At 67.4% G+C, this 51,449-nt stretch carries 57 protein-coding genes; 37 read left to right on the top strand and 20 right to left on the bottom strand.

The annotated features are described in order from the left end of the window. Positions 1–99: 99 nt before the first annotated feature. Genes MLE27_RS15530 through MLE27_RS15520 form a run of 3 tightly spaced genes read right to left on the bottom strand, consistent with a single transcriptional unit; the run spans position 100 to position 2,770 of the window. Positions 100–1,125, bottom strand: coding sequence for a DUF362 domain-containing protein (locus MLE27_RS15530; protein WP_243313112.1), 1,026 nt, complete (start codon positions 1,123–1,125; stop codon positions 100–102). Then, positions 1,122–2,117, bottom strand: coding sequence for a DUF6599 family protein (locus tag MLE27_RS15525; protein ID WP_243313110.1), 996 nt, complete (start codon positions 2,115–2,117; stop codon positions 1,122–1,124). The genes MLE27_RS15530 and MLE27_RS15525 overlap by 4 nt, the downstream gene beginning before the upstream one ends. A 41-nt stretch (positions 2,118–2,158) precedes the next feature. Continuing rightward, a complete protein-coding gene (locus tag MLE27_RS15520; protein WP_243313109.1) occupies positions 2,159–2,770 on the bottom strand; it encodes a hypothetical protein in 612 nt (203 codons plus the stop codon). 327 nt (positions 2,771–3,097) lie between these two features. Here MLE27_RS15520 and gndA point away from each other — a divergent pair, with 327 nt between their 5' ends. Next, positions 3,098–4,516, top strand: coding sequence for an NADP-dependent phosphogluconate dehydrogenase (gene gndA / locus MLE27_RS15515; protein WP_243313107.1), 1,419 nt, complete (start codon positions 3,098–3,100; stop codon positions 4,514–4,516). A gap of 13 nt (positions 4,517–4,529) precedes the next feature. Here the strand turns inward: gndA and MLE27_RS15510 are convergent, their stop codons facing one another. After that, positions 4,530–4,790, bottom strand: coding sequence for a hypothetical protein (locus MLE27_RS15510; protein WP_243313105.1), 261 nt, complete (start codon positions 4,788–4,790; stop codon positions 4,530–4,532). A 268-nt stretch (positions 4,791–5,058) separates the two neighbouring features. Between MLE27_RS15510 and MLE27_RS15505 the strand changes: the two genes are divergently transcribed. After that, positions 5,059–5,448 (top strand): response regulator, encoded by a 390-nt coding sequence (locus MLE27_RS15505; RefSeq protein WP_243313102.1) that lies wholly within the window; start codon positions 5,059–5,061, stop codon positions 5,446–5,448. A 107-nt stretch (positions 5,449–5,555) separates the two neighbouring features. On the opposite strand, the gene MLE27_RS15500 is transcribed toward MLE27_RS15505, so the two are convergent. Continuing rightward, positions 5,556–6,587 carry a sigma-54 interaction domain-containing protein gene (locus tag MLE27_RS15500; protein WP_243313100.1) on the bottom strand — a complete coding sequence of 344 codons (1,032 nt, stop codon included), beginning with the start codon at positions 6,585–6,587 and terminating at the stop codon, positions 5,556–5,558. 296 nt (positions 6,588–6,883) lie between these two features. Between MLE27_RS15500 and MLE27_RS15495 the strand changes: the two genes are divergently transcribed. The 10 genes from MLE27_RS15495 (at position 6,884) to MLE27_RS15450 (ending at position 15,597) form a co-directional block, all read left to right on the top strand. Then, positions 6,884–7,858: a sulfite exporter TauE/SafE family protein gene (locus MLE27_RS15495; protein ID WP_243313098.1), complete on the top strand. Its 975-nt coding sequence runs from the start codon at positions 6,884–6,886 to the stop codon at positions 7,856–7,858. Positions 7,859–7,885: 27 nt separating this feature from the next. Beyond that, positions 7,886–8,320 carry a DUF1634 domain-containing protein gene (locus MLE27_RS15490; RefSeq protein WP_243313095.1) on the top strand — a complete coding sequence of 145 codons (435 nt, stop codon included), beginning with the start codon at positions 7,886–7,888 and terminating at the stop codon, positions 8,318–8,320. A gap of 13 nt (positions 8,321–8,333) precedes the next feature. Further along, entirely contained in the window at positions 8,334–9,494 is a 1,161-nt protein-coding gene (locus MLE27_RS15485) for a sigma 54-interacting transcriptional regulator (RefSeq protein ID WP_243313093.1), read from the top strand. A gap of 1 nt (position 9,495) precedes the next feature. Beyond that, complete coding sequence (locus MLE27_RS15480; RefSeq protein WP_243313091.1) at positions 9,496–9,855, top strand: NifB/NifX family molybdenum-iron cluster-binding protein; 360 nt, start codon at positions 9,496–9,498, stop codon at positions 9,853–9,855. Beyond that, positions 9,845–11,575, top strand: coding sequence for a sensor histidine kinase (locus MLE27_RS15475; protein ID WP_243313090.1), 1,731 nt, complete (start codon positions 9,845–9,847; stop codon positions 11,573–11,575). The genes MLE27_RS15480 and MLE27_RS15475 overlap by 11 nt, the downstream gene beginning before the upstream one ends. A gap of 2 nt (positions 11,576–11,577) precedes the next feature. Continuing rightward, positions 11,578–11,952, top strand: a complete 375-nt coding sequence (locus MLE27_RS15470; protein ID WP_243313114.1) for a response regulator — start codon at positions 11,578–11,580, stop codon at positions 11,950–11,952. Positions 11,953–11,960: 8 nt separating this feature from the next. Then, positions 11,961–12,611, top strand: a complete 651-nt coding sequence (locus MLE27_RS15465; protein ID WP_243313088.1) for a sensor histidine kinase — start codon at positions 11,961–11,963, stop codon at positions 12,609–12,611. Between the two features lie 49 nt (positions 12,612–12,660). Further along, on the top strand, positions 12,661–13,110 hold the full coding sequence (locus tag MLE27_RS15460) for a response regulator (RefSeq protein WP_243313086.1): 450 nt from the start codon (positions 12,661–12,663) through the stop codon (positions 13,108–13,110). A 14-nt stretch (positions 13,111–13,124) separates the two neighbouring features. Then, a complete protein-coding gene (locus MLE27_RS15455) occupies positions 13,125–14,225 on the top strand; it encodes a sensor histidine kinase (protein WP_243313084.1) in 1,101 nt (366 codons plus the stop codon). Positions 14,226–14,394: 169 nt separating this feature from the next. Then, positions 14,395–15,597 (top strand): hypothetical protein, encoded by a 1,203-nt coding sequence (locus MLE27_RS15450; RefSeq protein ID WP_243313083.1) that lies wholly within the window; start codon positions 14,395–14,397, stop codon positions 15,595–15,597. A 107-nt stretch (positions 15,598–15,704) separates the two neighbouring features. Here MLE27_RS15450 and MLE27_RS15445 read toward each other — a convergent pair whose 3' ends face one another. The 5 genes from MLE27_RS15445 to MLE27_RS15425 form a co-directional block, all read right to left on the bottom strand. Further along, a complete protein-coding gene (locus MLE27_RS15445) occupies positions 15,705–16,535 on the bottom strand; it encodes a hypothetical protein (protein WP_243313080.1) in 831 nt (276 codons plus the stop codon). A gap of 85 nt (positions 16,536–16,620) precedes the next feature. Then, a complete protein-coding gene (locus tag MLE27_RS15440; protein WP_243313079.1) occupies positions 16,621–17,358 on the bottom strand; it encodes a substrate-binding periplasmic protein in 738 nt (245 codons plus the stop codon). A gap of 108 nt (positions 17,359–17,466) precedes the next feature. Beyond that, positions 17,467–17,808, bottom strand: coding sequence for a hypothetical protein (locus MLE27_RS15435; protein WP_243313076.1), 342 nt, complete (start codon positions 17,806–17,808; stop codon positions 17,467–17,469). Between the two features lie 30 nt (positions 17,809–17,838). Then, positions 17,839–18,360, bottom strand: coding sequence for a D-glycero-beta-D-manno-heptose 1-phosphate adenylyltransferase (gene rfaE2, locus MLE27_RS15430; RefSeq protein ID WP_243313073.1), 522 nt, complete (start codon positions 18,358–18,360; stop codon positions 17,839–17,841). Positions 18,361–18,362: 2 nt separating this feature from the next. Continuing rightward, positions 18,363–19,160 (bottom strand): YkgJ family cysteine cluster protein, encoded by a 798-nt coding sequence (locus tag MLE27_RS15425; protein WP_243313071.1) that lies wholly within the window; start codon positions 19,158–19,160, stop codon positions 18,363–18,365. Positions 19,161–19,236: 76 nt separating this feature from the next. On the opposite strand from MLE27_RS15425, the gene MLE27_RS15420 reads away from it, so the two are divergent. The 13 genes from MLE27_RS15420 (at position 19,237) to MLE27_RS15360 (ending at position 30,675) form a co-directional block, all read left to right on the top strand. After that, complete coding sequence (locus MLE27_RS15420; protein WP_243313067.1) at positions 19,237–19,671, top strand: ATP-binding protein; 435 nt, start codon at positions 19,237–19,239, stop codon at positions 19,669–19,671. Positions 19,672–19,682: 11 nt separating this feature from the next. Continuing rightward, the gene (locus MLE27_RS15415; protein WP_243313065.1) at positions 19,683–20,021 is read left to right on the top strand and encodes an STAS domain-containing protein; all 339 of its coding nucleotides are present in this window, start codon (positions 19,683–19,685) and stop codon (positions 20,019–20,021) included. A 2-nt stretch (positions 20,022–20,023) separates the two neighbouring features. After that, positions 20,024–20,689: a hypothetical protein gene (locus MLE27_RS15410; RefSeq protein ID WP_243313063.1), complete on the top strand. Its 666-nt coding sequence runs from the start codon at positions 20,024–20,026 to the stop codon at positions 20,687–20,689. Continuing rightward, positions 20,686–22,407, top strand: coding sequence for a dynamin family protein (locus MLE27_RS15405; protein ID WP_243313061.1), 1,722 nt, complete (start codon positions 20,686–20,688; stop codon positions 22,405–22,407). Before MLE27_RS15410 ends, MLE27_RS15405 begins: the two co-directional genes overlap by 4 nt. 62 nt (positions 22,408–22,469) lie before the next feature. Continuing rightward, complete coding sequence (rpsF, locus tag MLE27_RS15400) at positions 22,470–22,787, top strand: 30S ribosomal protein S6 (RefSeq protein WP_243313059.1); 318 nt, start codon at positions 22,470–22,472, stop codon at positions 22,785–22,787. Between the two features lie 3 nt (positions 22,788–22,790). Beyond that, a complete protein-coding gene (gene rpsR, locus MLE27_RS15395) occupies positions 22,791–23,051 on the top strand; it encodes a 30S ribosomal protein S18 (protein WP_243313056.1) in 261 nt (86 codons plus the stop codon). A gap of 19 nt (positions 23,052–23,070) precedes the next feature. Continuing rightward, positions 23,071–23,583, top strand: coding sequence for a 50S ribosomal protein L9 (gene rplI / locus MLE27_RS15390; RefSeq protein ID WP_243313113.1), 513 nt, complete (start codon positions 23,071–23,073; stop codon positions 23,581–23,583). Next, positions 23,552–25,006 (top strand): replicative DNA helicase, encoded by a 1,455-nt coding sequence (gene dnaB, locus MLE27_RS15385; RefSeq protein ID WP_243313054.1) that lies wholly within the window; start codon positions 23,552–23,554, stop codon positions 25,004–25,006. The genes rplI and dnaB overlap by 32 nt, the downstream gene beginning before the upstream one ends. A gap of 89 nt (positions 25,007–25,095) precedes the next feature. Further along, a complete protein-coding gene (locus MLE27_RS15380; RefSeq protein WP_243313052.1) occupies positions 25,096–26,394 on the top strand; it encodes a phenylacetate--CoA ligase family protein in 1,299 nt (432 codons plus the stop codon). 168 nt (positions 26,395–26,562) lie between these two features. Then, positions 26,563–27,198: a nucleotidyltransferase family protein gene (locus MLE27_RS15375; RefSeq protein ID WP_243313050.1), complete on the top strand. Its 636-nt coding sequence runs from the start codon at positions 26,563–26,565 to the stop codon at positions 27,196–27,198. Positions 27,199–27,523: 325 nt separating this feature from the next. Next, positions 27,524–28,066, top strand: a complete 543-nt coding sequence (locus tag MLE27_RS15370; RefSeq protein ID WP_243313049.1) for a DUF456 domain-containing protein — start codon at positions 27,524–27,526, stop codon at positions 28,064–28,066. A 60-nt stretch (positions 28,067–28,126) separates the two neighbouring features. Beyond that, on the top strand, positions 28,127–29,575 hold the full coding sequence (thrC, locus tag MLE27_RS15365) for a threonine synthase (RefSeq protein WP_243313047.1): 1,449 nt from the start codon (positions 28,127–28,129) through the stop codon (positions 29,573–29,575). Between the two features lie 356 nt (positions 29,576–29,931). Further along, positions 29,932–30,675: a TlyA family RNA methyltransferase gene (locus tag MLE27_RS15360; protein ID WP_243313046.1), complete on the top strand. Its 744-nt coding sequence runs from the start codon at positions 29,932–29,934 to the stop codon at positions 30,673–30,675. A 115-nt stretch (positions 30,676–30,790) separates the two neighbouring features. On the opposite strand, the gene MLE27_RS15355 is transcribed toward MLE27_RS15360, so the two are convergent. The 3 genes from MLE27_RS15355 to MLE27_RS15345 all read right to left on the bottom strand — a co-directional run bounded on the left by MLE27_RS15355 (position 30,791) and on the right by MLE27_RS15345 (position 32,673). Continuing rightward, positions 30,791–31,195 carry a hypothetical protein gene (locus MLE27_RS15355; protein ID WP_243313043.1) on the bottom strand — a complete coding sequence of 135 codons (405 nt, stop codon included), beginning with the start codon at positions 31,193–31,195 and terminating at the stop codon, positions 30,791–30,793. A gap of 26 nt (positions 31,196–31,221) precedes the next feature. Continuing rightward, on the bottom strand, positions 31,222–31,647 hold the full coding sequence (locus MLE27_RS15350; protein WP_243313041.1) for a YccF domain-containing protein: 426 nt from the start codon (positions 31,645–31,647) through the stop codon (positions 31,222–31,224). 96 nt (positions 31,648–31,743) lie between these two features. Beyond that, the gene (locus MLE27_RS15345; protein ID WP_243313040.1) at positions 31,744–32,673 is read right to left on the bottom strand and encodes a rhodanese-like domain-containing protein; all 930 of its coding nucleotides are present in this window, start codon (positions 32,671–32,673) and stop codon (positions 31,744–31,746) included. A 110-nt stretch (positions 32,674–32,783) separates the two neighbouring features. Here MLE27_RS15345 and MLE27_RS15340 point away from each other — a divergent pair, with 110 nt between their 5' ends. Together MLE27_RS15340 and MLE27_RS15335 are read left to right on the top strand one after the other, a co-directional pair. After that, positions 32,784–33,212, top strand: coding sequence for a rhodanese-like domain-containing protein (locus MLE27_RS15340; RefSeq protein WP_243313038.1), 429 nt, complete (start codon positions 32,784–32,786; stop codon positions 33,210–33,212). Continuing rightward, complete coding sequence (locus MLE27_RS15335; RefSeq protein WP_243313036.1) at positions 33,212–33,637, top strand: MauE/DoxX family redox-associated membrane protein; 426 nt, start codon at positions 33,212–33,214, stop codon at positions 33,635–33,637. The genes MLE27_RS15340 and MLE27_RS15335 overlap by 1 nt, the downstream gene beginning before the upstream one ends. Before the next feature lie 136 nt (positions 33,638–33,773). On the opposite strand, the gene bioA is transcribed toward MLE27_RS15335, so the two are convergent. The 5 genes from bioA to bioB are packed head-to-tail and all read right to left on the bottom strand — an operon-like array spanning position 33,774 to position 39,356. Then, positions 33,774–35,729 (bottom strand): adenosylmethionine--8-amino-7-oxononanoate transaminase, encoded by a 1,956-nt coding sequence (bioA, locus tag MLE27_RS15330; RefSeq protein ID WP_243313034.1) that lies wholly within the window; start codon positions 35,727–35,729, stop codon positions 33,774–33,776. Positions 35,730–35,742: 13 nt separating this feature from the next. After that, positions 35,743–36,552, bottom strand: a complete 810-nt coding sequence (locus MLE27_RS15325) for a methyltransferase (protein ID WP_243313032.1) — start codon at positions 36,550–36,552, stop codon at positions 35,743–35,745. Continuing rightward, on the bottom strand, positions 36,549–37,208 hold the full coding sequence (locus MLE27_RS15320; protein WP_243313031.1) for an alpha/beta fold hydrolase: 660 nt from the start codon (positions 37,206–37,208) through the stop codon (positions 36,549–36,551). Before MLE27_RS15320 ends, MLE27_RS15325 begins: the two co-directional genes overlap by 4 nt. Beyond that, complete coding sequence (locus MLE27_RS15315; RefSeq protein WP_243313029.1) at positions 37,205–38,359, bottom strand: aminotransferase class I/II-fold pyridoxal phosphate-dependent enzyme; 1,155 nt, start codon at positions 38,357–38,359, stop codon at positions 37,205–37,207. Before MLE27_RS15315 ends, MLE27_RS15320 begins: the two co-directional genes overlap by 4 nt. Beyond that, entirely contained in the window at positions 38,352–39,356 is a 1,005-nt protein-coding gene (gene bioB, locus MLE27_RS15310) for a biotin synthase BioB (protein WP_243313027.1), read from the bottom strand. Before bioB ends, MLE27_RS15315 begins: the two co-directional genes overlap by 8 nt. Before the next feature lie 124 nt (positions 39,357–39,480). Here bioB and MLE27_RS15305 point away from each other — a divergent pair, with 124 nt between their 5' ends. Genes MLE27_RS15305 through MLE27_RS15290 form a run of 4 tightly spaced genes read left to right on the top strand, consistent with a single transcriptional unit; the run spans position 39,481 to position 42,444 of the window. Continuing rightward, the gene (locus MLE27_RS15305) at positions 39,481–39,903 is read left to right on the top strand and encodes a cytochrome b family protein (RefSeq protein WP_243313026.1); all 423 of its coding nucleotides are present in this window, start codon (positions 39,481–39,483) and stop codon (positions 39,901–39,903) included. After that, positions 39,897–41,393: a SagB family peptide dehydrogenase gene (locus MLE27_RS15300; RefSeq protein ID WP_243313024.1), complete on the top strand. Its 1,497-nt coding sequence runs from the start codon at positions 39,897–39,899 to the stop codon at positions 41,391–41,393. Before MLE27_RS15305 ends, MLE27_RS15300 begins: the two co-directional genes overlap by 7 nt. A gap of 3 nt (positions 41,394–41,396) precedes the next feature. Next, a complete protein-coding gene (locus tag MLE27_RS15295) occupies positions 41,397–41,948 on the top strand; it encodes a class I SAM-dependent methyltransferase (protein WP_243313022.1) in 552 nt (183 codons plus the stop codon). A gap of 55 nt (positions 41,949–42,003) precedes the next feature. Further along, a complete protein-coding gene (locus MLE27_RS15290; protein ID WP_243313020.1) occupies positions 42,004–42,444 on the top strand; it encodes a hypothetical protein in 441 nt (146 codons plus the stop codon). 172 nt (positions 42,445–42,616) lie between these two features. Here MLE27_RS15290 and MLE27_RS15285 read toward each other — a convergent pair whose 3' ends face one another. Continuing rightward, a complete protein-coding gene (locus MLE27_RS15285) occupies positions 42,617–43,726 on the bottom strand; it encodes an AI-2E family transporter (RefSeq protein WP_243313019.1) in 1,110 nt (369 codons plus the stop codon). Positions 43,727–43,816: 90 nt separating this feature from the next. Here MLE27_RS15285 and MLE27_RS15280 point away from each other — a divergent pair, with 90 nt between their 5' ends. The 6 genes from MLE27_RS15280 (at position 43,817) to MLE27_RS15255 (ending at position 49,676) form a co-directional block, all read left to right on the top strand. After that, on the top strand, positions 43,817–44,776 hold the full coding sequence (locus MLE27_RS15280) for a rhomboid family intramembrane serine protease (RefSeq protein ID WP_243313017.1): 960 nt from the start codon (positions 43,817–43,819) through the stop codon (positions 44,774–44,776). A 318-nt stretch (positions 44,777–45,094) separates the two neighbouring features. Then, positions 45,095–45,601, top strand: coding sequence for a YdbT family protein (locus tag MLE27_RS15275; RefSeq protein WP_243313014.1), 507 nt, complete (start codon positions 45,095–45,097; stop codon positions 45,599–45,601). Between the two features lie 62 nt (positions 45,602–45,663). Next, positions 45,664–47,127, top strand: coding sequence for a sensor histidine kinase (locus MLE27_RS15270; protein WP_243313012.1), 1,464 nt, complete (start codon positions 45,664–45,666; stop codon positions 47,125–47,127). A gap of 1 nt (position 47,128) precedes the next feature. After that, positions 47,129–47,755, top strand: coding sequence for a hypothetical protein (locus tag MLE27_RS15265; RefSeq protein WP_243313010.1), 627 nt, complete (start codon positions 47,129–47,131; stop codon positions 47,753–47,755). A 2-nt stretch (positions 47,756–47,757) separates the two neighbouring features. Continuing rightward, positions 47,758–49,170 carry a sigma-54-dependent transcriptional regulator gene (locus MLE27_RS15260; RefSeq protein ID WP_243313008.1) on the top strand — a complete coding sequence of 471 codons (1,413 nt, stop codon included), beginning with the start codon at positions 47,758–47,760 and terminating at the stop codon, positions 49,168–49,170. 125 nt (positions 49,171–49,295) lie between these two features. Beyond that, a complete protein-coding gene (locus tag MLE27_RS15255; RefSeq protein WP_243313006.1) occupies positions 49,296–49,676 on the top strand; it encodes a pyridoxamine 5'-phosphate oxidase family protein in 381 nt (126 codons plus the stop codon). Positions 49,677–49,774: 98 nt separating this feature from the next. On the opposite strand, the gene pdxR is transcribed toward MLE27_RS15255, so the two are convergent. Next, positions 49,775–51,178, bottom strand: a complete 1,404-nt coding sequence (pdxR, locus tag MLE27_RS15250) for a MocR-like pyridoxine biosynthesis transcription factor PdxR (RefSeq protein ID WP_243313004.1) — start codon at positions 51,176–51,178, stop codon at positions 49,775–49,777. Between the last annotated feature and the right edge of the window lie 271 nt (positions 51,179–51,449).

Here is a 51,449-nt window from a genome sequence, read left to right as displayed (position 1 = left end):
GGCCCGGGCCGGAGCCTGAAAGTGGGGAGGGGCCTCCGGCGGCCAAAGGGCTGCGCCCTTTGGAATCCCTCATGGGGTGCTGGTCGGCGGCGCGCACGGCTAGGCTCCCGAGTCCAGGTAGATGGGGTTCAGGGAGGCGAAGTCCGCCGTGCCCGCCCCGGCGGCCTGGGCCATGCGGATGTAGGGGATGTCCTCCAGGGTGCGCCCCAGCAGGCCCGCGCCGAAGGCGTCGCCCGCCACGGGGTCGGTGGTCAGCACGAGCATGTTGGTGGCCTTGAGGTCCGACAGGGAGCCGCCCGTGGGGCCGTTGGTCATCATGGAGACGGTGCCGTCCAGCACGCTGAGCGTGGGCCTGGCCAGCATGGAAAGCTCGGTGATGATGGCGTTGATGTCCTGGTGGAAGACGTTTCGCCTGCCGCCAAGCAGCCCGTACATGTTCTTGAGCGACATGGAGGCCCCGGCCCGGGCGTGGTCCTTCACCGGAGAGAGGGTGATGAGCCTGGTCACGCCCGCGAAGGCCCCGGCCAGCACGGGCCAGTCCTTGATGAGCCTGGCGCCGGGCAGGGTGGCGGGCGCGAACAGCCCGGCCCGGGGGATGATGATCTTCGCGCCGCTCTGGCGGGCGGCCCCGGCCAGCCCGGCGATCTCGAAGCAGCTCTCCGGGTTGTTGATGGGGTTGTCGGTCACGCCCACGCTTGCCGCGCCCGCCTTGGCGCAGGCGGCGGCCACGGCCGCCAGCAGCTCGGGGTGGGTGGTGGCCCCCAGCGACGCCGGGGAGGCGAAGGCCGCGTTGACCTTGATGAGCACGCGGTCGCCCTTCTTGACGAATTGCTCCATGCCGCCCAGGGCCTTCATGCCCTGCTCGAACATGGCGGCGCGGTCCGCCCCGCGCACCACGGCCATGCGCGGGCTGCCGGAGGGGCGGTCCTTCACGGAGTAGTCGCCCAGGCCGGGCAGGGCCTTGAGCTCGGGCAGGGCCGACGGCCCCGAGGGGTCGCGCAGGGCCAAACCCAGGCCGCAGGCGCCCACGGCCACGGCCGAGGCCCCGGCCACGCGCTTGAGGAACTCGCGGCGCTTCATGCCCTCGCCGGGCGGAAAGGCGGGATCGGGGCCGGTGGTGCTCACGGCTTGTTCTCCTCGGGGGATTTGGCCAGGGCGTTCCCCAGGACGCGGGCCAGTTCCAGGGCGGCGGCCCGGTTCACGGAGTCGTGCACGCCCGCCAGCACCGGCCCCCTGGTCATCACCACCTGGATCATGTCCTCCAGGGCCAGCACGCGCGCGCCCTCGGGCAGCCCGGCCGTGTCCGGGCCGGGGGGGACGGGCTTGAACCCGTTGCCCGTCAGGAAGGCCGCATAGGCTTCGGCCTGAGCCCGGGCCTGGGCGGCGTTCTCGCGCCGGGCCAGGAAGGCCGCCGCTTCCCCGGAAGGAAGGGCGTACTCGGCGGTGTAGACGTTCTCCAGCCCCTCCATGCCCAGGGCGTCGCTCACGGCAAGGCGCACGCTGTCCGCCCGGAGGCCTTCGGCGGGGAAGAGCTCCGCTTCGGATTTTTGCGCCGCGTCCTCGGGCAGGGCTGCGAGCAGGGTCTGGGCCAGGCTCTCCAGCGCGGGGCGCAACTCGGGGGAGGCGTGGTCCGCCACGAGCTCCAGGTAGAAGCGGCCCTTGGTCAGGAAGAGCGCGTTCTCGGTGGCGTAGGCGTTCTGCGCCAGGGTCAGTTGATCGGCACCGGGGCGGCGCTGGCCGCTGAACACGGCGAAAGCGTCCTTGGGGGACTCCATGGCGTAGACGAACACCTCGGCCCGTGCGTCCGCCACGGAGAATGCCCGGCAGGCCATCTCCTGGAAGTTGGAGGCCAGGTACAGCTCGGCCTTGCCGTCGATCTTGTCGGAAAGAGTCTCGGGGTTGTAGCTCTCAAGCTCGGAGAGCGCCGTATAGCCCTGCACGTCGGCCAGATAGCCCGCGCTCTGCGACAGGGCCGCGCCCTGCTGCCCGCTCACGATGCGCCCGGCCCCCTTGGGGTGGTTCATGGCCACGATCACGGCGGGGTTGAAGTCGGCCTGCCGCACGGCGAGCCATGCCGCCACGCAGGCGAGCAGGGCCAGCACGGCCAGCCCCGTCATTCTTTCGGCCCCGCTTGTGCGCACTCTTGCCACGGGAAAGCCTACTGGCCGAGCTTGGCGCCCTGCTTGAGGTCGTAGCAGGGCTGGAAGTTCATGTCCTGGCGCAGGGCCTGCTCGGGCGTCTTGCCCTGGCCCAGCTGCCCGTCGACCATGATGAAGCGCAGCTCGCCGCCCATCTTCGAGCCCCCGGACACGGCCTTCTCCATGCGCTCCCTGGTGGCCCCGTACTCGCCTTCGGCCTTGCTCTTGTGGAACTGCTTGCGCCACTCGATCCACTGCTGGGGGGTCATGGCGCTCTGGTCCACGAAGACGTAGTGGACCACGCCGCCGGGGCAGTCCTCCTCCAGGTAGAGGGTGTATTCCAGGGGGGCTCCGGAATCGGCTGGCTTGCCGATGCGGGCCTTCTCGCCCTCCTCGATGAGCCAGGCGGTGGGGCATTTACGGGAGGTTTGGAAGTCCTTCACGGTGCCGAAGAGGAAGTGCGGCTCCATCTCGTCGGCGATGAACAGCCCGGCGAGGAAGGAGTCCGGCGGGGTGAAGGCCACCAGGCCGTCGGCCTTGCGCAGCTCCTGGGCCTTTTCGCTGGCGGCGTGCGCGGGGGACAAAAGGGCGAGGAGCAGTAGGCAGGCGGAGATAGCGGTCGTGCGGAGCATGGGACCCTCCCGGTGCAGGCGGTTCATCGGCGATCTTGTGCTCATGTAGTGAATCCCGAAGAAGATGGTCAAGTTTCAATTAGGACACGCCGTGCCTGGAAAAAGCCTGGCCGCGCCGGGCGGTCGATTCCTGTTGGCTCCATGCGGCCAGGAGGGGCAATTCCAGGGTGTTGCGCCAGGGCCGGGTTTGCGCGGCGTGCTCCATGGAAGCCCCAGCGACATCGGACTTGTGTTGACCCCGCAGCCCGGCTCGATCATATATGCAGGCGACCCCATCCCGCCACCCGGCCGCCACCCGGCCCGCTGGGCGGCTCCAGGAGACCGCAGATGAACAACCGGGACATCGCCCTCGTCGGCCTGGCCGTCATGGGCCAGAACCTCGCCCTGAACATGGCCGGCAAGGGCTTCTCAGTCACAGTCCACAACCGCACGCCATCGGTTACGCATGAATTCATGGAGCGCGCCGGGAAAGCGGCCGGGCTCCACGCGGAGGACACCCTGGCCGGGATGGTGGCCACGCTGTCGCGGCCCCGCAAGGTCTTCCTGATGGTGAAGGCGGGTTCCGCCGTGGATCACGTGATAGACGAACTGGCCCCCCTGCTGGAGCCCGGCGACATCATCGTGGACGGCGGCAATTCCCACTACCGCGACACGGAGCTGCGCGCCGAGACCCTGGCGGCCAAAGGACTGAACTACCTGGGCGTGGGAGTCTCCGGCGGGGAGGAGGGCGCGCTGCGCGGCCCGAGCATCATGCCCGGCGGCGACAAGGAGGCCTACGCCCGGCTGGAGCCCATCCTCACGGCCATTGCGGCCAGGGCGGACGGCGAGCCCTGCGTCGGCTGGATGGGCAAGGGCGGGGCCGGGCACTTCGTCAAGATGGTGCACAACGGCATCGAATACGGCGACATGCAGCTCATCGCGGAGGCCTACGACATCCTGGGCCGGGCCGGAGGGCTCGGGGCCGGGCGACAGTCGGAGGTTTTCGCGCGCTGGAACGAGGGGCCGCTGGCCTCCTACTTGGTGGACATCACCTCCCAGGTGCTGGCCCGAACCGACGAGGAAACCGGCAAACCCCTGGTGGACCTGGTGCTGGACGAGGCCGAGCAGAAGGGCACCGGGCGCTGGACCGCCGAGAGCGCCCTGGAGCTGGGGGTGCCCGTGCCCACGCTCACGGCGGCGGTGGAGGCCCGCAACATTTCGGCCATGAAGGGCAGGCGCGTCCGGGCTTCGCATGTGCTGGCTGGGCCACCGCCCCAGGCAGGGGTGGATGTCGAGGCCCTGGTGGCGGACATGGAGCAGGCCCTCTACGCTGCCAAGGTCTGCTCCTACGCCCAGGGCTTCAGCCTGCTGGCCGAGGCGGACCGGCGCTCCGAGTTCGGGCTGGAGCTGGGTCTGGCGGCGAAGGTCTGGCGGGCCGGGTGCATCATCCGCGCCGCCTTCCTGGACGACATCACGGCCAGCTTCCGGCGCGACCCCGCGCTGGACAATCTGCTGCTGGCCCGGGAGTTCACCGGCATGGTGGAGAGCCGCATCCCGGCGCTGCGGCGCGTGGCGGGCCTCGCCGCAGCCTCGGGCATCCCCGTTCCGGCCCTGGGCGCGAGCCTCTCCTACTTTGACGCCTACCGGAGCGCGCGGCTGCCCGCCAACCTGATCCAGGCCCAGCGGGACTGTTTCGGGGCGCACACCTTCAAGCGCACGGACCGCGAGGGAATCTTCCACGCCGACTGGTCCAAGCCCGCAAAGTGAGGGGAGGGCGGGCTCAATAGGGGCCGTCGTCCGGGGGGTATTGGGCGTCGCGGTCGCGCACGTCGTCCCGCCAGGAGTTGAGCGGGGCGCAGCAGCCTTCGCCCATGGCCAGCAGCAGGCGCATGCGTTGCGAGCCGGAGAACCCGCAGCGATAGAGCTTCAGGCCGGCGTCCCAGTGGATTTCCGGGCAGCGCCGTTTGTAACCGTAAAGGATGCGCGATTCGACGCACTGGTCGTTCAGGCAGCACCAGCCGCAGCCGACGCAGGCGCTCAAACGGAACTCCCGGCTGGGCTTCCGGGCCCGGCCGGGCGAGGGGAGAATGCGTGGGTTTTCATGCCGCAAACTACCGCCACTTCACCGGAAAGGGCAACATAAATCGCCAACTGTTCGAAAATCAAAGCCTTCTGCCAACTACCCCAAAACCGCCCGCCAAGAGTAGGGTTTCCCTACTGGACGAAAACCGTCCGATAGCCAACTATGCGCACAAGAAGCGCTGTACCTCCAGGTGAGAGGCGACCATAAGGAGAAAACGGTGCGCATAATGATCGTCGAAGACAACATGGAATCCGCGACCAGCATCGCGGAAATCCTGATCAAAAACGGCCATGACGTCATCCTGTCCGACGACCTCTATTGCCTCGACCTCATCAAGCAGGAGGGAGGGGTGGACATGGTCATCACGGACATCTTCCTCTGCCGTCGTTCCGGGCTGCAGATCGTGCTGGACGTGAAGGACTATAATTCCGGGATCACGGTCATCGCCATGTCCAACGGGGGCGCGGCCTACAATTTCGACTACCTGGACTACGCCATGGAGTTCGGGGCCGACGCCGTGATGCGCAAGCCCCTGGACGAGCGGTCCGTGGTCCGCATGGTGGAACGCTTCAGCCCCGGGGGGGGCGTCGCCATGCCCGTGGCCGCCTCGGCCTAGGCCGCCCGAGGGGCCGACCCCACCCTTGCGGCAAGATTTTGCCGCTACGCCGCATCGCCTTGCGCGGCGGTAATCCCACCGACCCTGAATCTTTGCGAATTCTTTTTTCAGCGGGCCGTCCGGTCCAGTTCCAATCCGTATTCACTGAGCTTGTAGCGCAGCGTTCTGGGAGAAATACCCAGTATTTCAGCTGTCTTGGCTTTGCTGCCCTGGGCGTGCCTGAAGGCGCGGAAGATGGCCTTGATCTCGGCGTCGCGCACCGCAGCCTCCAGGAGCATGCTCTCCGGGCCCGGGGGCTCCGCGCTGTGGGCCAGGGGGCTGTTGTGCACCTCGGGGGGCAGGTCGTCGGGCTCTATGCTGCCTCCGGGATGCACCAGCACAAGCCGCTCGATCATGTTGCGCAACTCGCGCGCGTTGCCGGGCCAGGCGTACTTGCCGAGGATCGCTAAAGATTCTTCAGCCAGGCCAGGAACCGGGCGGTGGTAGCGGTGGGCGTAGTGCTCCAGGAAGTGGCCCGCCAGGTGCGGGATGTCGTCCGTGCGCTGGCGCAGCGGCGGAAGGGAGACGGGCACCACGTTGAGCCGGTAGTAGAGGTCGGCCCGGAAGTCCCCGGAGCGGACCATCTCCAGCAGGTTGCGGTTGGTGGCGGCCACGATGCGGGCGTCGAAGGGCAGGTCGCGCTCGCCGCCCAGGCGGCGGAAGGTGCGCTGCTCCAGCACGCGCAGGAAGTCGGCCTGGTTGTTGGGCGGTATCTCGCCCACCTCGTCCAGAAACAGCGTGCCGTCCCCGGCCAGCTCGAAGCTTCCCTTTTGCTGACGCGAGGCCCCGGTGAAGGCTCCGGCCTCGTGCCCGAAGAACTTGTCCGCGAAGAGTTCGCCCTTGAGCACGCCGCAGTTCACGGGGATGAAAGGCTTCTCTTTCCTGTTGGAGAGGGTGTGGATGAGCCTGGCGAAGAGCTCCTTGCCGGTGCCGGATTCGCCCTGCAGCAGGATGGGCGCGTCCGATGGCGCCACCTTGGAGGCCAGCTGATGGGCGTCGCGCATGGAGCGCGAACCGATGAGCACGGCCGTGACGCCCCCGCCCTCCTCGGGCAGGTCGTCCAGGTGCAGCCGTAACGGCAGGTTTTTGCCGCTGGTCATAGCGGCCGGTTCCCTCGCATTGCGGAGGCCTCCATCCTGGTGGCAATTTTATGCCGCTTACCCCTGCATTATATCCCTTGCCCCTCGAAATGAAAAGCCAAATCGGCAACCCCTTGCCGCAAGCGGCAAACTTTTGCCGCTTTCAGTTGACCGTAAAATGTCAAATATCTGGAATTATGGAGTTACTTTGCTGGTACGCTTCTTGATTGTGCGGGAAGGAACAAGCGTGGGGCGTGCCGCCCGATCCAAACGGTGCGGTACTGGATGAATTCGGAAGCAAGGGAGAGCGAGCAAACATGAAATCGAGATGGATGCGACTTTCGATGGTGGTGTTGGCCCTGTGCCTGGCCTGGGTGGCCATCGCCCTGGCCGCGGGCGCCGACGGCGGCAAGGCGTTGGCCGATGTTTCCCAGGCGGCGGGAACCCCCGACGCCCCGTGGTGGCAGTGGCCCGCCGTTCTGTTGGTGTTCTGCTTCGTGCTGGGCATCATCGCGGTGCTGGCCGGCGTGGGCGGCGGCGTGCTGTTCGTCCCCCTGGTGAGCGGCTTCTTCCCGTTCCATCTGGACTTCGTGAGAGGCGCGGGCCTGCTGGTGGCCCTGGCCGGTGCGCTGGCCGCGGGCCCCGGTCTGCTCAAGCGCAACATGGCCAGCCTTCGCCTGGCCCTGCCCGTGGCGCTCATCGCCAGCAGTTGCGCCATCGTGGGCGCCATGGTCGGCCTGGCCCTGCCCACCAACATCGTGCAGATGGCCCTGGGCGGCACCATCCTGTTCATCGCCTGCCTGCTCCTGTTCTCCAAGAACACGGTGCGCCCCGTGGTCACCAAGCAGGACGCCCTCGGCCTGGCTCTGGGCATGAACGGCGCCTACTATGACCCCGGCACCTGCGAAGTCATCGACTGGAAGACCCACCGCACCCTGCCCGGCCTGCTGCTGTTCATCGTCATCGGCGTGATGGCGGGCATGTTCGGCCTGGGCGCCGGTTGGGCCAACGTGCCGGTGCTCAACCTGGTCATGGGCGTTCCGCTGAAGATCTCCGTGGGAACCTCCAAGTTCCTGCTGTCCATCACGGACACCTCGGCCGCCTGGGTCTACCTGAACCAGGGCTGCGTCATCCCCCTGATGGCCATCCCCTCTGTCATCGGCCTGATGTTCGGTTCGTTCGCGGGCGTGAAGCTGCTGGCCAAGGCCAAGCCGAAGTTCATCCGGTACATGGTCATCGGCGTGCTGCTGTTCTCCGGCGCCAAGGCGCTCATGAAGGGCCTGGGCCTCTAATCCGCCCAATCTGAGAAGGAGTGAATCATGGCTGACAATACCAATGCCTGCGTGAGCGTGGAAACCCCGCCCGAGCAGACCCTCTACGCCGACTTCCTGTTCTGGGGTTGCTGGGGCGGCCTGGCCCTGATGGCCCTCACCTACATCCTCTACGTGACCGGCCTCATGACCCCCCACGTGCCCATGGACAAGATCGTCCAGCTCTGGAGCCAGCCCGTGAAGGTCTATCTTGAGCAGGGCAACGTGCCCGTGGGCTGGGGCTGGGCCACGCTGCTCGCCAAGGGCGACTTCCTCAACTTCCTGGGGATCGCGCTGCTCGCCGGCCTGACCATCGTGGCCTACATCCCGCTGATCCCGGCGTTCCTGAAAAAGAAGGACACCTCCTTCGCGATCATCGCTCTGCTCGAGGTGATCGTGCTGACGATCGCCGCCTCCGGCATCGTGGGCAGCGGCGGACACTAGGAGCCTTCAGCAGATGAAGCCCTTGAGCCCCGAAATCCTCGCATCGCTCGACCTTGCCCCCGTCCTGGACGGCCTGCCCCTCGGGGTGGCCGTCCTGGACAGGGACGGGTTGCTGGTGACCATGAACGCCGCCCTGGAGCGGCTCACGGGGTTCGCCAGGGACGAGGTGGCCGGAGTGCCGGGGCGGCATGTGCTGCGCTCCGGGCTGTGCCACAAGCGCACCGCCCAGGAGGGCCCGGCGGATACCGACATCGTCAACCGCCACCGTCGGCGCATTCCGGTGCGCCTGCACTCCCTGCCCGTCAACGACGCCAGCGGGGAGATGCGCTACCGGCTCGACCTCGTGGAGGACCTGAGCGCGCTGAAGGCCCTGGAACGCCGCCTGGAGGAGCCGGGCGGCGTGGGTGGCCTGGTGGGCAAGAGCCCCCAGATGGAGCGCCTGATGCGCCTGCTGCCCGCCATGGCCCAGGCCGACGCCCCCGTGATCGTCATCGGGGAGACGGGCACCGGCAAGGACGCGGTGGCCGAGACCATCCACAAGCTTTCGCCGCGCTCGCGCGAGCCCTTCGTGCGGGTCAACTGCGGGCCCATGTCGCCCGAACTGCTGGAGGCCGAGATCTTCGGCCGCCGCCAGCCCACCGGCGAGATAACCCCCGGGGCCTTCCAGCGCGCCGGGGCCGGAACCGTGCACCTCTCCGACATCGGCGAGCTGCCCGAGGCCCTGCAGGTGCGCCTGGTGCAGTTCGCCGACGAGGGGCTGATCCGCCCCGTGGGCGCGGCCATGGACGTGCGCTCCCAGGCGCGGCTCATCGCCTCCTCTCCGGTGGCCCCGGAGGAGCTGGTGCGCGCGGGCAAGCTCCGCAGGGACATGGCCTACCGCCTGGGCGCCCTGCGCCTGGACCTGCCGCCGCTGCGCGAGCGCCGGGAGGACATCGAGTTTCTGCTGGCGCACTTCCTGGAGCTGTACGCGGCCAAGTTCCGCAAGAAGGTCGAGGGCTTCACGCCCAAGGCCCGCAGGCTGCTCCTGTCTCACGACTACCCGGGCAACGTGCGCGAGCTGCGCAACGTGGTGGAGTTCGCGGTGATGGTCTGCACCAAGCCGGACATCCCCCCCGCCTGCCTGCCGGTCCACCTGCTTGGGCACCTGGGCCTCGCCGGGGCGGGAGGCGAATAGCATGCGCAGCAAGCGAGTGCTCATCCCGCTCTACCGCGACGAGGTGGCCCCCAGGTTCGACCTGGCTTCGGCCGCACTCGTGGCCGTGGTCACCCCTGGCGAGGAGGCCATACCCACCACGGACTTCCTGCTGCCGCAGCCCTCGGCCGAGGGCGTGTGCGACCTGGTGCTGCAAAAGGACGTGGACGTGGTGATCTGCGGGGCCATCGAAGAGGAATATTACCATTATCTTCGCTGGAAGAGAGTGGAAGTACTTGATAATGTGGCGGCGCCGGCCAGGGTCGCTCTCGAGCGATTCGCCAAAGGGGCGCTTCGGGCCGGGGACATCCTCTTCGCCAAGGGAGGCTCCGATGCTCGGTGATATCTTCACCCGCCACTTCAAGGACCTGCACACCAGCGAGGACTCCATCTCGCCTGAGCGCTACGAGACCCTCAAACGGAAGATCGTGGGCCTCATGGCCGTGGTCACCATGGTGCCGCTCTTGCTCATGGCCCTGATCAACTTCGCGGAGTTCCAGGCCACCATGTCGCGCGAGGTGCAGAACCCGCTGCGCGTCATCCTGGGCAAGACGCGCAACTCCATCGACCTGTTCCTGGCGGAGCGCGTCTCCACCGTGGCCTTCATCGCCCAGGCCTACAGCTTCCAGGACCTCTCCAGCGAGCGCGACCTGGCTCGCATCTTCCGGGTGATGCGCAAGGAGTTCGAAGGCTTCATGGACCTGGGCCTCATCGACTCCAAGGGCCATCAGGTCAGCTACGTCGGGCCGTATGATCTCAAGGGCCGCGACTACTCCGGGCAGGAGTGGTTCGCCCAGGTGCAAGCCAACGGCAAGTACGTCTCCGACGTGTTCCTGGGCTACCGCAACCTGCCCCACGTGGTCATCTGCGTGCAGCACGTGGCGGAATCGGGCGAATCCTGGATTCTGCGAGCCACCCTGGACACCCGGCAGTTCGAAAAGATCATCGCCGCCATGGGCCTGGAGCCCGGGTCGGACGCCTTCCTGGTGAACCGCAAGGGCATCCTGCAGACCAGCTCCTACCTCTACGGCGACGTGCTGCAGCCTTGCCCGCTGCCGCTGCCGCCGGTGAGCTACGAGGCCTCGGTGGTCTCCACCACGGACCCCTCCGGGCGCGACATCTATCTTTCCTACGCCTACTTCCCCAACACGGACTTCGTGCTCATGGCCGCCAAACCCCGCCTGGGCGTGCTCACGGCCTGGTACAACCTGCGCGGGGATCTGCTGGTGATCTTCCTGGCGGGCGTGGTGGCCACCTTCTACGTGGTCTCGCGCTTCACGGGCCTGCTGCTGATTCGCATGCGCGAGGCCGAGGAGCGCAGAGCCCTGGCCTTCCGCCAGGTGGAGCACGCGCAGAAGCTCTCCTCCATCGGCCGCCTGGCCGCGGGCGTGGCCCACGAGATCAACAACCCCCTGGCCATCATCAACGAAAAGGCCGGGCTTATGAAGGATCTGCTGGCCCTCCAGGAGGACTACCCCGGCAAGTCCAAGTTCCTGCGGCAGGTGGAGGCCATCATCAGCGCCGTGGAGCGCTGCCGTGGCATCACCCACCGCATGCTCGGCTTCGCCCGGCGCATGGACGTGAAGATCGAGGCCCTGAGCCTGAACGAGGTCATCACCGAGACCTCCAGCTTCCTGCAGCGCGAGGCCGAGAGCCGCAACGTGAGCCTGAGCCTGGAGCTCGACCCGGCGCTCTCGCGCATCGAGTCCGACCGGGGGCAGTTGCAGCAGGTGATCCTGAACATCCTCAACAACGCCCTGGCCGCCATCCCCGACAGGGGGACCATCGCGGTGCGCACCTGGAACCAGGGGGAGGAGCACGTGGGCTTCTCCATCCAGGATAACGGCTGCGGCATGTCCGAGGATACGCTCAAGTGCATCTTCGAGCCCTTCTTCACCACCAAGCGCGGCAAGGGCACCGGGCTGGGGCTTTCGATCACCTACGGAATCATCAAAAGGCTCGGGGGCGAAGTCTCCGTGCAGAGCCAGGAACAGGTGGGCTCCACCTTCACCGTGCTGCTGCCGGTGATGGCTCCCCCCACCGCCGCCGTGGAGGCCGCGTGAGCATGAAGGATTGGAACATCCTGCTGGTGGACGACGAAGAGGACTTCGTCCAGACCCTGGCGGAACGACTCGAACTGCGCGGCATCGAGTGCCGGGTCGCGCTGGACGGCGAAGCCGGGCTCGCGGCCATGGCCGAGAGCCAGCCCGACGTGGTGGTGTTGGACATGTTCATGCCCGGCATCAAGGGCCTCGAGGTGCTGCGGCTCATCCGCGAGCGCCACCCCAAGGTGCAGGTGATCCTGCTCACGGGGCAGGGGGCCACCAAGGACGGCATGGACGGCATGAAGCTCGGCGCGTTCGACTACATGATCAAGCCGCTTTCCATCGACGACCTGACGTCCAAGATCGGCGAGGCCGTGAAGGTGGCCAGGAGCTAGTGGCGGGCATGGACAACGAAAAATACCTCGGCCGCATGGCAGCCATGGTCAGCCACGACCTGTGCAACGTGCTGGCCACCATCCAGCAGGCTTCCGGCCTCATGGGAGACTTTCTCTACCTGGCCCGGAAGGAGTCGCTCAAGTCCATGGGGCTTAGGCCGAAGTTCAAGTATCACGACAAGTTTCAGGAGATCATCGCCCAGGTTCAGGCCCAGGTGGACCGGGGGCAGGGCATCTGCGAGAGGCTCTCGGCCCTCGGCCATTCCACGGACGACGGCCCCGAGACGGCCGACGTGGGCGTGGCCGCCGCGCTGGTGGGCTCGCTGTGCGGCCGGGCGGCCAAGAAGCACAAGGCGAGCCTGGAGGTGGCCTGCGCGCCCGAACCGCTGAAGGCGGCCGCGCGGCTCATCGACGTGCTCACGGCCCTGGACACGGTGGTCCAGGCTGTGCTGCCGCACTGCGGCGGGGAGCCGCGCGCGCTCCGGCTGGCGCCGGGGCGCGGCGAGGGCGAGGTCTTCATAGACGTGGTCTGCGCCGGGATGGCCGCGCAGGGCCAGGAGGCGCTGGCCGGGGCGCTGCCCGCGGGCAAGCCCGGAATTTTCACGATTGGTATCGTTCAAGGCGGGGTGCGCTTGGCCTTCGCGGAGGCTGGGCGATAGGCGTTTTACCGAGGCGGGCGAGTGCGCCCAATGATGGAAGGAGATGGAGATGAACAAGATCAAGCTGCTTCTCGTGGATGATGAGGAAAACTTCGTCAACACCCTGGCCGAACGCATGAAGATGCGCGACGTGCCCTCCAAGGTGGTGTATTCGGGCGAGGCCGCGCTGGACGCGCTCAAGACCGGCGAGCCCGACGTCATGATCCTCGACCTGCGCATGCCCGGCATCGACGGCATGGAAGTGCTGCGCAAGGTGCGCCAGACCAACCCCACCGTGCGCATCATCATCCTCACCGGCCACGGCACCGACCTGGACGAGGAAGAGGCCCGCAAGCTGGGCGCGTTCCACTACCACAAGAAGCCCATCGACATCGACGAGCTGCTGGGCACCGTGAAGAAGGCCTACCGCGACCGCATGGAAGACGCCATGGTCGTCGCGGCCCTGGCCGAGGAAGGCGACTTCGAAAGCGCCCGCCAGGTGCTCGACGAGGACAAATAACCCGGGAGGGGGCCATGCGCCCCAAGACCCTGCTCATCGACGATGAGCGCGACTTCGTCCAGCTCCTGGCCGTGCGCCTGGAGGCCAGGGACTTCCCCGTTACGGCCGCGTTCGACGCGGCCGGGGGGCTCGCGCTCGTGGAGAGCCAGGCCCCCTCGGTGGTGGTGCTGGACGTCAACCTGCCGGACCGCAGCGGCCTGGACGTGCTGCGCGAAATGCGCGAACGCTGGCCGCTGGTCCAGGTGGTTATGCTCACGGGTCAGTCCGACGTGGCCACGGCCGTGGCGGGCATGAAATACGGCGCCGCCGACTACCTGACCAAGCCCGTGGACATCGACGCCCTCACGGCTGCGCTGGAGCGGGCCGTGATGCGCCGCATGGACCAGGAAGAGAACCTGCGCATGATCGAGACCGGCAAGCTCGCCGCCATAGGCAGGCTGGCCGAAGGGGTCGCCCACGAGATCAGCAACCCCGTGAACATCATGATGCAGAAGGCCGGCTGGGCCCTGGAGCTCATGGAGGAGCCGGGCTTCTCCGCCTCCCCGGAGGCGCACGAGGTGCGCGCGGAGCTTGAGGCCATCGTCAACCAGGGGCGGCGCTGCAAGACGGTGGTGGGGCGGCTGATGAAGGTGGGCGGGCGCATCGACCCCCGCGCCTCCGAGTTCGACCCCGTGGAGGCCGTGCGCGCCGGGCTGGAACTGGTGCGGGAGCGCGCGGCGGACCAGAGCGTCGTCTTCGACGTCTGCGCGGCCAAACCCGTGGCCAGGGTGTTCCTGCCGCGCTTCGAGATTGAGCAGGTGGTGCGCCGCCTGGCCGAGAACGCCCTGGACGCCATGCCCCGGGGCGGGACGCTGCGGGCGGAAGTGCGCGACCGCCCCTCCGGGGTAGTGGAGATCGAACTTGAGGATACCGGCCCCGGTGTGCCCGAGGCCATCGCCCAGCGCATATTCGAGCCGTTCTTCTCCACGAAAGAGGTGGGAAAGGGCTCGGGGCTGGGGCTCTCCATCTGCGACGGCATCATGAAGTCCCTGGGCGGGAGCATCGCGCTGACGCGCACGGACGGCCCAGGGGCCGTCTTCGTGGTCACCCTGCCCGCCATGCCTACGTCTGATTAGAACCTCATCCTGACCCGCCTCCCCAGCTCTGAGATTCAAGAACGGCTGACGTCCGCCTTGACCGCAATACACAAATACATATCTATAGTTTGAATTATATCGTGTAAGTGTTTACATAGCCACTGCTGCGCGCAATATGTGCCGATGACTGGTCTATTAAGGAGGAAGTATGGCTGGCGCGAGCAAGGAGAGCGGTAAAGTCGAGTGCGATAAAGAATCACGCTATTATTGCAATTTTTCAGAGTTAAAGTGTTGGGCTGCAGAACGATTGTATGACACGTTTAAACAGAAAAGTATTTATAGCGCCATTAATGCGAGCCGCAAGGTAACCTCCAGGATATATTCCTGGGTTTACGAATTGATCACGGGCGATGAACCAACACCAGGCAACGAGATTGACGGTAATCACGACGACATCACCCAAAAAGTGTTCAGGCGTCTGCAACTTCGCCACACGGTTCTCGGCGAGGTTGAAGGTGTCGCCGGAACGCACCGTGTCAACAAGGTGTTGTGCGAGCTTTATCCCGAAGGGCTCCTGTCGTCGAGGTGTGAAAAATGTGGCGGAACCGCTGATGGACAATCCGTAAATGGTGCTGGGGAAGCTCAACACACCGAGAAGAAACCACCCGCAGGTGGAACTGCTGAAGCAGCGGAGGCCAAAGCCGATCTGCATTACAGATCAGACCCAGCGGAACAGGCGCAGGGCAATCAGCAAGCACATGATAATGTCACTTCCTGTGCAGATTCAGCTCAGTCGAATGGTGGCAGCGCCAAGTCCGGCCATCATTTCCTGATCCTCCCCCCCGCGTTGCGGACCTACAACCTCGCCGTGACCGATCTCTTCGTGGAGAAAGCGCTGGCCTACATGAACAGGAAGGCCAGGTCGTATCAGCGCGCCGCGCGAATGCTCATGATACTCGGCACGGTGACCGTGGTGCTTGCGGCGGCCGTTGCGTATGGCGGCATAAAACCTAATGAGGCTGCCATACAATCCGTCGTCGGCCAAGGGTGGCTGGGTCTGCTGTTCGCTTTCGCGAAGTCTTTTACCTTCTACGGCTTGATGGTGCTGATCGCTGTCTATTCCTACCGTATGGCCCAAGCCATGTTCGACCAGGCGGAGCGAATCAAGGACCGCAGGCACGCCTTGCGCCAAGGCCGACTCTTTGTACACCTCAATGGCGGCAGGTTGACGCTTGAGGAGATGGAGCAAGCATTCAATTGGAACGTTTCACAGGCCAACGCGTTCTCAAAATTCAATCCTGAAGCCCAGGCTCCTTGGGGAAATGTGGTGAAGGAGTTGCTCGTCACCCTGCGTGAAGTGTCCAAGTCGAGCCTTCAGGTGGCGAAGCTGGCCAAGAAAGGAGATGCGTGACCTGACAGCTGGTCATCGCGCTCAAGCGGGATTTGCCGGGGGAAGGCCCTCCGGGCCGGCCTTTCCCCGGCACACAAACGGCATTATAAACTGCAAGCAAGGGCTGTTCAGCCCCCCAGCCGCGTGAACGCCTCCATCAGCGCCTCGGGGTCGTCCATGTCGCCCATGTCCATCTGCCCCAGGCCCGCCAGGGTCCAGGCCGGACGCCCGGCCACCGCCTGGCAGATCATGTCCACCAGTTCCATCTCCCGCCGGATGCCTTCCTCGTGCAGGTGCGGAGCGCGCACGCCCTGCGACATCATCACCTCGTAACTTGAAGTCCGCAGCAGGCGGCCGAAATCTCTCGCGCGCTTGAGGTTGGCCTCCAGCGCGGCGTAGGCCGCGCTCAGCCCGTCCACGAACGACGCCTGCGAGTCGGCGTCGGCGAGGTGGCGCAGGGCCCAGGCCAGGGCGTCGGCGGTGTCGCGCGCGGAAGCCTCCAGCCCGCCCAGCACGGCGCAGACATAGGCGCGGCGCTGGGGCGTCCAGGCCAGACGGCAGTGCCGCAGCATGATCTTGAATTCCAGCGCTTCCTCGCCGCTGAAGCGGCGCTCCACCGCGGCCAGCACCTGGGGCGGGGCGGTGTGCTCCGGGCGCAGCCGCCGCACGAAAAGGGCGGCCTCGCCGGGCTCAAGGGGCAGCTCCAGGCGCTGCCCGCCCGGGAGCAGGGCCCAGGTGCGCGCCACGGCATCCTCCACGGCCTGCTCAAGCTCCCGCGCCTGCTCGGGCGTGGCGCAGGCGGCCTCCAGCGCTGTCTCCAGACGGCGTTGCGCCTCCTCGCCGGGGAAGAGCAGCAGCTCCGCCAGGGATGAGGCCTCGGGATCGTCTCGGTTGGCGAACAAGGCCGCCAAAGTTTCGGAGCTGGCGTCGGCGTGGGTGGAGGCCGCATAGCGCAACACGGTTTCGTCCTGCGGCAGGCCCTTTTCCAAAAGGGTGCGAATGGCTTCCAGGGCAGGGAGGAGTTCAGGGGGCAATGTCACGGGGTCATTCCAGCTTGACGAGTTTCTCGATGGCCCGGTTGACCCTGCGCAGCACGGCCGGGTCCACGGATTTGTTGAACAACAGGTAGCGCAGGCGGCCCTTGCGCAGGTCCGCCAGGGGCACGATGCGCAGGGTGAAAGGGTTCACGCCTGATTCGTTCGAAAGCGCGTCGATCTCTTCGGGGTTCACGAGCATGACGTCGAAGCGGCTGGCGTGGAGCATGCGCACCAACTGCACCTGGGTGCCGTTCACCCGCACGGGCGGGCGGGGCATCTTCTCCAGCAGGGCGTCCACCTCGGGCCCGTAGGAAAAGGCCTCGTTGAGCCCGAACACCAGGTCCGGCATGGCGGCCAGCCCGCGTAGGGTGGCGGGGCCGTCCGGCAGGCCTTGGTAGCCTTCCCGGAAGAGGGCCATGAGCGGGGCGTCCTGGTAGATGGGGTAGCTGTATTCCGCGATGCGGGTACGCTCCGGGGTCATGTACCAGCCCACGGCGCAGGTGAGGGTCTTGGCCTCGGCCAGCTCCATGAGGATGCGCCGGGAGGGCATGTCCACATATTCGGGGAGCAGGCCCGCCTCGCGCAGGATGCGGTCCGTCAGGGAGAGCAGGAAGCCCTGGGGATAGCCGTTTGAGCCGAGCGTGTAGTAGGGCGGCCGCTCGAACGTGAGCACCGTTATGGGCTGGGCCGCAGCGGCCGGGTGCAGGCCCAGGGAGGCCAGGCAGACGGCCAGGCCGCAGGCCAAAGGAAGAAGCGCCCGCGACAGGAGGCCCCTGAGGCGAGCGCCAAACCGGCGGTCAGGATGCGAGGGTGAAGCGTGAGGGGACGTGGCGATCTCCTGCCCGTCCGGGGATCACTTCGGCAGGGACTTCACGAAGAGATTGAGGTTCCCGAACTTGTCCTTGTAGATGTCGCCGACGAGGGTGACTTCCTTGTTCTTGTAGGTCTGCTGGAAGGCGGAAACGGCTTCGAGGCTCACGTCTTCGGGGGTCCAGACGGAGTAGCTGGTGCCGTCGTTGGTCACCACCCAGAGGCCTTCGCCGTCCTCCTCGCCGACGACGGCGACGAGGGTGGCGTCCTTGGAAACGACCTGCATTTCCAGCTCGGCCTGCGCATGACAGACGCCGCACAGCAGCAACGCCAGGAGGGTGGCGCACAGGGCGCGGTTGACAATAGGGGAAATGAAGGCGGCCATGAAATCTCTCCCGTGAATGATGAACAAATTTTAATCCCGGCGGGGAGAAGCGTCAAGGCCCGCATGCCCCGAGAGGGCGAGAATGCGTTCGATCACGGAAGTCGTTGAATAACCGGGCAACAGGGGCAGGCTCATCACCAGGCCGCCGCGGGCCTGGACGGACTCCCTGCCCACGATGGACTCCACGGGCCAGTCCCCGCCTTTGACCAGCACGTCGGGGCGCACGGCCTCGATGAGCTCCAGCGGGGTGGGGCGGTCGAAGCCGGTGACGAAGTCCACGCAGGCCAGCCCGGCCAGCACCCTGGCCCTGTCCGCGAAGGCGGTCACCGGGCGGGAGGGGCCTTTGAGCCCGCTCACCGAGGCGTCGGCGTTGAGGCCCACCACGAGCACCCGGCCCAGGGCCCTGGCCCGCTCCAGCAGGTCAACGTGTCCGGCGTGCAGCAGGTCGAAGCAGCCGTTGGTGAACACGATGCCCCCGGCGGCGCGCAGCGGCGTAAGCCGGGCGAGCAGTTCCTCCAGGGGGAGGGCCTTGCATCGTGTGGAGGCGAACATGGCTAGCCTTTCTTCTTGCTCAACGCGCGCTCGGAGCCGAAGAGCATCAGCTCCAGCCAGTCCAGCCCGAACTCCAGGCGCTTGGCCTCGTCCGAGAGGATCTCGGCCTTGCGCTCCTCGTCCAGTTCCAGGCGCTCCAGCACGCCCATGCGTGTGAGGAAGTCGCCGAAAGCGTCCGTGTTGTAGGCCGCCAGGAAGACCAAGTTGGCCTGGCGCTGATCCAGCGGGGCGCCCTTGTCCCTGGCCTGGGCCATGAGCAGCATGTAGCGGTCGTTGCTGTCGTTGTAGCGCTTGAGGTCCTGGTCCTTGAGCCATTCGGCCGAGTTCCAGTCGGTCTCCTGCTCGAAGCCCCGGCAGTGGGGCTCTCGCACGATGAAGAACTGCTCCAGCACCTCGCCCAGGGGGCCGGTCTTGGTGGCGCGGCCAAGGGGGTAGGTGCGGCAGGCCCCGGGGCGCCCCGGGTAGACCGAGCAGCCCTCGCGGCGCACGAAGGGGCAGGGCGAGCCGTGCACCTCGTCCAGCATGCGCAGGCGCATCATGGGGAAGCCCGTGTCCGGGGCCTGGGCCACCAGGGCGTGCTTGGCGATGAACTCCTTGCTGGTCATGCCCAGTTGGGCGCGCAGGCGCAGCACGTCGTAGGGCGTGAGCATCAGCGTCAGGTCGGAGCAGCAGGCGTTGAAACAAGGCACCTGCGGGTGGCAGGCGAACCGGAAGCTTTGGCCGGGGGCAAGCTCCGGCAGGCTCTCCAGGAAGGCCTGGGTGGCGTCCTGGTCGCTCAGGGGGGTGTTGTCGGTGGTCATGGCCCGCCCCGTCTATCATCCCGGACCGGGCTTGAAAACCCGAAAAGGCGCGCCGCGTTGACAGCCGCCCCCTATCGTGAAAAACACTTGGGCCATGGCCCAGCAGATGACCCTGCACATCGACAACCGCCTTCAGGAACTCACCCGCATGAGCGCCGCGCTGGAGGAATTCCTGGAAACCTGTTCGGTGACCGGGCGCGACGCCTACCACATCCAGTTGGCCCTGGACGAACTGGTCACCAACATCATCTGCTACGCCTTCGAGGCCCAGGGCGGCCACCCCATACAGCTCTCCCTCGCGATGACGCCGGGCGGGCTCGACATCATCCTGGAGGACGAGGGCATCCCCTTCAATCCCCTGGAGGCCCCCGAGCCGGACCTCGAGGCTTCGCCCGAGACGCGCCCCATCGGCGGGCTGGGCATCCATTTCGTGCGCAAGACCATGGACCATCTGGCCTACCAGCGCGCGCAGGGCAGAAACATTCTGCACATCCGCAAGAACATCACCTGAGGAGCTAGCCGATGGAATTCGCCGTGACCAACGCCGGACCCGTGACCGTCCTCGCCATTGCCGGGCGGCTGGACTCGAACACCTCCAAGGAGCTTGAGGACAAGGTGATGGGACTCATCACCGGCGGCGCGCAGCTCCTGCTGATGGACTTCGGCGGGGTGGACTACATCAACTCCAGCGGCTTGCGCGTGCTGCTCATGGCCTTCCAGCACCTGAAGAAGTCCGGCGGCCTGCTGCACCTCTGCGACATCAAGGACTACATGCGCGAGGTGTTCGAGATCTCGGGCTACAACGAGATATTCCCCATCTTCCCCGGCCAGGCCGAGGCCCTGGCCGCCTTCCCGGGCTGACCATGCGCGCCCCCGTTCCGGCTCTCAGGCTGCTGGCCCTGGCCGCCATGCTGCTCCTGGCTGGCCTTCAGGCCGCTCCCCCGGCCTGCGCCCAGATGAAGGGCCAGGCAGCGGACCGGCCCGAAGCCAAGGCCCCGCGCGAGATCGCGGGGCTGCGCCTCGGGGCGGACATCAAGGAATTCGGCTCCAGGGTTTCGCCCGGAACCCCCGAGGTGGACGCCGCCGTGCGTTACCTCTCCACCGTGGCCGTGGAGGTGCCCGAGGGATTCCGCTCCGGCTACGTCACCTACGGCAACTGCGAGCAGCCGGGCCGAGTCGTGCGCGTCAAGATGAACTACGCCGACGACTCCAGGGCCTTTTACGAAAAGATCCTCACCCTGCTCAAGCAGCGCTACGGGGAGCCCGCCCAGTGGCGGGGCAACCCCTTCGGCAGCCTGCGCATCTGGAAGTGGAGCCTCACCGACCCCGAGCTGGGCGACATCTCCCTGATCCTTCAATACTATTCCGGGGATGACGACACCTTCACCAAGGGCAACTCCATCCGCCTCTCGGCCCCGGGGCTCATCGCGCGCAACCGGGACTGCTGGGCCGCCGCCCACCCCGACGGCAAGGGGGCCCAGCATCGCGGCGGGCGCCTGAAGGACATGGAAGCGGGAATGCCGCATTGAGCGCCGCGCCCACCCTGGTGGACCGCGCCCTGGCCGAACGCCGGGCCGCCCTCTCGGCGCTGCTGGGCGGGTTGTGCTCCCTTGCGGAGCGCGCCGGGCGGGGCGACGTGGCGCAGGACGCCCGCTCCCTGCTCACGGCGGCGGGGGAGCCCTTCCTGTTCGTGGCCGTGGGCGAGGTGAAGACGGGCAAGTCCAGCTTCATCAACGCCCTGCTGGGGGAGCAGGCGGCCCAGGTGGCCCCCGACCCCTGCACGGACCGCATCCAGATCATCAGCTACGGCCCGGAGCGGGAATTCCATGAGGAAGGCCCGCTGCTCACCCGGCTGTTGCTGCCCCATCCCATCCTGCGCGACGTGGCCGTGGTGGACACCCCCGGCGTTGACTCCGTGGTGGACAGACACCAGGAGGTCACCGAGCGTTTCATCCCCCGCAGTGACCTGGTGCTCTTCACCTTCTCCGCGCTGAACCCCTACACGCGCTCCGCCTGGGACTTCCTGGAGCAGGTGGCCGGGCGCTGGCGGCGCAAGGTGGTGCTGGTGCTCACCCAGGCCGACCTGGCCAGCGTGGAGCAACTGAGCGTGAACCGGCGCAGGATCGCCGAACTGGCCCGCGAGAAGGGGCTGGGCGAGCCGCCGGTGTTCGTGGTCTCCTCCGTGCTGGAGGCCGTGCAGCCCGAACTCTCCGGCATCGAGGCCGTGCGCCGCCACATCCGGGAGATGGTCACGGGCGGGGCGCACGGGGCCGCCAAGCTGGAATCGCTGGCCAGGGGAGCCATGGGCTTGCTGGACGGCCTGGACGCCCAGGGCCGGGAGCAGCGCGCGGCCCTCGCCAAGGACCAGGCCCGCCTCTCCAGCCTGCTGGAGCGCCTCGACATGGCCCGCGACGCCGCCAGCCGCGAAGCCGGGCTGCTGGCCTCGCAGGTGCTGCGCAGCTACGACCTGGCCTGCGCCGACTACCTGGCCGCCGTGGAGCTGGAGCTTTCCTTCCCCAGCATGGTGCGCCGCAGCCTGGGAAGCTTCTTCCGCAGGCGCTCCGGCGTGCCCGCCCTGCTGGAGGAGCTGGCCCGCGCCTTCCGCGACTCGCTGGAGGGCAGGGTGGACGCCCTGGCCCGGGAGGGGGCCTCCAACCTGACGCGCAACCTGGGGCTCGAACTCTCCCAGATGGCCCGCGACCTGCGCGAGCTGGCCGGGCCTGGCGCGGCCCCGGACGCCGCCCGGCTGGATTTGCAGCGCGAGGCCGTGCTGCGCGACGTGGCCGCCGGGCTGGACGCCTTTCTCGCTTCCGGCGGGCAGCCCGGGCGGGTGGACCCCCTGAGCGTGGCCCGCATGGACCCCAAGGCGGCCATGGGCGGGCTCATGGTGCTGGCCGGGGGCCTGTTCGTGCTCTCCGTGAAGGGCGTCGTGGTGGACGTCACCGGCGGGGTGCTGGCCGGGGCGGGCGTGCTCCTGGCGGGCGGGGTGCTGGCCGTGAGCCGGCCCAGGCTCATCCGCCGGCTGCGAGAGGAGCTGAGCCAGGGCGGACGCCGCCTGGAGGATGAGCTGGACGCCCTGCTGCGCGCCCGCGTGGAAAGGATTTTCTCCGACATTGTGGCCCTGCTTGAGCCGCTTCGAGCCGAACTGGAGCGGCGCGGCCAGGCCCTGAGCGAGCAGGAGGCCCAGGCCGCCTCGCTTCGGGAAGGATTCGCCAAAGCCCTTGACACACCGGGGCAAACCGCCTAACGACAACCCCTCGCCTTGCTCTTCCCCGAAGGGGGAGGGCCACAGACCAAAAGGAGGATCGCATGCGTAAGTACGAGACGCTTCTGCTCTTGAGCCCCGAGCTCAACGCGGAAAGCAAGAAAGAGCTCATCGAAAGCCTCAGCGGCCTCATCGTCCGCCAGGAAGGCACGATGCTGACCGTTGACGATTGGGGAACCAAGGAGCTGGCCTACCCCGTGCGCAAGCAGGTGCGCGGCCAGTACGTCCGCATGGAGTTCGCCGCTCCCGGCGCGGCCGTTGCCGAACTGGAGCGCATCGTGCGCATCACGGACGGCATCTACAAGTTCGTCACCGTCAAGCTGGCCGACAAGTTCGAGCCCGCCGCCCCCGTGGAGGCCTAAATCATGTCCTTCAAGAAGAAATTCACCCCCAAGAAGAAGTTCTGCCGGTTCTGCGCCAACAAGAACCTGCCCATGGACTACAAGCGCCCCGACATCCTGCGCGACTTCATCACCGAGCGCGGCAAGATCATCGCCCGCCGCATCACCGGCACCTGCGCCAAGTGCCAGCGCCGGTTGACCACCCAGATCAAGCGTGCGCGCCAGATGGCCCTCATCTACTACACCGCCACGCACAGCGCCGAACTTCTGAAGAAGATGCCGTAGGAGATATCACATGTCTGCCATGAAACTCATCCTGCGCGCCGATATGGAAAACCTGGGCAAACTGGGCGACGTCGTCACCGTGAAGCCCGGTTACGGCCGCAACTACCTCATTCCCCAGGGCCTGGCCATGCTGGCCACCACCTCCAACCTGAAGGTCTTCGAACTGGAGCGCAAGAAGCTCCAGGCCAAGATGGACTCCCTGCGCGCAGGCGCCGCCGACCTGGCGGAGAAGCTGGCCGCGGCCGACGTGGCCATCGAGGTGCGCACCGGCGACGGCGACAAGCTGTACGGCTCCGTCACCTCCGCCATGATCGCCGACAACCTGGAAGCCCAGGGCATCGTCGTCGACCGCAAGAAGATCATGCTCGAGGACGCCATCCGCACCCTCGGCGTGCACGAAGTGGAAGTGAAGCTCCACGCCGACGTGCGCGGCGTCGTGCGCGTTCGCGTCTGCCGTCAGGGCGAGAAGCTCCTGGCCCCCGAAGCCGAAGCGGCGGAAAGTGGACAGCCCGCAGACGAAGCCCAAGCGTAAGACCCGTCGCGGGGCGGGCGAGGCCGACGGCCAGCTCGCCCCGCAAACTCTTGAGCGGGTCTCCGGCGATCTCCTTCGCCGGGTTCCCCCGCATTCTCCCGAAGCCGAGCAATCCGTCCTGGGCGGCATTCTCATCAAGAATGCCACCCTCCACGCCCTCATCGACATCCTCGGGGAAGACGACTTCTACTCCCCGGTGCACAAGGCCATCTACCAGGCCTGCCTCGAACTCAATCGCAAGTCCGTCGCCGTGGACCTGGTGACCTTGGCCGACGAGCTGTCCCGCATGGGCAAGCTCGACGACGTGGGCGGCCCCATCTACCTGGCGGAGCTGGCCAGCGCCACCGTGAGCGCGGCCAACGCCGAGTACCACGCCCAGATCGTGCGGGACAAGGCGGTGAAGCGCCGCCTGATCTCCGCCGCGTCGGACATCATCGAGAAGGTTTTCGAGGGCGCGGAGGAGACCGAGGCTCTGCTGGACGCCTCCGAGCAGGCCGTGTTCGCCATCTCGGACTCCAAGAAAACCGGCGTCATGAGCCCCAGCAAGACGCTGGTGGATTCGGTGTTCGAGCAGCTCACAGCCCGAATGGCCAACCACGAGGTGGTCACCGGCGTGCCCACGGGCTACTACAGCTTCGACGAATACACCGCCGGGCTCCAGCCGTCCGACCTCATCATCGTGGCCGGACGCCCCTCCATGGGCAAGACGGCCTTCGCCATGAACCTGGCCATGCGCGCGGCCTGCATGTACAACACGCCCACGGCCATCTTCTCCCTGGAAATGAGCAAAGAGCAGATCATGATGCGTACGCTCTGCTCCTGGGGCAAGGTGGACCTCTCCAAGCTGCGCAAGGGCAGGCTGGACGACAACGACTGGGCCAAGCTCTACGACGCGGCCAACGCCATCTCCCCCGCTCCCCTGTTCATTGACGACTCCGCCGCGCTGACCACCATGGAGGTGCGCTCCCGCTGCCGCCGCCTGAAGGCCGAACACGGCCTGGGCCTGGTGGTGGTGGACTACCTCCAGCTCATGCGCTCCGCGCGCCGCGTCGACTCCCGCGAGCAGGAAATTTCCGACATTTCGCGCAACCTGAAGGCTCTCGCCAAGGAGATGCACGTCCCCGTGATCGCGCTCTCCCAGCTCAATCGCAAGGTGGAGGAGCGCGGCGACAAGCGCCCCATGATGAGCGACCTGCGCGAATCCGGCGCCATCGAGCAGGATGCGGACATGATCATCTTCCTCTACCGCGAGGCCGCCTACAAGAAGAAGGACGAGCTGACCCCCGAGGACAACGTGGCCGAGATCATCATCGGCAAGCAGCGTAACGGCCCAACCGGGGTGGTCAAGCTGCGCTTCTTCAAGGAATCCACCTCCTTCGAGAACCCCACGGACATCCCGCCGCCCTCCGAATACGGCGGCTGAGCCACCCAGACACCTGCCGCCCGGCCGTGGCGCCCGCCAACAGGCGCTCGCGCACGTGGCCGGGGCGGCCCATCCACGGAGCAGAGCGCATGTACTACGATCCGGCCGAGTCCTTCACCCGCGAGGATATCTCCCGCCTGCAGCTTTCCCGCCTGCGCACCACCGTGGAGCGCGCCGCGCGCTCGCCCCTCTACGCCCGCAAGCTCAAGGATGCCGGGCTGCGCCCCGAGGACGTGAAAACCCTGGACGACGTGCGCCGCATCCCCTTCACCGCCAAACAGGACCTGCGCGACTCCTACCCCGACGGCCTCAACACCGTACCCACGGACCAGATGGTGCGCCTGCACGTCTCCTCCGGCACCACGGGCACGCCCACCGTGGTCTACCACACCGCGGCGGACATCAGCTGGTGGAGCTCCCTGGTGGCGCGCTGCATGCACATGGTGGGCATGCGCCCGGCCGACGTGTTCCAGAACACCACCAGCTACGGCCTGTTCACCGGCGGCCTGGGCATGCACTACGGGGCCGAACGCCTGGGCTGCCTGGCCGTGCCCATGGGCGCGGGCAACAGCCAGCGCCAGCTGAAGCTCATCCAGGACTTCAAGGTCACGGCCCTGCACATCATCCCCTCCTACGCGCTCTACCTGGCCAACTTCTGCGAGCAGAACGGCGTGGACCCCAAGGGCCTTGGACTGCGCATCGCCCTGGTGGGCGCGGAGCCCCACTCCGAGGAAACACGCCGCCGCCTGGAGGAAATCTTCGGCTTCAAGGCCTTCAACTCCTACGGCCTCTCGGAGATGAACGGCCCCGGCGTGGCCTTCGAGTGCCTGGAGCAGAGCGGCATGCACCTCTGGGAGGACGCCTACCTGGCCGAGGTCATCGACCCGGTGACCCTTGAACCCGTGGCCGAGGGCGAGGTGGGCGAGCTGGTGCTCACCACGCTCTGCCGCGAGGGCATGCCCATCCTGCGCTACCGCACCCGCGACCTGACCCGCTTCCTGCCCGGGCCCTGCCCCTGCGGGCGCGAGCATATCCGGCTGGACCGCATCACCGGCCGCTCCGACGACCTCATCATCATCAAGGGCGTGAACATCTACCCCATGCAGATCGAGCAGGTGCTCATGCGCCTGCCCGAAGTGGGCCAGAACTACCTGATCGAGTTGGAGAGCGAAGGCCCCATCGACCAGATCCGCATCAAGGTGGAGGTCCGCGAGGATGTCTTCGTGGAGGACATGCGCGTGCTGGGCGCGCTGCGCACCAAGATCGCCCACATGATGCGCGACGAACTGCTGGTGACCCCCAAGGTGGACCTGGTGGAGCACAACAGCCTGCCCAAGAGCGAAGGCAAGGCCGTGCGCGTGGTGGATAAACGCGCCAAGGACAACTAGAAGGCTTGGCAGGGCGGGGCGAGTTAAGGATCGGTTCCGGCAAGGTTGTCTGGATGCTTGGCTGGGTGGGATCTCCGCCCCCGCACCCCCGGCCCAAGACTCCGAGGGGCCGCCGCCCGCACCCTCCAGGGAGGTTCATCCCCCTGGACCCCGCAACGGGGTATGGGTATGCTCTCTCCCGACAGATTCATCGAGCACCTCGCTTCTGGGGAACCAATGGGCGGAACTTCCTTCAAAGAGACACTGCGCGGTATCGCATCTATCGAAAACGATACCAAGCGCCGCGGCATGTTTCTGGCCTTGCTCAACCGCGAACTTGAGAAACGGGGCGAGCGCCCCGTATTGCTTGTGGGTGGGTTCGCCGTCGAAATCTATACAGCTGGAGCATACGCCTCGGAAGACATCGACATCAAAGGGCCAAAGAAGGCTGTTGAAGCTTTGTTGTCTGAAGCTGGGTTCACCAGTTTTTCAAATTCCACATATGGCGACGAATCCCTTTCCATCTACGTCCAATGGCTTGGAGAAGGACCAGAGGCGCCGTTCGAGAACAGGGAACGTATCTTTGATGTTTCCATGGGCAGCCCGGACCTCCGTGTCCGCATCATTTCCTTTGAAGACTTGATTATAGATCGCTTGAACCAAGCCGAGCATTGGAAAAATGCAGATGGCTTCTTGTGGGCGAGGGCCATTGCCAGGGCGGCCAAAGAAGCTGGACAACAACTGGACTGGACATATCTTGAGGCCAGGGCTACCGAAGAACAAACTGAGGACCTGTTCAGGAAATTGCGAGAAGAAAATGCTTGAGTTCGAGACACTGCAAAACGCTGGACGCCGGGCACGCTACAAGGCTGCGCAGGAAGGACTGCCCCGGCCCGGCCACAACCGGACCCGGGAAAGGACCCCCGAAAAACAGGCGTTGCTTCTACAGGCTGTCGTCGACGCCTACCGGCGCACCCCCCCTCGGATCGAGAGTGAAGAGGGCAGGACCGTGCTGATTCTCCCCTGGATGCTCTAATCCTAGCCCTCGCCCTTGCCGTGGGGGCTGCGCTTTCGCGCAAGCCAGTTTCACGTTCCTCGATTTCTTCCAGCATCATCAATTCAAGATAATCAACCGATAGGGCGCAACACCATGGAATACTTCTACGCCTCCCTCTTCCTTGCCGTGCAACTGGCCGTGCTCGGCCTCAACATCCTTGGTTTGCCCGCCAACTGGATCATGCTGGGCCTGGCCTGGCTCTGGGGCCTCATCCATCCCTCGCTGCCGCTGGGTTGGGGCTTCTACGCCCCGCTGATCGCCATGGCCGTGGCCGGCGAAGCCCTGGAGTTCGGCGCGCAGTACGTCGGCACCAAGAAGTATGGCGGCTCATCCAAGGGCAACATGGGCTCCTTCATCGGGGCCATCGTGGGGGCCATCTTCTGCGCCCCCTTCCTGCTGGGCTTCGGCGCGCTGGTGGGCGCGGTGGGCGGGGCCTACCTGGGCTGCTACGCCTTCGAGCGCATGCACGGCCGCCCCTCGCCCGAGGCTTGGCACGCCGCCAAGGGGGCCATGTGGGGCAGGGTGCTGGGCTTCGTAGTCAAGATCGGCCTGGGCGGCGCCATGCTGGCCCTGATCGCCCGTTCGGTCTGGCCCGCCGAGGCCGCGCGGCAAGCTGTCGTGCTGCTTGGCTTTTAATCCCGCTGCGGTTATTACATGCCAAGCCCCCGGCCTGAGCCGGAAACAGAAGGAAGCGACATGACCAACGATTTCCCCACGTATCGCGGAAACATGGAATATTTCTGCCTCGGCTGCGAGGAGCGCTTCGACATCGGCGAGCTCCACTACACCTGCCCCAGGTGCGGCGGCGTGTTCCTGCTGGAGGACACCTGGTTCGACTCCCTGGCGGAGAACCCGCCCGTGTACTGGAAGTCGCTGTTCGACAAGCGCGCCGCCACCAAGACCACTTCCCTGCGCGGCATCTTCCGCTTCTACGAGCTGATGGCCCCCATCCTCGAACCGCAGGACATCGTCTACCTGGGCGAGGGCAACACCCCGGTCATCGAGGCCAGCCCCGCGCTCTCCAAGATCCTGGGCACGCCCATGGCCTTCAAGAACGACGGCCAGAACCCCTCGGCCTCCTTCAAGGATCGCGGCATGGCCTGCGCCTTCAGCTTCCTGAAGTCGCTGGTGCGCGAAAAGAACTGGGACAGCGTGCTCACCGTCTGCGCCTCCACGGGCGACACCTCCGCCGCCGCCGCGCAGTACGCGGCCTACGTGGGGCACCCGCTCACCTCGGTGGTCATCCTGCCACAGGGCAAGGTCACGCCCGCGCAGCTCTCGCAACCCCTGGGCAGCGGGGCCATCGTGCTGGAGGTGCCCGGCGTGTTCGACGACTGCATGAAGGTGGTTGAGCACCTGGCGGACAACTACCGCGTGGCCCTGCTCAACTCCAAGAACGCCTGGCGCATCCTGGGCCAGGAGTCCTACGCCTTCGAGGTGGCCCAGTGGTACGACTGGGACACCTACCGCAAGGCCGTGTTCGTGCCGGTGGGCAACGCGGGCAACATCACCGCCGTCATGAGCGGCTTCCTCAAGCTGCAGCGCCTGGGCGTGATCCCCTCGCTGCCGCGCATCTTCGGCGTGCAGTCCGCCCACGCGGACCCGGTGTTCCGCTTCTATCGCGAGCCCGACCCGGCCAAGCGCGCCTACGAGCCCGTGAAGGTCATCCCAAGCGTTGCCCAGGCCGCCATGATCGGCAACCCGGTCTCCTTCCCGCGCGTGAAGTACTTTGCGGAGCAGTACGAGAAGATCGGCGGCCCCGGTTCCTTCCAGGTGATCCAGGTTGAGGAGCAGGAGATCATGGACGCCATGCTCCTGGCCAACCGCCACGGGCACATCAGCTGCACCCAGGGCGGCGAATGCCTGGCGGGCCTGATCCGCGCCAAGGAGGCCGGGCTCATCGAAACCTCGGAGCTGGCCATCCTGGACGCCACCGCCCACAGCCTGAAGTTCTCAGGCTTCCAGGAGATGTACTTCACGAATTCGTTCCCGGCCGAATACGGCGTGACCCCCAAGCCCGGGCTGGTGAACAAGCCCGAGCTGGTCATCACCCCGGAGGAGAAGGCCGCCCTGACCCCCGAGGAGTACACCGTGAAGGCCGCCGAGAAGGTGGTGGCCCGCCTGGGCCTGGCCGGGAAGAACTAGGCCGCGCCGTCACAGGCCGAGACGTGGCCTGCGGCGGATTCCGACACGCTAGATCGATGAGAGCCCCGGCCAAGCCGGGGCTCTTTTGTTGCACGCCGGGGCATGGGGGACGCCCCCCAAGAACGGGATATCCCCGTTCATCGAGCCTGTTTCGCTCTGTGGGAGGGCCCACTCCCGTCCACACGGATAAATCCCGCCAACAGAAGGAGGGGGCTCCGCAGTACGTGGACCGCAGGGCCGAGCAAGCCGGGCGGGGAGCCGGACATCTTGACCTCGCCCGACAATACGTGAAACACCCCAGGCGCGCCGTCTTGGCGCGCGAACCATCAACCCGGCCCGGTCTGGCGGGCTAAAACATGGCGAACCCCAAATTCAGGGCGGATCAGCTCCTGGTGGACCAGGGCCTGGCCGAGAGCCGCGAGCGGGCCAAGCGCCTGGTCATGGCCGGGCAGGTCTATCAGACCGTAAGCGGCAGGCGCGAACTGTTGGACAAACCCGGACGCATGCTGCCCGCCGGCGCGGAGCTCTCCCTGGCGGAGCCGGAGCGCTTCGTCAGCCGCGGGGCCTACAAGCTGCTCACCGCGCTCGAGCACTTCGGGCTGGACGTGAGCGGGGCCGTGGCCCTGGACGTGGGGGCCTCCACCGGGGGCTTCACGGACTGCCTGCTCCAGCACGGCGCGGCCAAGGTCTACGCCGTGGACGTGGGCACCTGCCAGCTGCACGAGAAGCTGCGCGCCGACCCGCGCGTGGTGAGCATGGAGGGCGTGAACTTCCGCACCGCAACGCCGGACTTGATCCCGGAACAGGTGGACATCGCGGTGATCGACGTGTCCTTCATCTCGCTGACCAAGGTGCTGCCCGCCGTGACCGGGTTCGTGAAGCTCGGCGGGCGCGTGGTGGCGCTCATCAAACCCCAGTTCGAGGTGGGGCCTGGGCAGACCGTGAAGGGCGTGGTGCGCGACGAAAGCCTGCGCCTGCTTGCCGTGCAGATGGTGGAAAACGCCGCGCGGGAGCTGGGGCTGCACGTGCTGGGCGTGGAGCCCGCCGCCATCAAGGGCCCCAAGGGCAACCAGGAGTATCTGCTGGCCTGCGTGAGGTAACCCGCCAGGCGGACCGGTAATCCCGAAACGCTTGCCGCTGCCAGGCCATCGCGCGCTGGACGAGGCACCATGAAAAAGGGCGGCTTTTCAGCCGCCCTTGTTTTGTGCGCGTGGCCTATTTCACCTTGTACTTCTTCATGTGGACGTCGTTACCCTTGTAGGGCGCGTCCGGGTCGCCCTGGATCATGTAGCCCTTGCCCAGATGCCCGGGCGGAACGCCGCCGGGCAGCCCGCCCTTGATCCACGACCCTCCCTGGAAGCTGAAGAACAGCCCCGAGGCCGGGTCCTGGTAGAGGTTGTAGCGCGGGTAGTAGCGGTACTGCTGCTTGGCGCGGTAGCCGTGCGCCGGCGCCCAGGGCGGGGGGCCGCCGCCCTGCTTCTTGGCCTGCCCCGGGGGCAGGGGCTCCATGAGCACGCTGCCGGGAGGGCCGCCCTGGAAGTCCTTGTCCTTCTTGGCCACCCCTGTTTCGGGGGCCGCCACCAGGGCCGCGAGAACGATCATGGGCACGATGCGTTTCATGGCTGTTTCTCCTTGGGTTCCAGGGTCTACTGGCAGACCCCGCATTCCGGCTTGTTCACCACCGTTTTGCCCACAGGGGCCAGGGAGATGAGCGCCAGCTTGAGGTGCTGGATGCCGAAGGGGATGCCGATGATTGAGATGAAGTTGACCAGCGCCGCGCTCAGGTGCCCCACGGCCAGCCACCAGCCCGCGAAAACGAACCAGAGCACGTTGCCGAGAAGCCCCAGGGGGCCGGTGCCCGCGTCGTGGTAGCCCTGCACGTACTGGCGGTCCACGATCATCTTGCCGAAAGGCCAGAAGGCCAGCCCGGCGATGACGAAGCAGGAGCGCGCCCAGGGGATGCCGATGATGGTGACCACCATTATCAGCCCGGCAAGGCACCAGCCCAGCCCCATCCAGATGCCCCCGAACAGGAGCCACAGGATGTTCATGAAGAAATTGACCGGAGCCATAAGTAAAACCTCGTGGTTGGTTCGCGCGCTGCGGATGCCGCGCTGTTGTTTCGTTTGTTTCCGGGCCTGGGCCCGGGCCTGGGTCAGGGCGCCCTCCTAGGCGGGCGCGGCCTCCGATGCCGGGCCGAGCTTGTCCATGAGCACCGCCAGGGAGCGCAGGTGCGTGCGTTCCTCTTTGGCCAGATCCAGCAGGGCCGCACGGGCTTCGTCATTTGCGGCCAGGGCGGCCTGGCGCATGTACAGGTCCATGGCCTGGGCCTCGACGCCCATGGCCAGCTCCAGCGCGGGATGCGCCCCGTCCAATGTCTTGGCGTCCGCCAGGATCTCCTCGCCGCTGCGCCCGCCCTCCAGCACCTTGCCCGTGGCACCCCCGGCAGCCTTGGCCGCCAGGTCCTCCACGCCCGCGCTCTCGGGGTGGAGCCGCTTGTAGAGGTGGTAGACCATGAGCTTGTGCTTGTCCTCGAAGCCGGCCAGCCGGGAGAAGGTTTCGGCCAGCTCGGGAGTGGCGGCCGTGGAGGCCAGACACTCGTAGAACTCGCCCAGGCCCGCCTCCATGGCGTAGGCCAGGGCCAGGATCTCCTCCGGGGTCTCGTCGCCCCGGTAATGCTGCAGCCCGGTCTGCGGGGCGCCCACCGCGGTGGCCCCGGTCCAGGCCATGACGCCGCCCAGCATGTTCATCACGCCGGGGTGGCCGTGCCCGGCCAGCAGGGAGGCCGCCGCCGCGCTGCGCCGTCCGGAGTGGCAATAGACGATCAGGGGCTTGTCCGTGGGGACGGTGCCCATGCGCTCCTCGAGCTCGCCAAGCGGCAGGAGCGTGGCTCCGGGCAGGTGGAACTGCTCGTATTCCCAGGGCTGGCGCACATCCAGGACGGTCACCCCGCCCGGCGGGGTGTTGGCCAGGATGGAGCGCACGGTTTCAGGGTCCACGTCTCTGGGGGCAGTGGCGCTCTCGGCCATGGATGATCCTCCGAAGGTATGGCGTAGGACGAACTTGAAGTAGTCCAGCAGGGCGTTGAGTTTCCGCACGTTTTCCTCTAGGCAGGGGGCCGCAAGCACTTACAGCGAGGCATAGCATGTTGCAGCAAGCGCGCCGCCCCTGGTGGCCGGATGTCGTTGTTCTCACAGTCATATCAATCATGGCCGCCTGGGTTGTCAACGTCGCCAGGCCGCAGCCCCTGCCCTGGTGGGGTGACTACAAGGCCGTAAAAGTACAGGAAGCCGCCAGGAAGGGGCTGGAGGTGCTCACCCCCGCCCAGGCCATGGAGGCGCTGAAGGCCGGGTCCTGGGTGTTCGTGGACGCCCGCGAGCCGGACGAGTTCGCCGCGGGGCACATTCCGGGCGCGGTGAACATCTCCGCCGAGGTTCTGCTCACCGGGCTGGACGCCGCCGCCCGGGCCTTCCCCAAGGACAAGCCCCTGCTGTTCTACTGCGGCGGCATCAGCTGCCCCAAGAGCAAGGATCTGGCCGAAGGCTTCAAGCAGATGGGCTTCACCGCCCTGGCCGTGATGCCCGAAGGCATGGAAGGCTGGACCGCAGCTGGCGGGCCGGTGGAGGGGGGCAACTGATGCGCGCCGTGTTCACGCTCAGCCGGTTGGTGTTCGGCGCACTGTTCGTCTACGCCGGGGCGGAGAAGGTCATGGACGCCCAGGCCTTCGCCGCCGTGATATTCAATTATCAGGTGCTCCCAGCCAAGATGGTCTACGGCGCGGCCATGCTGCTGCCCGCGCTGGAGGTTGTCTGCGGCCTGGCCCTGTGCGTGGGGACGCTGGCGCGCGGCGCGGCCGTGGTGCTGAACGTGCTCATGGCGGTGTTCATGGCGCTCATGGGCTGGGCCATGGTTCGGGGATTGGACGTGACCTGCGGCTGCTTCGGCGGCGCGGGGCAGGCCGTCAGCAAGGAGACCCTGGTGCGGGACGGGCTCATCCTGCTCCTAGGGCTCGTGGCTCTGTGGGGCGCGTTCAGCGGCGGGAAGGATTGCGACCGCTGCTGAAGCGGGTCGATACGATCTCATCACAAAGCCCCCGGAGCGCGCCGCGCCCCGGGGGCTTTTCATATTTTAGAGGCAACAGCCGCCGGCGGCGCACTGCGGCCATCCGGGCGGGCGTGCTCCGGGGGCTTTGTGCGTTCTAAAGGCAGTGTTCCAAAGCCTGCGGCAGCAGATCGTAGGCGTCGTGGAGCTGCTGCGGCGTCACGCAGGAGGGCGGCAGGAAGTAGAACACGTCGCCCATGGGGCGCACGAAGAAGCCGCGCTCCATGTAGAAGGCCTTGAGCCTGCGCCCGGTGTCCACGTCGTAGCCCTCGCCGCGCCCGGTGACGTCCACCGCGCCGATGCAGCCCAGGGTGCGGTGCCGCACGAGCTTGGGGTGCTCCAACAGAGCCTCCAGGCGCTCGCGGTGCACGGCCTGCTGCCGGGCGATGCGGCCCAGGGTGTCCTCCCGGTCGAAGAGTTCGAGCCCGGCCAGGGCGGCGGCGCAGCCCAGGGGGTTGGCCGTGAAGGAGTGCCCGTGGGCCAGGGCGCGGTGGAAGGTCTCGCCCAGGAAGCCCTCGTACACGGCGGTGCTGGCCACGGTGGCGGCCATGGGCAGGAAGCCCGCCGTGAGCCCCTTGGCCAGGCAGACGATGTCCGCCCGGGCCTGGGCCTGCTCGCAGGCGAACATGGTCCCGGTGCGCCCGAAGCCCGTCATCACCTCGTCGAGGATAACCAGGGCCCCGGCCTTGCGGGCCATGTCCGCCACGGCCTTCACGAAGGCGGGCGGGGCCATGCGCATGCCCGAGGCCCCCTGCACCAGCGGCTCCAGGATCACGGCGGCCACGGTGCCGTGGTGCACACTGAAGTAGTTCTCCAGCACGGCCAGGGCCTGGGACAGCTTCTGCTCCGCATCCGGGTCGGCCAGCCAGGTGGAGGGGTAAGGCAGGAAGTCCACCCCGAACGTCAGGGGCTCGAAGTGGCTGAAGAAGCCGCTGGTGCGCCCCACGGACATGGCCCCCACCGTGTCGCCGTGGTAGGCCCCCTCGAAGGCGGCGATGCGGGTGCGTTCCAGGCGGCCCTGGTTGCGCCAGTACTGGTGGGCCATCTTCAGGGCCACCTCCACCGCCGTGGAGCCGTTGTCGGAATAAAAAACGCGCTCCAGGTCGCCGGGCAGCAACTCGGCCAGCCTGCGGGCCAGGCGCGCGGCGGGCTCGTGGGTGAACTCGGCGAACAGGGCCTGCTCCAGGGTGGCGGCCTGCCGGGCCACGGCGCGGGCCACGTCCGGGTGGGCGTGCCCGTGGGCGCAAACCCACCAGGAGGATACCATATCCACGAAGCGCCTGCCGTCGGCCGCCACCAGGTCCGCCCCGCTGGCGCGCGCCAGGTGGATGGGCACGGGGGCCGTCTTGGCCTGGGTGAAGGGATGCCAGACGTGCTCGCGGTCCCACCGGAGCACGTCCTGGGTGGTGTCGCCGGTCACGCCGGGAAGGGAGAGCGCGGGCAGCAGGGCCTTGAGCGAGCCGTGATCGAGCGGCTCAAGGCGGGGAATTTCGATGATGACGGGCGCGTTGCCCAGGCGTTCGATGTCGCGGCGGTTCTCCGGGTTGGGCGGGCCGGAGAGGGCCACGCCCGCCACCGTGAGCCCGCGCAGGCGCAGGGCCTCCAGGGTGAGCAGGGTGTGGTTCACCGTGCCCAGGCCGGAGCGCGCCGCCACGATCACGGGCAGGCCCAGGCGGGCCATGAGCGCGGCCATGTCCTGCCCGAGGGCGATGGGCACCAGCGCGCCGCCCGCGCCTTCGACTATCAGCGGGCGCGGCGTATCCGGCAATCCGACGGCGGCGATGTCCAGCGTGATCCCCGCCCGCGCGGCGGCCTGCGCCGGGGAGAGCGGGTCCGGCAGAATCACGGCGGGCGGGTGCAGCCGCTCCGGCCCCAGCTTTGCCAGCCGGGCAACCGTGGCGGTATCGGCGTCGCCGCCCGCTTGGCTGGCTTGGACCGCCTGGCCGGTCTGGTACGGCTTGAAGTAGTCGGCCCCAAGGGCCATGCACAGAAGCGCCGAGAGCACGGTCTTGCCCGCGTCGGTGTCCGTTCCGGTGACGAAATATCCTTTCATGGGTGGCCTCGTGTCAGGCGGGCTTGTCCGCCAGGGCGAAGAGCGCGCGGTATTCGATTGCGGCCCCCTGGCGCATGGCCCGGTCCAGTTCGCGCAGCACGGCGCGGAAGTCTCCAGGCGGCAAGGGCGAGTGGCCGGGCCTGGGCACGAACGCGCCAACGGCCTTGAGGTGGCGCGGCAGATCCACGGCGCGTGCGGCGCGCAGGGGGAAAGTTTCTTGTGTGATGCTGGCCCGTTCCGGGAGCAGGGCGGCTAGTTGGGCCTCCAGTTGGGCGGCGGAGGGAAAATCCTGGAGCCCGCAGGGCAGGCCCAGGCGCTGGTGGGCGTCCCGCCAGGCCTGGAAGGTGCCCTCGCCCGGGATGGCCACGGCCAGCCTGCCCCCGGGGAGCAGGGCCTCCCACAGGCCGCGCAGGGCCGCGCCAAGGTCGGCGGCCCAGTGCAGGGCCATGCTGGAGACCGCCAGATTAAAGCGCGGGGTCAGGGCGGGGCGGGCGGCGTCCATGGCTGCGAACCATGTCCGCTGCCGGGCCGCCAGCCCCAGGGAGTTCAGGCGCGAGCGCGCCCGGGCCAGCATCTCTGGGGATATGTCCGCGCAGAGGTAGCCGCTGAACGAGCCGCCCGCGAGCAGCCGTTCGGCCAGCGCGCCGGTGCCGCAGCCCATGTCCAGCGCCACAGCGCCGGACGGTACTGCGGATTCCAGCACAAGCCCTGCCAAGCGTTCAGCGATGGCGGCCTGGGCCGCGGCGTTGGCGTCGTAGGCGCGCGCCCCGGAGAAGGCGCGGATGATGCGGCGTCTGCGCGAAAGGAGCTGCGGCTCTCTCAAATCGACTCCAGAAAGGCCCGGATGTACCGGGCGCAGATGCCGGGGCGGGTGACGGGGAAGGCGTGCCCGCCGTCCGGGAGCATGACCATCTCGGCTGCAGGGAAGCTGGCCCGGCTCAGCGCGGGCGGGACGACAGCGTCGTCCTCGGCGGCCAGGGCCAGTTGGGGAACGACCAGGCCCGCCAGCCGTTCGCGCTCGTCCCAGCGCAGCAGGGCGTCCAGGCCTTCGGCCAGGCGCTCCGGGTCCGCGTTGGAGATATCCGGGTGGAGTTCCTCCGGGAGCCCGCAGGCGCTGTAAAAATTCCTGAGCACCAGGGCCGCGTTCCTGCCCGGACCGTGGCCCGGACCCTGGCCCAGGCCCCGGCGCATGGCGCGGGTGGGGCCGGGGGGCACGTCGAAACGGGGAAAGCCGCCAAGGCTCACGAAGCCGGTGAGGCGTTCCTCGAGTTGCGGCAGGGCTTCGCGCAGCAGCCAGAGCGCACCCAGGGAGTGCCCCACTGTGACCCAGGGGCCGGGCGGCAGCTCCAGGCGCGGGGGGCCGAAGAAGCCCATGTCCAGCCGGTGCGACTCCACGTCGCCCAGCGCCTCCAGCAGGGGTGACCAGAAGGCCGGGCCGAAGCCCCAGCCGTGGACCAGCAAAAGCCTGGGCGCGCTCATCGTGCATCCCCAAGGGCGCGGGCGACGGCCTCGACGAGCCGATCCACGTCCGCCTCGGTGTGCGCGGCCATGAGCGAGAGGCGCAGCCTGCTGCCGCCGGGCGGCACGGTGGGCGGGCGCACGGCCACGGCCAGGATGCCTTCTGACTCCAGGGCGGCCATGGCCTCCAAGGCGCGGGCTTCTTCCCCTGCCAGCACGGGCACGATCTGCGTGCTGGAGCCGCCGGTATCCAGCCCTGCGGCCCGCAGACCTTGGCGCAGGCGCTCCGAGCAGGCCGAGAGGCGGTCGCGCTGGGCGTCCATGGCCGGAATCAGGTCCAGGGCGGCGTCCACAGCGCCCAGCACCGGGGGCGGCAGGGCGGTGGAAAAAATGAATCCCGGCGCGCGGTTGACCAGATACTCCCGCACGGTGCGCGTGCAGCACACGTAGGCCCCGTAGCTGCCCAGGGCCTTGCTGAAGGTGCCCATCACCAGCCCCTGTTCCAGGGGCACCCCGGCGGCCAGGCCGCGGCCCCCAGGCCCGAGCACCCCCACGGCGTGGGCCTCGTCCAGGTAGAGGAAGGCCCCGTGGCGTTCGGCCAGGGAAGCCAGGGCGGGCACGTCGGCCCTGTCGCCGTCCATGGAGAAAACCGTCTCGCTCAGGATGAAGCGCGGGCCGGGCTCGGCCGCGTGCTTATCGAGCAGTGCCTCCAGGTGGCCCATATCCAGGTGGCGGTAGCGGATCTGGCGCACGCCCGCCAGGCGGCAGCCCTCGTGCATGCTGGCGTGGTTGAGCTTGTCCGCGAAGACCAGCGGGGCCTGGCCCAGGGCCTGGGCGTCGAGCAGCGTGGCGATGACCGAGGCGTTGGTCTGGAAGCCGGAGCCCATCACCAGGGCGGTTTCGCTGCCTTTCATGGCCGCGAGCCTGCCCTCAAGGGCTTCGTGGGGCGGCAGGGTGCCGCAGATCAGGCGCGAGGAGGCCGAGCCGGAACCCCAGGCTCGGGCGAATTCGCAGGCGCGCGCAGCGCATTCCGGGTGGCGGGCCAGCCCCAGGTAGTCGTTGGAGGAGGCGTTGAGCAGCCCCGGCCGGTCGGGGTCGAAAGTGCGGGTGCGGCGCAGCCGGTGGATCGACTCCAACTCCACGAGCGCCTCCGCGAAGCGGCGCTCAATCACCGCCGGTCTCCCAGCCTTTGGCCCGGAGGTTGCGCACGTCCTCTTCCACGCGGACGCCCTTGGTGGTCAGGTAGTCGCCGATCATGAGCCCGCTGGCTCCGGCCTCGAGCGGATCGAGGCCGCGCTCCGCGCCGAACACCGCGTCCCGGCCGCCGCAGACGCGAAGCTGCGCGCCCGGCAGCAGGAAGCGCAGCAGGGCCACGGTCTTGAGGGCCTCCAGGGGCTGCATGGGCTGTCGCGCGCCCATTGGCGTGCCCGGGATGGGCGTGAGGAAGTTCACCGGCACCGAGGGCACGCCAAGCTCCCGCAGGGTCAGGGCCAGCTCGGCGCGCTGGGTCCAGCTCTCGCCCAGGCCGAAGATGCCCCCGGAGCAGACGTAGAGCCCGGCCTCCAGGGCGTCGCGCACGGCCCGCACGTCGTCCTCGTAGTCGTGGGTGGTGCAGACTTGGGGGAAGAAGCTGCGCGCGGTCTCTAGGTTGTGGTGATAGGCGCTGAGGCCCGCCTCCCTGAGTTCGTCCAGCTCCGAGCGGGTCAGCACCCCGCAGGATGTGTCCGCGCCCATGCCCAGGGCGGCGACTTCGCCGATGCACTGCTTGAGGCGTTGGAAGTCCTCCCCGGTGGGGCGCAGGCCGCTGGTGACGATGCCGAAACGGGTGGCCCCGCGCTCCCGCATGGTTCGCGCCGCGCGGACCACCTGGGCGACCTCCAGGAAGGCGTGCACCGGGGCGCTGGTGTTGAAATGCCCGGACTGGGCGCAGAAGGAGCAGTTCTCAGAGCAGCGCCCGCTCTTGGCGTTGACGATGGCGCAGAGGCCCACAGCGGTGCCCAGGGTCTCCAGCCGGATGCGCCTGGCCGCCGCGAGCAGCGCGTCGGCCTCCTCGCCCGCGGCCTCGGCCACGGCCGCTATGAATTCGTCGAGCTGTCCGCCGTGCAGGGGTGTGCCCGCCAGCACGCGGTTCGAAGCGTCTTTGAAGATGGTCTTGTTGCCAATGCCCATGATATCACGGTAGGAGAATTGAAGTGTTATCCGCCCGCTTGGGCGCGGCGGCCGTCGGCGATCACCCTTACCCGGCGCGGAGAGGCTTGGCAACCGGCCGCCCGCGCCGCCCGGAAATGCTTTGATGAACTATCCTCACCCCGTTTTCATGCTGCTGATCCTGGGCGTGGCCTGCGTGGCCCTGCGGCAGGGTTCCATCCGTTTCGCCTCCGTGCGCCTTGGGCGCAAGGCCATGTTCCCCTGGCGCACACACGTGCTGCTGGGCAAGATCGCCCTGGCGGGCATGCTCCTGGGCCTGGTCACAGGCCTCAGCACCACCTGGCTGGTCTGGACCGCCCCCTTCACCACGGGCCTCCACGGCAAGTTGGCCCTGGTTATCGGCGCGCTGGCGGTCTCCGGCTTGGCCACCGGCGTCCGGCTGGACCGCGAGAAGAAACCGGGCACCCGCCTGGGCCTGGTGCACGCCGTGGGCAACACCCTGGCCGTGCTGCTGGCCATCTGCCAGCTCTACACCGGAATCGACCTGCTCCGGGCCGTGGCATGGTGAGCTCCGCAACGGAGTACCACAACGCAGTCTCCTACGGCAGGGGACGCCTCTCCGGCCTTGGGCTGGACTGGGACAACGAACCCTCGACCTTCAAGACCTACGGGGATCTGCCCCCGCTTCCCCTGAACCGCGACGCCGGGCTGCCCCAAGCGACCCTCTGGAGCGCCTTGGGCCGCAGTCGCGCCTCCCGGACCCACGCCTCCCGGACATTAGACCTCGACGCGCTCTCCGCCGTGCTGTTCCATGCCGCCGGGCTCACGCGCTCCTGCCCGCATCGCGGCGGCATGATGTTCTACCGCGCCTGCCCCTCGGCAGGGGCTCTTTATCCGTGTGAAATCTATGTGCAATGGCCCGGAGGCGCGGGGCTTGGGCAGGGGCTCTACCACTACGGCGTCGCGGGCCACGGCCTGACCCTGCTGCGCCCGGGCAACACAACGCCCGCCAGCCTCGGTCTGCCGGGGGAGGCGGGCGAGGCCCTCTTCTTCGTGAGCTCGATTTTCTTCCGCAGCGCCTGGAAATACCGCGCCAGGGCCTACCGCTACCTGAACCTGGACACGGGACACGTGGTGGAGGGGCTTGCCCTGGGTCTGGCCGCCCACGAGGTGGACGCCTCGGTGGAGCTGGATTTCGACGACCGCGCCGTGAACGGGTTCCTGGGCGTGGACCCCGCCCGCGAGGGCTGCCTGGCCGTGCTTCGGGCCGCCTGCCGCGATGCGGACGGCTTGGCCGAACCCGGGCCGCTCCCCGCTGGAGCCGCCGCCTGGAGCAGAGCCGGCGGAGCGGACACCCTCCCCGCCCAGTTGGCATCCGTGCACGGCCTGTGCATGGAGCGCTTCCGGCAGGGCGAGGGCATGCCCCGCCCCGAGGCCTCGCACCTGGGCCAGGGCCTGAACTGGCAGGACCTGCCGCCCCTGCCCGACACCGCCCCCGCCACGGACCTCTTCCGGGCCATGGCCCTGCGCCGCTCCCGCCGGGCCTACTCGCATGACCGCCTGCCCGACGGGGCCCTGGGGCAGGTGATCGAGGTCCTGGGCGCGCCCCTGCACCCGAGCGGGCACCCCTGCGAGAACGCCTGCCTGGCGGGCTTCCTGGCCTTGCCCGGGTTCTTCCTGCTCAACCGCACCGCGCTGCGCGCGGCCGAAGTGCGCGACGGCAACATGGGGCCGGCCATGGCCGGAATCTGCCTGGACCAGCACTGGATGCGCGACGCGGCCCTGCAGGTGGTCTTCCTGGCGGACCTGCCCGCCCTGGAGGAAACCCTGGGACCAAGGGGCTACCGCGCGGCGCTCATCGGGGCGGGCCGCCTGGGGCACAGGCTCTATCTGGCGGCCGAGTCCCTGGGGCTCGGGGCCTGCGGGGTGGGGGCCTTCTACGACGGCGAAGCAGCCGACGTGCTGGGCCTGCCTCCCGGGGTGGGGATGCTCTACGCCGTGACGGTAGGCGTTCCCCGCCGGGCCGGGCCCAAGAAAACCCTGGCGGGCTGCAGGTAGATGATGGCCACGAAGGCGGCGGAACTGCTTGTGCGCTGGCGCGATGCGGCCCTGGACGCCGCGCGCCTGGGCCCCGTGCTGGACGTGGCCTGCGGGGACGGCCGCAACGGGCTGTACCTGGCGGTCTCCGGGGCGACGGTGCACCTGGTGGATGTTTCCGGCCTGGCCCGCGAGGGCCTGGAGCGGGGCGTCTGGCCCGCCAACGTGCGCTTCAGCCAGCTCGACCTGGAGACGGACCCTCCGCCCGCGTTCGAGCCCGGGAGCTACGGCGTGGTGCTGGTGTTCCGCTACCTGCACAGGCCGCTCATGGAGGGGCTCAAGGCCTGCCTGGCCCCTGGCGGCCTGTTCGTGATGGAGACCTACCTGGAGGGGCAGGAGGTTTTCGGCAAGCCCCGCAACCCCGCCCATCTGCTGCGGCGCGGCGAGCTGGGGGCCTGGTTCCGGGGTTGGGAAATCCTGGAGAGTTTCGAGGGCGAACTGGACGATCCGCCCCGGTTCATGGGCAGGATGGCCTGCCGCAAGCCGGGCTCCGCCTCCCTTGTTGCCAGCGGGTGACGGGGCTGATACCTACGCATCGCTTTCCAAGCACACATTCCGCCGGAGGACCTCCATGCGCCTGATCCTGACCCTCGTTTGCGCCCTGCTGCTTGCCGCTTCGCCCGCCCTCGCCCAGGAACGCGACGGAGCCTATTGGACCCAGCAGAACGACATCTGGAAATACGCCTACCTGACCGGCGTGCTCGACGGCGTGGTCACCGGGGGGGACTTCTCCCAGCCGGTGCTCTCCCGGGGCAGCGTTGCGCTCTACAAGCCCGACCAGCCCTGCGTGGAGAAGACCCGCACCACCTACGAGTACAACACCAGCCGCTATTTCTTCGGGCTCTCCCTCAAGGAGTTCGTGGAGGGCATGGACGCCTTCTACAAGGACCCGGCCAACAAGCACATCCCCGTGAACAAGGCCCTGCGCGTATGGGCCATGCAGCGCAAGCAGGTGCCCGAGGCCAACGAGATTCTGGACGAACTGCGCAAGGAATGGGCCCCCGGGAATTAGCAGCCTGCCCCAAAATCCCCGCTGGCTGCGTTGCTGCAAAAAGTCAAACCCTCACGTATGCCCAATACGCTTCGGCCTTGACTTTTTCTCGCGCCTTGCCAGCGAGTTTTTTGAACAGGCTGCAGGAGTCGGCAGTTTCGACGGGCAGCTAGCCGGTGCTTAGGGCGCCGGCTCAGATGTCGGTGTCCGGCGCCTCGGGGTTGTGGCACTTGGCGTCGAGCACCTCGTGGTACTCGTCGGCGTAGATGGTCAGCATGACCATGGCCAGCGCCAGGATCATGGGGCCGTAGAGGATGCCGAGTGGGCCGAAGTACTTGATGCCCCCGATGATGGAGAGGAACACCCAGAAGGTGGACATCTGGGCCTGGCCCTGCATCAAGAGCGGGCGCACCACGGAGTCGATGCCGGAGACGATGACGGCGCCCCAGCCCGTGAGGATGAGCGCGCCCTTCCAGTCCCCCACGATGAGCAGGTAGATCGCGGCCGGGCCCCAGATGAGCAGCGTGCCCACCACGGGAATCAGGGACGCGAAGCCCATCATGGCCCCCCAGAACAGGGCCGGGATGCCCACGATGTAAAGCCCTATGCCGCCCGCCACGCCCTGGCACACGGCCACCAGGAAGCTGCCCACCACCACGGAGCGGGCCACGTCGCGCATGCGGCGCAGGATGCGGTCCTCCTGGCTGTCGTGCAGGGGCGAGAGGTGCTTGAGTTGCACCAGCATGGCGTCGCCGTCGCGGAAGAGGAAGAACAGCACGAAGAGCATGATGGCGAAATCGAGGCCGATGCCGATGAAGTTGCCCAGGATCTTCGTGCCGGAGTCGATCATCATCTGGCCGAGCCTGCGCGAGAGGTCCAGCAGGCTGCCCTGCAGGTTCAGCTTGTTCAGGTCGATCTCCAGCCAGGGGAAGTGCTCGTTGACCCAGGTGATGTAGGGCGTGAACGTCTCGCTGCTGAGCCAGGTGGAGAGGTGCGCGCCCTTGAGCCAGTTCTGCAGCGCCCCGATGGAGACGGCGGCCTGGCCGAGCAGCGCGCCCAGGAAGAACAGGGTGGGCAGCACGATCACCAGGGTGACCGTCAGCGTGGAGATCAGGGCCGCGAGGGTTTTGCGGCCCTTGAGGTCCTTGTTCAGCCTTCCCTGCAGGGGGTGGAACAGCGACGCCAGGATGATGGCGATGAGGATGTTGTGCAGGAAGGGCGTGAGCACCTGGAAGGCGAAGTAGAGCGACACCGCCAGGATGCCGAGTAGAAAAAACGAATATATCTGTTCCTGTCTGGCCATTGGATGCCTCGATTGATCGGATGGATTGCCGGACCAACGTCTAGCAAAGTTGCACCCCGCCGCAAAGCGGCAATTACGCCAGGAAGCACCATGCACCCAAGCCCACCCCTGCGCCCGAGCCCCTGGCCCGACGCCGCCGCCCCCGTACTCGATGAACTGGGGCTTTCGGAGCTCACGCCGGACATGGCCCACCAGTGGTCCCTGACGCTCATGGCCGCGGGCATCCCCTGTCGCATCCGCCAGGGCTGGCCGGGCATGCGCCTGCTCGTGCCGCCCTCCCGGGAGGAGGAGGCCGTGGCCGAGCTGCGCGCCTTCGCCGTGGAGAACCCGCCCCAGCCCATAGAGCTGCGCGACCTGCGCAAGCCCGGCTTCTCCTGGGGGGAGCTGCCCGGCGTGATCTGGAGCCTCTCCGTCGTCACGGTGTTCCTCACGCTCACCGGGGCGCAGCACTCCCTGGGGGCCTTCGAGCTGGACTGGCACGGGCGCGGCCTGGGCGACACCCGGCTCATGGCACAGGGCCAGCTCTGGCGGGCCGTGACCTCGCTGACCCTGCACGCGGACATCGCCCACCTGATCGGCAACGTGGGCCTGGGCGGCACCTTCCTGCTGCTGCTGGCCAAGGAGGTGGGCCTCGGCGGGGCCTGGTGGCTGGCCGTGGCCGCCGGGGCGCTGGCCAACCTGGCCAAGATTCCCTTCAATGATCCCGGCTATACCTTTCTGGGCGCGTCCACGGCGGTGTTCGCGGCCCTGGGGGCCCTGGCGGGCGTCAGGCTGGTGCGCCTGGGGCGGGCGCTGCGCTGGCGGCGGGCGCTGCCCTTCGCGGCGGGGCTGATGATCCTGGCATTTCTGGGAGTGGGCGACGAGGACGAGGCACGCAAGATCGACCTCATGGGCCACTTCTTCGGCTTCGGCACGGGCTTCCTGCTGGGTGCGGCCTACGCCTGGTGGCTGCGCGCCACCGGAAACGTGGACCGCCGCCTCTCCCCCTGGCTGGGATTGGCGGCGGCGATCATGTGCGCGGGGGCCTGGTTCGTGGCCCTACTTGCATGATTTCTTCTTGCTCTTTCCGTCGGACTCCAGACCGAAGTCCTCCACGCGGGGCACTCAGCCGCCCCTGCCCTTGAGGTTGGGGAACAGCATGTTCAGCACGAGCACCACGCCCACGATCACCACGAAGAAGATGATGGCGTCCTGCATTTGAAACTCCTATCAAGGCTCAATGGAAATATCATAACTCCCGATGCCCAAAAAGAGAAGGGCGGGCCGGCCGATTTCGTTCAAGCGCCCGCATTCCTTTACACCGGCGGCCTCAATGGGCTACAGCCCTGGCTTCGGACAAGACCGGCGCATGCCGCAGCAGGAGCCCCAATGAACACGCGACGCCTTCTGGCCGAAAACGAGGACATTCTCTACCAGACCAAGAAGCACTGGGCCGTGTTTCTCAAGGCTGCCATCTATTTCGCCCTGGCCTACGCCGTGATGCAGAACCTGCCCTACCTGCTGAGCGTCACCCAGTTCAACCCGCCGGAAGACCTCAAGAAGATTCTGCCCCCGGTGATCTCCTGGTCCGTGAAGGGGGCCTGCTACACCACGGCGGCCGTGCTCGCGCTCATGGGCCTCATGCGCCTGCTCGGCTTTTTCAGCAACAAGGTGATCGTCACTCCCAAACGCATGATCCAGCAGGACGTGCTCTGGGGCTCCGTGTTCTCGGTTGATCTGCATCGGATCGAATCCGTGTGCGCCCACACCGGGCTCCTCGGTTCGCTCCTCAACTACGGCAAGGTGAGCATCGTGACGGGCTCGGGCCAGAAGCTCTCCATCCCCAACCTGCGCCGCCCCCACGAGTTCGAGCGCGAACTTTTCGGCGCCAAGTGATTGCCCCCCGGCACGCCTGGGTGTAAAGAACCCCCCGCCAACAGGGTGGACCCGACCAGACCATGCGTTTCCCCAGCAGACCCCGCATCTTCCGCATCGGCTTGCTCTTCAAGCTGATACTCGTATTCGCCAGCATCCTGGTGATCATCTTTTTCACGACCTCCAACATCTTCGACTACCAGAAGGGCATCGTGAACATCTCCCGCGAGGTGGTTAAGGTGCGCTTCGAGGTCATCTCCATCTCGCAGTCCATGGTGGACAACCTGCTGGCCATCGAGGAGAACCAGAAGAAGTACGAGGTTCTGCGCCAGGACAACTACAAGGAATATTTCCTCTCCGCCTTCAAGGAGTACAGGCGCAACCTGGGCTCCATCCAGTGGTTCAGCTACCCCGGCTCCGACGTGTGGACCAGGCTGCAGGACGACTACCGCGAGACCTTCCCCAACCTGGGCGACCCGGCGGAGCTGCTCAAGTCCGAGCCGCCCTGGGTGCCGCAGGAGAAGCTCAACGCCTGGCTGACCACCATCGCCTCGGCCAAGCAGGAGAACGAGCGCTTCATCGAATCCAGCATGCGCGAGCTCTACGCCTGGAGCGAGCGCTCCGTGCGCGCGGGCATGATCGGCCTGGGCATCCTCATGGCCGTGGCCCTCATGGGGAGCGCCTACCTCACCTATTCGCTGGTGCGCCCCCTGCGCGAGCTGCGGCGCGGCATCAGGGCCTTCACCCTGGACGGCAAGCTCACCTCCGTGCGGGTCATCTCACGCGACGAGCTGGGCGAGCTGGCCCAGGCCTTCAACGAGATGACCGCGCGCCTCAAGGAGGAGGAGATGATGCGCACGGACTTCATCGACATGTTGAGCCACGAGATCCGCACCCCGCTCACCTCCATCCGCGAGTCCGTGAACCTGATGCGCGAGCAGGTGCTGGGCGAGGTCAGCGACCGCCAGAAGCGCTTCCTGGACATCGCCTCCTCCGAGCTGGAGCGCATCTCCAAGCTGCTGGCGAGGCTGATGCAGGTTTCCAGCATGTCCTCGCGCTTCATCAACCTGAGCTTCAAGCCCATGGACCCGGTGCACCTGCTCCAGGAGACCGTGGACAAGGCCATGCCCGCGGCCGAGGCCAAGAAGATCACCATCAACGCCCACGCCCTGCCCGACGTGCCCTCGGTGACCGCCGACGTGGAGCATCTGCGCCAGGCCCTGCTGAACCTGATCGGCAACGCCGTGAAGTTCTCCCCGGCGGGATCCACGGTGGAGGCCTCGCTCCAACTGGCGGACGGCGGCAACCAGCTGCTGTTCTCGGTGGTGGATTCCGGGCCGGGCATCCCCGAGGGGGAGCAGCCCCTGGTGTTCAACAAGTACTACCGGGGCGAGAAGCTCAAGAAGTCCGCCGACGGCATCGGCCTGGGCCTCTCCATCGCCAAGAACATCGTGGAGGCCCACGGCGGCAAGATCTGGCTCAACTCCAGGCCCGGGCGGGGCAGCACGTTCTTTTTCACCATACCCATCTCCAGGGAGAATCCGTAAGATGCATTCGCAACCAACCAACCGGAAACGCTGGCTGGCAGCGGCCGCCCTGGCGGCGGCGCTCGGCATGGCCGCCACGGGCTGCACGCCCAAGCAGGTTCCGCAACCCGCGCCGGAGCCCTCCCTGCAGGCCGTGCCCAGCCCCGAGACCCTGGAAAGCCTGGATGCGGAGACCGCCTATACCGAAGGGCTCCAGGCCTTCTGGAGCGGCAACTACCGCGCCAGCGCGGCCTTGTTCGATGCCATGGCCCGCCGTGTGGAGGATCAGGCCATGCGCTCCAAGGCCCTGTTCGGCCTGGCCTGCGCCCGCCTGGCCGGGGCCGAGAACGCCGAGGATTTCAAGGCCGCCCGCGCCGTCTGGCAGGAATGGGAGCATTCCTCCGGCGGCAACGTCGATCAGGCCGACCCCAGGATGCTCACGCCTTTCCTGATGAACGCCAAGCTCTTCGCCCCGCAGCGCGAACCCAAGCAGCCCGCCCCCGCGGCCAAGGCCTCCGTCGGCGAGCAGGAGCTCTCAAGGCGCTTGCAGGAAAAGGAGAAAGAGGTATTGCTGCTGCAGAAGCAGATCAAGGCCCTGGAGGCGATCCACCGCGAGATCCAGGAAAAGAAGAAGATGACGGCTCAATAGGCATGTCCGTACAGCAAGCTGGCAAAACCATCCTCGTCGCCGACGACGACCCGCACATTCAGGAAGTCCTGGAGGTGCGCCTCACCTCGGCCGGGTACGACGTCATCCTGGCCGCCGACGGGCAGGAGGCGCTGGACATTCTGGCCGAACGCCCGGTGGACCTGGTCATCTCCGACATCCGCATGCCCGGGTTGAACGGGCTGGAGCTTCAGGCCCGGCTGGAGAAATCCTCCCCAGGCATGCCGCTGATCTTCCTCACTGCCTACGGCTCCATCCAGGACGCGGTGAAGGCCATCAAGAGCGGCGCGGTGGACTACCTGACCAAGCCCTTCGAGGGCCGCGAGCTGCTGGACAAGGTCAGCAAGGTGCTGGGCCAGGCCCAGGAGCTGCAACAGGCCCAGGCCAAGCCCGCCGCACGCAAGCCCGCGGCGCCCGCCGTTTCGCCGACCCCTTCCGGCCCGGACGGGGGCATGTGGCAGACCAACTCCCCGCGCATGCGCGAGATGGCCCAGATGGTGGAGAAGGTGGCCCCGCGCGACGTCAACGTGCTGCTGTTGGGCGAATCCGGCACCGGCAAGGAGCGCATCGCCCACCTGCTGCACGCCCTGAGCCCCCGGCGCGATCATCCCCTGGTCATCGTGGACTGCGGCTCAACCCCGGCCAGCCTGCTGGAATCCGAACTTTTCGGCCATGTGAAGGGCTCCTTCACGCACGCCGTGCGCGACAAGAAGGGCCTCATCGAGGAGGCCCACAAGGGCACGCTGTTCCTGGACGAGATCGGCAACATCTCGCAGGAGATGCAGGTTCGCCTGCTGCGCTTCCTGGAGAACAGGAAGATCCGGCGCATCGGCGACACCAAGGAGATCGCCGTGGACTGCCGGGTCATCGCGGCCACCAACGCCGACCTGGCCCAGGACGTGGCCGAGGGTACCTTCCGCGAGGACCTCTACTACCGCCTGCGCGTGGTGACCATCAACGTGCCCCCCCTGCGCGAGCGCAAGGAGGACATCCCCCTCCTGGCCCAGCACTTCGCCGCCGATTTCACCGCCAGCCAAGGCCTGGACCCGGTGCGCCTGCCCCCTGAGACCATGGCCTTCATGATGGAGTACGCCTGGCCGGGCAACATCCGCGAGCTCAAGAACGCCGTGGAGGCGGGCATCGTGCTCTGCCGCGACGGCGTGCTCCAGCCGGAGGACCTGCAGGTGTTCCCCAGCGCCAAGGCCCACCAGGAGTCCGGAGCGCTCTCCCTGGACGAGAGCGAGAAGCAGGCCATCATCCGCGCCCTGGAGAAGTCCGATTGGGTGCAGAAGGACGCCGCGCCGCTGCTGGGCGTCAGCCGCCGGGCGCTCAACTACAAGATCCAGAAATACGGCATCGAGATTCCCACCCGCCGCAAGAGCCTGAAAGCGAAATAGGCCTTTCGTCTGGCCCCCTGTTTTTTTCTTCAACTGGCCCTGTTGTCCCGTCCGATTGATGGCTAAGTCTCCCAACATGGCGCGTTCATCCGCGCCGTGAACACCGACCCCAAGGAGAACCAGCCATGATACCCGAAAACATCCTCGAAATCCTGCGCGAGGTCATGAAGAACGAAGGCGTGGTGGCCATCGCCACCCTGGGCGACGACGGCCCGCACATGGTCAACACCTGGAACAGCTACCTGCAGCTCTTCGACAACGAGCGCCTGGTGATTCCGGTGGGGGGCATGAACAAGACCGAGGCCAACGTGGCCGTGAATGAACGCGTGCTCCTGACGCTGGGCAGCCGCAAGGTGAAGGGGCGCAACGGCCCCGGAACGGGCTTCCTGGTGAAGGGATCGGCGAAATTCGTGACCGGGGGCCACGACTTCGAGGCCGTGAGCAAGTTCAAGTGGGCCAGGGCCGCCCTGGTGGTCACCGTCACCGAGATCGAGCAGACCCTGTAGCGCCATGGGGACCCCCGGCTCGCTATAGAACCGTCCTCCCCACGTTTCCCGTTTTCTGCGCCCGGTGCGGCCCATGTGGCCGCGCCGGGCTTTCCCATTTAGTGCGAGCGGGGCTCCGGGCCGTAGCTGATATCGAACAGCAGCCGCACGCCCTGGTCCAATTGCTCCGGGGTCATGGCCCCGAAGCCCAGGAGCAGGAATTCGTCGGCGGGGCGTCCGTCGGCGTGAGCGATGGAGAAAGGCAGCAGGCGGATGCCCGAGGCCTCGGCCAGCTTGGTCCGCTCCGCCTCACCGCGCGGCTCGCCCATAAGGCGCACCACCACGTGCAGCCCGGCCTCCTGCCCGATGACCTCCGCCTTGGGGCCGAAGTGCCGGGCCAACGCCGCCGTCAGGGCCTGGCGCTTCTTTCTGTAGACCGCGCGCATGCGCCGCAGGTGGCGCTCCAGATGGCCGTTGTCCATGAAGGCCGCCAGGGTTCTCTGTTCCGGCAGCGCCGCGCCGGGCAGATGGAAGAGGAAGCGCCGATGGTACTCGGCCAGCAGCGAAGGAGGCAGGACCATGTAGCTCAGGCGCAGGGCCGGGGAGAGTATCTTGGAGAAAGTGCCCGTGTAGATGATGTTGCCGTCCGGCCGCAGCCCTTGCAGGGACGGTATGGGCTTGCCCTGGTAACGCAGCTCGCTGTCGTAGTCGTCCTCGATGATGAACCTGCCTTGGCGCGCCCATTCGATGAGCCGCAGCCGGTTGGCGATGGGCATCACCTCGCCCAGGGGGAACTGGTGCGAGGGCGTGATGTAGGCGATGTCGCACGTGCTTGCTTCCAGGGCTGCGAGGTCCAGGCCGCCCGGCCCCACCGGCGTGGGGACGACCTCGTAGCCGTGGTTGGCGAAGACCTCCCGGGGCAGGGGGTAGCCGGGGTCCTCCGTGGCCAGAGCCATGCACCTGCCCCGCAGCAGTTGGGCCACCATGTCCAGGCTGTGCTGCAATCCGGAGCAGATCACAATGTGTTCGATGCCGCAGGCCACGCCCCGCGAACGCTCCAGGTAGTCCCGCAGGCTTGCGCGCAGGGCAGGGTCGCCCTGCGGGTCGCCGTAGCGGGCCAGCAGGGGTTCATCCATGCGCAGGTGTTCCAGATAGTATTTGCGCCACACTGAGGCGGGAAAGCTGACAGGGTCAAGCCCGGCCGGATGGAAATCGAAAGTGTAGCGGGTACGGGGAACCCTTGAGGGCATGGCGGTTCGCTGCGGCGGCGCGGGCGGGACCTCGTGCCCGATGGTCGAGACGAAGTAGCCGCTGCGTGCTTTGGTGTGGATGTAGCCTTCGGCCAGCAGTTCCTGGTAGGCGCTCTCCACCGTGTTGCGGCTGACGCCCAGTTCGGCGGCCATATCCCTGGCCGAGGGGAGCCTGGCCTCGGCGGGGAGCTTCCCGGTGAGCACGCGTTCGCGTACCTGCGCGTAGATCTGGACGTAGAGCGGCCTAGGATCGTCATGGTTCAGGATGAGCATGGCGGTGGCACCTGCGGGAGGCGGTTGCGGCCGGGAGGGGAGCCGTATCCCGAGTGTACGGAAGCGACGCCCGGCTCGCAAGCGCGGGCCGAATGACGCCTCCGGCGGCCAGGGGCCCTGCCCCTGAACCCCGCCAAAGGGAGTTCCTCCCTTTGGAATCCCATATTATTATGGCGAGATACGGCGAGTTGGCTTGTTGGAGTCTCCCTGCCAGGACCGCGCGGGACGGCGCAAGCCGACATATCGGAAGAATCTCCTCCTGGGCCGGCCC

The sequence above is a fragment of the Fundidesulfovibrio agrisoli genome, assembly GCF_022808715.1.
Lineage (GTDB): Bacteria > Desulfobacterota > Desulfovibrionia > Desulfovibrionales > Desulfovibrionaceae > Fundidesulfovibrio > Fundidesulfovibrio agrisoli.
Note: the sequence above shows the minus strand (reverse complement) of the source record. Positions and strands in the feature narration are given on the sequence as shown.

Excerpts from the sequence above, each read along its gene's own strand:
- MLE27_RS15525 (WP_243313110.1), bottom strand. The coding sequence starts at position 2,117 with ATGACGGGGCTGGCCGTGCTGGCCCTGCTCGCCTGCGTGGCGGCATGG.
- MLE27_RS15520 (WP_243313109.1), bottom strand. The coding sequence starts at position 2,770 with ATGCTCCGCACGACCGCTATCTCCGCCTGCCTACTGCTCCTCGCCCTT.
- gndA (WP_243313107.1), top strand. The coding sequence starts at position 3,098 with ATGAACAACCGGGACATCGCCCTCGTCGGCCTGGCCGTCATGGGCCAG.
- MLE27_RS15505 (WP_243313102.1), top strand. The coding sequence starts at position 5,059 with ATGATCGTCGAAGACAACATGGAATCCGCGACCAGCATCGCGGAAATC.
- MLE27_RS15500 (WP_243313100.1), bottom strand. The coding sequence starts at position 6,587 with ATGACCAGCGGCAAAAACCTGCCGTTACGGCTGCACCTGGACGACCTG.
- MLE27_RS15495 (WP_243313098.1), top strand. The coding sequence starts at position 6,884 with ATGAAATCGAGATGGATGCGACTTTCGATGGTGGTGTTGGCCCTGTGC.
- MLE27_RS15490 (WP_243313095.1), top strand. The coding sequence starts at position 7,886 with ATGGCTGACAATACCAATGCCTGCGTGAGCGTGGAAACCCCGCCCGAG.
- MLE27_RS15485 (WP_243313093.1), top strand. The coding sequence starts at position 8,334 with ATGAAGCCCTTGAGCCCCGAAATCCTCGCATCGCTCGACCTTGCCCCC.
- MLE27_RS15480 (WP_243313091.1), top strand. The coding sequence starts at position 9,496 with ATGCGCAGCAAGCGAGTGCTCATCCCGCTCTACCGCGACGAGGTGGCC.
- MLE27_RS15475 (WP_243313090.1), top strand. The coding sequence starts at position 9,845 with ATGCTCGGTGATATCTTCACCCGCCACTTCAAGGACCTGCACACCAGC.
- MLE27_RS15470 (WP_243313114.1), top strand. The coding sequence starts at position 11,578 with ATGAAGGATTGGAACATCCTGCTGGTGGACGACGAAGAGGACTTCGTC.
- MLE27_RS15465 (WP_243313088.1), top strand. The coding sequence starts at position 11,961 with ATGGACAACGAAAAATACCTCGGCCGCATGGCAGCCATGGTCAGCCAC.
- MLE27_RS15460 (WP_243313086.1), top strand. The coding sequence starts at position 12,661 with ATGAACAAGATCAAGCTGCTTCTCGTGGATGATGAGGAAAACTTCGTC.
- MLE27_RS15455 (WP_243313084.1), top strand. The coding sequence starts at position 13,125 with ATGCGCCCCAAGACCCTGCTCATCGACGATGAGCGCGACTTCGTCCAG.
- MLE27_RS15450 (WP_243313083.1), top strand. The coding sequence starts at position 14,395 with ATGGCTGGCGCGAGCAAGGAGAGCGGTAAAGTCGAGTGCGATAAAGAA.
- MLE27_RS15435 (WP_243313076.1), bottom strand. The coding sequence starts at position 17,808 with ATGGCCGCCTTCATTTCCCCTATTGTCAACCGCGCCCTGTGCGCCACC.
- rfaE2 (WP_243313073.1), bottom strand. The coding sequence starts at position 18,360 with ATGTTCGCCTCCACACGATGCAAGGCCCTCCCCCTGGAGGAACTGCTC.
- MLE27_RS15425 (WP_243313071.1), bottom strand. The coding sequence starts at position 19,160 with ATGACCACCGACAACACCCCCCTGAGCGACCAGGACGCCACCCAGGCC.
- MLE27_RS15415 (WP_243313065.1), top strand. The coding sequence starts at position 19,683 with ATGGAATTCGCCGTGACCAACGCCGGACCCGTGACCGTCCTCGCCATT.
- MLE27_RS15410 (WP_243313063.1), top strand. The coding sequence starts at position 20,024 with ATGCGCGCCCCCGTTCCGGCTCTCAGGCTGCTGGCCCTGGCCGCCATG.
- rpsF (WP_243313059.1), top strand. The coding sequence starts at position 22,470 with ATGCGTAAGTACGAGACGCTTCTGCTCTTGAGCCCCGAGCTCAACGCG.
- rpsR (WP_243313056.1), top strand. The coding sequence starts at position 22,791 with ATGTCCTTCAAGAAGAAATTCACCCCCAAGAAGAAGTTCTGCCGGTTC.
- rplI (WP_243313113.1), top strand. The coding sequence starts at position 23,071 with ATGAAACTCATCCTGCGCGCCGATATGGAAAACCTGGGCAAACTGGGC.
- MLE27_RS15380 (WP_243313052.1), top strand. The coding sequence starts at position 25,096 with ATGTACTACGATCCGGCCGAGTCCTTCACCCGCGAGGATATCTCCCGC.
- MLE27_RS15375 (WP_243313050.1), top strand. The coding sequence starts at position 26,563 with ATGCTCTCTCCCGACAGATTCATCGAGCACCTCGCTTCTGGGGAACCA.
- MLE27_RS15370 (WP_243313049.1), top strand. The coding sequence starts at position 27,524 with ATGGAATACTTCTACGCCTCCCTCTTCCTTGCCGTGCAACTGGCCGTG.
- thrC (WP_243313047.1), top strand. The coding sequence starts at position 28,127 with ATGACCAACGATTTCCCCACGTATCGCGGAAACATGGAATATTTCTGC.
- MLE27_RS15360 (WP_243313046.1), top strand. The coding sequence starts at position 29,932 with ATGGCGAACCCCAAATTCAGGGCGGATCAGCTCCTGGTGGACCAGGGC.
- MLE27_RS15355 (WP_243313043.1), bottom strand. The coding sequence starts at position 31,195 with ATGAAACGCATCGTGCCCATGATCGTTCTCGCGGCCCTGGTGGCGGCC.
- MLE27_RS15350 (WP_243313041.1), bottom strand. The coding sequence starts at position 31,647 with ATGGCTCCGGTCAATTTCTTCATGAACATCCTGTGGCTCCTGTTCGGG.
- MLE27_RS15340 (WP_243313038.1), top strand. The coding sequence starts at position 32,784 with ATGGCCGCCTGGGTTGTCAACGTCGCCAGGCCGCAGCCCCTGCCCTGG.
- MLE27_RS15335 (WP_243313036.1), top strand. The coding sequence starts at position 33,212 with ATGCGCGCCGTGTTCACGCTCAGCCGGTTGGTGTTCGGCGCACTGTTC.
- bioA (WP_243313034.1), bottom strand. The coding sequence starts at position 35,729 with ATGAAAGGATATTTCGTCACCGGAACGGACACCGACGCGGGCAAGACC.
- MLE27_RS15320 (WP_243313031.1), bottom strand. The coding sequence starts at position 37,208 with ATGAGCGCGCCCAGGCTTTTGCTGGTCCACGGCTGGGGCTTCGGCCCG.
- bioB (WP_243313027.1), bottom strand. The coding sequence starts at position 39,356 with ATGGGCATTGGCAACAAGACCATCTTCAAAGACGCTTCGAACCGCGTG.
- MLE27_RS15305 (WP_243313026.1), top strand. The coding sequence starts at position 39,481 with ATGAACTATCCTCACCCCGTTTTCATGCTGCTGATCCTGGGCGTGGCC.
- MLE27_RS15300 (WP_243313024.1), top strand. The coding sequence starts at position 39,897 with ATGGTGAGCTCCGCAACGGAGTACCACAACGCAGTCTCCTACGGCAGG.
- MLE27_RS15295 (WP_243313022.1), top strand. The coding sequence starts at position 41,397 with ATGGCCACGAAGGCGGCGGAACTGCTTGTGCGCTGGCGCGATGCGGCC.
- MLE27_RS15290 (WP_243313020.1), top strand. The coding sequence starts at position 42,004 with ATGCGCCTGATCCTGACCCTCGTTTGCGCCCTGCTGCTTGCCGCTTCG.
- MLE27_RS15285 (WP_243313019.1), bottom strand. The coding sequence starts at position 43,726 with ATGGCCAGACAGGAACAGATATATTCGTTTTTTCTACTCGGCATCCTG.
- MLE27_RS15280 (WP_243313017.1), top strand. The coding sequence starts at position 43,817 with ATGCACCCAAGCCCACCCCTGCGCCCGAGCCCCTGGCCCGACGCCGCC.
- MLE27_RS15275 (WP_243313014.1), top strand. The coding sequence starts at position 45,095 with ATGAACACGCGACGCCTTCTGGCCGAAAACGAGGACATTCTCTACCAG.
- MLE27_RS15270 (WP_243313012.1), top strand. The coding sequence starts at position 45,664 with ATGCGTTTCCCCAGCAGACCCCGCATCTTCCGCATCGGCTTGCTCTTC.
- MLE27_RS15265 (WP_243313010.1), top strand. The coding sequence starts at position 47,129 with ATGCATTCGCAACCAACCAACCGGAAACGCTGGCTGGCAGCGGCCGCC.
- MLE27_RS15260 (WP_243313008.1), top strand. The coding sequence starts at position 47,758 with ATGTCCGTACAGCAAGCTGGCAAAACCATCCTCGTCGCCGACGACGAC.
- MLE27_RS15255 (WP_243313006.1), top strand. The coding sequence starts at position 49,296 with ATGATACCCGAAAACATCCTCGAAATCCTGCGCGAGGTCATGAAGAAC.
- pdxR (WP_243313004.1), bottom strand. The coding sequence starts at position 51,178 with ATGCTCATCCTGAACCATGACGATCCTAGGCCGCTCTACGTCCAGATC.